At 73.7% G+C, this 57187-nt stretch carries 52 protein-coding genes (1 of these 52 cut by a window edge); 29 read left to right on the forward strand and 23 right to left on the reverse strand.

Annotation, left to right across the window (positions count from 1 at the left end):
- Positions 1–108: 108 nt before the first annotated feature.
- The 3 genes from GV155_RS04575 (at position 109) to GV155_RS04585 (ending at position 3687) form a co-directional block, all read left to right on the forward strand.
- Entirely contained in the window at positions 109–1803 is a 1695-nt protein-coding gene (locus tag GV155_RS04575; protein ID WP_160005660.1) for an L-lactate permease, read from the forward strand.
- A gap of 91 nt (positions 1804–1894) precedes the next feature.
- Entirely contained in the window at positions 1895–3151 is a 1257-nt protein-coding gene (locus GV155_RS04580) for an MFS transporter (protein WP_236553973.1), read from the forward strand.
- 71 nt (positions 3152–3222) lie between these two features.
- Entirely contained in the window at positions 3223–3687 is a 465-nt protein-coding gene (locus GV155_RS04585) for an SRPBCC family protein (protein WP_160005662.1), read from the forward strand.
- Here the strand turns inward: GV155_RS04585 and GV155_RS04590 are convergent.
- On the reverse strand, positions 3678–4838 hold the full coding sequence (locus tag GV155_RS04590) for a GNAT family N-acetyltransferase (protein WP_160005664.1): 1161 nt from the start codon (positions 4836–4838) through the stop codon (positions 3678–3680). The genes GV155_RS04585 and GV155_RS04590 overlap by 10 nt on opposite strands.
- Before the next feature lie 59 nt (positions 4839–4897).
- Here GV155_RS04590 and trpS point away from each other — a divergent pair, with 59 nt between their 5' ends.
- The 4 genes from trpS to GV155_RS04610 are packed head-to-tail and all read left to right on the forward strand — an operon-like array spanning position 4898 to position 7804.
- Positions 4898–5956: a tryptophan--tRNA ligase gene (trpS, locus tag GV155_RS04595; RefSeq protein ID WP_160005666.1), complete on the forward strand. Its 1059-nt coding sequence runs from the start codon at positions 4898–4900 to the stop codon at positions 5954–5956.
- Positions 5957–5985: 29 nt separating this feature from the next.
- The gene (locus tag GV155_RS04600; protein WP_160005668.1) at positions 5986–6501 is read left to right on the forward strand and encodes a 2'-5' RNA ligase family protein; all 516 of its coding nucleotides are present in this window, start codon (positions 5986–5988) and stop codon (positions 6499–6501) included.
- Positions 6501–7553, forward strand: a complete 1053-nt coding sequence (locus tag GV155_RS04605; RefSeq protein ID WP_160005670.1) for a YhjD/YihY/BrkB family envelope integrity protein — start codon at positions 6501–6503, stop codon at positions 7551–7553. Before GV155_RS04600 ends, GV155_RS04605 begins: the two co-directional genes overlap by 1 nt.
- Positions 7550–7804: an SCO4848 family membrane protein gene (locus tag GV155_RS04610; RefSeq protein ID WP_236553975.1), complete on the forward strand. Its 255-nt coding sequence runs from the start codon at positions 7550–7552 to the stop codon at positions 7802–7804. Before GV155_RS04605 ends, GV155_RS04610 begins: the two co-directional genes overlap by 4 nt.
- 92 nt (positions 7805–7896) lie before the next feature.
- Here the strand turns inward: GV155_RS04610 and GV155_RS04615 are convergent, their stop codons facing one another.
- From GV155_RS04615 to GV155_RS04630, 4 genes are all read right to left on the reverse strand, one after another.
- A complete protein-coding gene (locus GV155_RS04615) occupies positions 7897–8640 on the reverse strand; it encodes a succinate dehydrogenase/fumarate reductase iron-sulfur subunit (RefSeq protein WP_160005672.1) in 744 nt (247 codons plus the stop codon).
- The gene (locus tag GV155_RS04620) at positions 8637–10652 is read right to left on the reverse strand and encodes a fumarate reductase/succinate dehydrogenase flavoprotein subunit (RefSeq protein WP_160005674.1); all 2016 of its coding nucleotides are present in this window, start codon (positions 10650–10652) and stop codon (positions 8637–8639) included. Before GV155_RS04620 ends, GV155_RS04615 begins: the two co-directional genes overlap by 4 nt.
- 66 nt (positions 10653–10718) lie before the next feature.
- Positions 10719–11423, reverse strand: a complete 705-nt coding sequence (locus GV155_RS04625) for a succinate dehydrogenase cytochrome b subunit (RefSeq protein ID WP_160005676.1) — start codon at positions 11421–11423, stop codon at positions 10719–10721.
- 51 nt (positions 11424–11474) lie between these two features.
- Positions 11475–12554: a glycosyltransferase gene (locus tag GV155_RS04630; RefSeq protein ID WP_160005678.1), complete on the reverse strand. Its 1080-nt coding sequence runs from the start codon at positions 12552–12554 to the stop codon at positions 11475–11477.
- Positions 12555–12994: 440 nt separating this feature from the next.
- On the opposite strand from GV155_RS04630, the gene GV155_RS04635 reads away from it, so the two are divergent.
- The 11 genes from GV155_RS04635 to GV155_RS04685 all read left to right on the forward strand — a co-directional run bounded on the left by GV155_RS04635 (position 12995) and on the right by GV155_RS04685 (position 27491).
- Positions 12995–14779: a methylmalonyl-CoA mutase family protein gene (locus tag GV155_RS04635; protein ID WP_160005680.1), complete on the forward strand. Its 1785-nt coding sequence runs from the start codon at positions 12995–12997 to the stop codon at positions 14777–14779.
- On the forward strand, positions 14776–16971 hold the full coding sequence (scpA, locus tag GV155_RS04640; protein ID WP_160005682.1) for a methylmalonyl-CoA mutase: 2196 nt from the start codon (positions 14776–14778) through the stop codon (positions 16969–16971). Before GV155_RS04635 ends, scpA begins: the two co-directional genes overlap by 4 nt.
- 8 nt (positions 16972–16979) lie before the next feature.
- Entirely contained in the window at positions 16980–17984 is a 1005-nt protein-coding gene (gene meaB / locus GV155_RS04645; protein WP_160005684.1) for a methylmalonyl Co-A mutase-associated GTPase MeaB, read from the forward strand.
- A gap of 11 nt (positions 17985–17995) precedes the next feature.
- Entirely contained in the window at positions 17996–19237 is a 1242-nt protein-coding gene (locus GV155_RS04650) for an amidohydrolase (RefSeq protein WP_160005686.1), read from the forward strand.
- Between the two features lie 192 nt (positions 19238–19429).
- Positions 19430–20485: a BMP family lipoprotein gene (locus GV155_RS04655; RefSeq protein ID WP_160005688.1), complete on the forward strand. Its 1056-nt coding sequence runs from the start codon at positions 19430–19432 to the stop codon at positions 20483–20485.
- Positions 20486–20672: 187 nt separating this feature from the next.
- Positions 20673–22217 carry an ABC transporter ATP-binding protein gene (locus GV155_RS04660; RefSeq protein WP_160005690.1) on the forward strand — a complete coding sequence of 515 codons (1545 nt, stop codon included), beginning with the start codon at positions 20673–20675 and terminating at the stop codon, positions 22215–22217.
- Positions 22214–23353 carry an ABC transporter permease gene (locus GV155_RS04665; protein WP_160005692.1) on the forward strand — a complete coding sequence of 380 codons (1140 nt, stop codon included), beginning with the start codon at positions 22214–22216 and terminating at the stop codon, positions 23351–23353. The genes GV155_RS04660 and GV155_RS04665 overlap by 4 nt, the downstream gene beginning before the upstream one ends.
- Entirely contained in the window at positions 23350–24618 is a 1269-nt protein-coding gene (locus GV155_RS04670) for an ABC transporter permease (protein WP_160005694.1), read from the forward strand. The genes GV155_RS04665 and GV155_RS04670 overlap by 4 nt, the downstream gene beginning before the upstream one ends.
- On the forward strand, positions 24615–25022 hold the full coding sequence (locus GV155_RS04675; protein WP_160005696.1) for a cytidine deaminase: 408 nt from the start codon (positions 24615–24617) through the stop codon (positions 25020–25022). The genes GV155_RS04670 and GV155_RS04675 overlap by 4 nt, the downstream gene beginning before the upstream one ends.
- Positions 24994–26202 (forward strand): cytochrome P450, encoded by a 1209-nt coding sequence (locus tag GV155_RS04680; protein ID WP_160005698.1) that lies wholly within the window; start codon positions 24994–24996, stop codon positions 26200–26202. The genes GV155_RS04675 and GV155_RS04680 overlap by 29 nt, the downstream gene beginning before the upstream one ends.
- On the forward strand, positions 26199–27491 hold the full coding sequence (locus tag GV155_RS04685) for a thymidine phosphorylase (RefSeq protein ID WP_160005700.1): 1293 nt from the start codon (positions 26199–26201) through the stop codon (positions 27489–27491). The genes GV155_RS04680 and GV155_RS04685 overlap by 4 nt, the downstream gene beginning before the upstream one ends.
- 17 nt (positions 27492–27508) lie before the next feature.
- On the opposite strand, the gene GV155_RS04690 is transcribed toward GV155_RS04685, so the two are convergent.
- Entirely contained in the window at positions 27509–27820 is a 312-nt protein-coding gene (locus GV155_RS04690; protein WP_160005702.1) for an EthD family reductase, read from the reverse strand.
- Positions 27821–27888: 68 nt separating this feature from the next.
- Between GV155_RS04690 and GV155_RS04695 the strand changes: the two genes are divergently transcribed.
- Positions 27889–28815 carry a quinone oxidoreductase family protein gene (locus GV155_RS04695; RefSeq protein ID WP_160005704.1) on the forward strand — a complete coding sequence of 309 codons (927 nt, stop codon included), beginning with the start codon at positions 27889–27891 and terminating at the stop codon, positions 28813–28815.
- A gap of 148 nt (positions 28816–28963) precedes the next feature.
- Here GV155_RS04695 and GV155_RS04700 read toward each other — a convergent pair whose 3' ends face one another.
- Both GV155_RS04700 and GV155_RS04705 read right to left on the reverse strand, forming a co-directional pair.
- Entirely contained in the window at positions 28964–29500 is a 537-nt protein-coding gene (locus GV155_RS04700) for a hypothetical protein (protein ID WP_160005706.1), read from the reverse strand.
- A gap of 6 nt (positions 29501–29506) precedes the next feature.
- Positions 29507–29962: a MaoC family dehydratase gene (locus tag GV155_RS04705; protein ID WP_160005708.1), complete on the reverse strand. Its 456-nt coding sequence runs from the start codon at positions 29960–29962 to the stop codon at positions 29507–29509.
- Between the two features lie 79 nt (positions 29963–30041).
- Here GV155_RS04705 and GV155_RS04710 point away from each other — a divergent pair, with 79 nt between their 5' ends.
- Positions 30042–31148, forward strand: coding sequence for an adenosine deaminase (locus GV155_RS04710; protein ID WP_442938858.1), 1107 nt, complete (start codon positions 30042–30044; stop codon positions 31146–31148).
- A 13-nt stretch (positions 31149–31161) separates the two neighbouring features.
- On the opposite strand, the gene GV155_RS04715 is transcribed toward GV155_RS04710, so the two are convergent.
- The 5 genes from GV155_RS04715 to deoC are packed head-to-tail and all read right to left on the reverse strand — an operon-like array spanning position 31162 to position 35675.
- Complete coding sequence (locus GV155_RS04715; protein ID WP_160005721.1) at positions 31162–31737, reverse strand: hypothetical protein; 576 nt, start codon at positions 31735–31737, stop codon at positions 31162–31164.
- Positions 31734–32336, reverse strand: coding sequence for an ATP-binding protein (locus GV155_RS04720; protein WP_160005723.1), 603 nt, complete (start codon positions 32334–32336; stop codon positions 31734–31736). Before GV155_RS04720 ends, GV155_RS04715 begins: the two co-directional genes overlap by 4 nt.
- A 2-nt stretch (positions 32337–32338) precedes the next feature.
- A complete protein-coding gene (locus GV155_RS04725) occupies positions 32339–33223 on the reverse strand; it encodes an aldehyde dehydrogenase family protein (RefSeq protein WP_160005725.1) in 885 nt (294 codons plus the stop codon).
- Positions 33220–34677: an aldehyde dehydrogenase family protein gene (locus GV155_RS04730; RefSeq protein ID WP_236553983.1), complete on the reverse strand. Its 1458-nt coding sequence runs from the start codon at positions 34675–34677 to the stop codon at positions 33220–33222. The genes GV155_RS04725 and GV155_RS04730 overlap by 4 nt, the downstream gene beginning before the upstream one ends.
- A 5-nt stretch (positions 34678–34682) precedes the next feature.
- Positions 34683–35675, reverse strand: a complete 993-nt coding sequence (deoC, locus tag GV155_RS04735; RefSeq protein WP_160005727.1) for a deoxyribose-phosphate aldolase — start codon at positions 35673–35675, stop codon at positions 34683–34685.
- A gap of 88 nt (positions 35676–35763) precedes the next feature.
- On the opposite strand from deoC, the gene GV155_RS04740 reads away from it, so the two are divergent.
- Entirely contained in the window at positions 35764–36438 is a 675-nt protein-coding gene (locus tag GV155_RS04740) for a hypothetical protein (protein WP_160005729.1), read from the forward strand.
- 14 nt (positions 36439–36452) lie between these two features.
- Here GV155_RS04740 and GV155_RS04745 read toward each other — a convergent pair whose 3' ends face one another.
- The gene (locus GV155_RS04745; protein WP_160005731.1) at positions 36453–38177 is read right to left on the reverse strand and encodes a phospho-sugar mutase; all 1725 of its coding nucleotides are present in this window, start codon (positions 38175–38177) and stop codon (positions 36453–36455) included.
- A 40-nt stretch (positions 38178–38217) separates the two neighbouring features.
- On the opposite strand from GV155_RS04745, the gene GV155_RS04750 reads away from it, so the two are divergent.
- A complete protein-coding gene (locus GV155_RS04750) occupies positions 38218–38778 on the forward strand; it encodes a hypothetical protein (RefSeq protein WP_160005733.1) in 561 nt (186 codons plus the stop codon).
- Here the strand turns inward: GV155_RS04750 and GV155_RS04755 are convergent.
- The 3 genes from GV155_RS04755 to GV155_RS04765 form a co-directional block, all read right to left on the reverse strand.
- Positions 38762–38995, reverse strand: a complete 234-nt coding sequence (locus tag GV155_RS04755; protein ID WP_160005735.1) for a hypothetical protein — start codon at positions 38993–38995, stop codon at positions 38762–38764. The genes GV155_RS04750 and GV155_RS04755 overlap by 17 nt on opposite strands.
- Positions 38996–39067: 72 nt before the next feature.
- Entirely contained in the window at positions 39068–40063 is a 996-nt protein-coding gene (locus GV155_RS04760; protein WP_160005737.1) for an aldo/keto reductase, read from the reverse strand.
- Positions 40064–40085: 22 nt separating this feature from the next.
- On the reverse strand, positions 40086–40925 hold the full coding sequence (locus tag GV155_RS04765; RefSeq protein ID WP_160005739.1) for a purine-nucleoside phosphorylase: 840 nt from the start codon (positions 40923–40925) through the stop codon (positions 40086–40088).
- 226 nt (positions 40926–41151) lie between these two features.
- On the opposite strand from GV155_RS04765, the gene GV155_RS04770 reads away from it, so the two are divergent.
- A complete protein-coding gene (locus tag GV155_RS04770; protein WP_160005741.1) occupies positions 41152–42096 on the forward strand; it encodes a hypothetical protein in 945 nt (314 codons plus the stop codon).
- Positions 42097–42211: 115 nt separating this feature from the next.
- Here GV155_RS04770 and GV155_RS04775 read toward each other — a convergent pair whose 3' ends face one another.
- Complete coding sequence (locus GV155_RS04775) at positions 42212–42664, reverse strand: gamma-glutamylcyclotransferase (RefSeq protein WP_160005743.1); 453 nt, start codon at positions 42662–42664, stop codon at positions 42212–42214.
- 70 nt (positions 42665–42734) lie between these two features.
- Here GV155_RS04775 and lpdA point away from each other — a divergent pair, with 70 nt between their 5' ends.
- From lpdA to GV155_RS04790, 3 genes are read left to right on the forward strand one after another with little or no spacing between them, the layout of a single operon-like run.
- A complete protein-coding gene (gene lpdA, locus GV155_RS04780; protein ID WP_160005745.1) occupies positions 42735–44150 on the forward strand; it encodes a dihydrolipoyl dehydrogenase in 1416 nt (471 codons plus the stop codon).
- A gap of 46 nt (positions 44151–44196) precedes the next feature.
- A complete protein-coding gene (locus GV155_RS04785; RefSeq protein ID WP_160005747.1) occupies positions 44197–45576 on the forward strand; it encodes an NAD(P)H-quinone dehydrogenase in 1380 nt (459 codons plus the stop codon).
- Between the two features lie 40 nt (positions 45577–45616).
- A complete protein-coding gene (locus tag GV155_RS04790) occupies positions 45617–46888 on the forward strand; it encodes a SpoIID/LytB domain-containing protein (protein ID WP_160005749.1) in 1272 nt (423 codons plus the stop codon).
- On the opposite strand, the gene GV155_RS04795 is transcribed toward GV155_RS04790, so the two are convergent.
- From GV155_RS04795 to GV155_RS04815, 5 genes are read right to left on the reverse strand one after another with little or no spacing between them, the layout of a single operon-like run.
- Positions 46875–48038: a benzoate/H(+) symporter BenE family transporter gene (locus GV155_RS04795; protein WP_160005751.1), complete on the reverse strand. Its 1164-nt coding sequence runs from the start codon at positions 48036–48038 to the stop codon at positions 46875–46877. The two genes, GV155_RS04790 and GV155_RS04795, sit on opposite strands and share 14 nt — an antisense overlap.
- Positions 48039–48097: 59 nt before the next feature.
- Entirely contained in the window at positions 48098–51475 is a 3378-nt protein-coding gene (locus GV155_RS04800; protein WP_160005753.1) for a pyruvate carboxylase, read from the reverse strand.
- A 9-nt stretch (positions 51476–51484) separates the two neighbouring features.
- Positions 51485–53101, reverse strand: coding sequence for a PH domain-containing protein (locus GV155_RS04805; RefSeq protein WP_160005755.1), 1617 nt, complete (start codon positions 53099–53101; stop codon positions 51485–51487).
- Positions 53098–53580, reverse strand: a complete 483-nt coding sequence (locus tag GV155_RS04810) for a PH domain-containing protein (RefSeq protein WP_236553985.1) — start codon at positions 53578–53580, stop codon at positions 53098–53100. The genes GV155_RS04805 and GV155_RS04810 overlap by 4 nt, the downstream gene beginning before the upstream one ends.
- A gap of 33 nt (positions 53581–53613) precedes the next feature.
- Positions 53614–55401 (reverse strand): acetyl/propionyl/methylcrotonyl-CoA carboxylase subunit alpha, encoded by a 1788-nt coding sequence (locus GV155_RS04815; RefSeq protein WP_236553993.1) that lies wholly within the window; start codon positions 55399–55401, stop codon positions 53614–53616.
- A 209-nt stretch (positions 55402–55610) separates the two neighbouring features.
- Between GV155_RS04815 and GV155_RS04820 the strand changes: the two genes are divergently transcribed.
- The 3 genes in view from GV155_RS04820 to GV155_RS04825 are tightly spaced (at most 31 nt apart) and all read left to right on the forward strand, a layout consistent with a single transcriptional unit that may run on beyond the window.
- On the forward strand, positions 55611–57011 hold the full coding sequence (locus GV155_RS04820; protein WP_160005757.1) for an OFA family MFS transporter: 1401 nt from the start codon (positions 55611–55613) through the stop codon (positions 57009–57011).
- Entirely contained in the window at positions 57008–57109 is a 102-nt protein-coding gene (locus GV155_RS21095; protein WP_442938813.1) for an MFS transporter small subunit, read from the forward strand. The genes GV155_RS04820 and GV155_RS21095 overlap by 4 nt, the downstream gene beginning before the upstream one ends.
- A 31-nt stretch (positions 57110–57140) precedes the next feature.
- On the forward strand, positions 57141–57187 hold the 5' end (the start) of the coding sequence (locus GV155_RS04825) for an acyl-CoA dehydrogenase family protein (RefSeq protein WP_160005759.1). Its footprint extends 1147 nt past the window's final position; the window shows 47 of its 1194 coding nt (coding positions 1–47); it begins with the start codon at positions 57141–57143; the stop codon falls past the right edge of the window.

Genomic DNA, 57187 nt, shown 5'->3' on the forward strand with positions numbered 1-57187 from the left:
GGGGTGGACGGGGTGGGAGAGATGTGGTCGAGTGCTCCGCGACGTGACCGCAGCCACACCAGCCCGTGGCTCGGGTGACACGTCGACCGGAGCACTCGAGGAGCCACCGTGTTCGAGCAGGACTTCGACCCCGTCAACGGGTCGCTGGCGTTGTCGTCCATCTTCGCGGCCCTGCCGCTGCTGACCGTCTTCCTCCTCCTAGGGGTGCTGAAGATGAAGGCGCAGTGGGCCTCGCTGATCGCGCTGGCGGTCTCGATCGCGGTCGCGGTCCTCGTCTACTCCATGCCGGTCGGGATGGCCCTGGCCTCGGCGGCGGAGGGTGCGGTCTTCGGGCTGTTCCCGATCATGTGGATCGTGGTGAACGCGATCTGGGTCTACAACATGACCGTCACCACCGGCCACTTCGACGTGCTGCGGCGCTCCTTCGGCAAGGTGTCCGACGACCAGCGGATCCAGGCGATCATCATCGCGTTCTGCTTCGGCGCCCTGCTCGAGGCGCTGGCCGGCTTCGGGACCCCGGTGGCGATCAGCTCGGTGATGCTGATGGCGCTGGGCTTCAACCCGGTCAAGGCCGCGGTGGTCTCCCTGGTCGCCAACACCGCGCCGGTCGCCTTCGGCGCCATCGCGGTGCCGATCACCACCCTGGCCGCGATCACCGGCATCCCGGCCGAGGAGCTCGGGGCGATGGTCGGCCGCCAGACCCCGGTCCTGGCGCTGTTCGTCCCGCTCGTGCTGGTCTTCCTGGTCGACGGCCGTCGTGGCGTCAAGCAGATGTGGCTCCCGGCCCTGGTCTGCGGCCTCGCCTTCGCCGTCGGCCAGTTCCTGGCCTCGAACTACTTCTCGGTCGAGCTCACCGACATCGTGGCCGCGCTCGTCGCCGCCGGCGCCGTGGTGCTGCTGCTGCGCGTGTGGACCCCCTCCTACGAGCTGACCGCCGAGCGGATGGACGAGGAGGAGGCCCAGAGCCGGGTGGCCGAGGCCAGCGGCAACGCCTCCTCGCGCCGTACGTCGGCCGCCGCCGGCGGCACCGGCACGGCCACGAAGGCGCCGGTCGCCGACAACGGCCTCGAGGTGTTCAAGGCCTACGCGCCGTACCTGGCGATCATCGTGATCTTCACCCTCGCCCAGGTCCCCTTCATCAAGGAGGCCCTGGCCTCCGGCACCGTGACCTTCCCCTGGCCCGGGCTGGACATCGTCAACCCCGACACCGGCGAGGCCCCGTCGGCGACGACCTTCGCGTTCGCGTGGCTGCCCTCGGCCGGCACGCTGCTGCTGCTCTCCGGCCTGCTCACGATGCTGGTGCTCAAGGTGTCGCCCGCCGCGGCGGTCAAGGCGTACGGCGGCACCCTCGACCAGCTGAAGTGGGCGATCCTGACCGTGGCCTCGGTGCTCGCGCTCGCCTACGTCATGAACTTCTCCGGCCAGACGATCACGATCGGCATGTGGATCGCCGGGACCGGCACGTTCTTCGCCTTCCTCTCGCCGGTCCTGGGCTGGCTGGGGGTCGCGGTGACCGGCTCGGACACCTCCGCCAACGCCCTGTTCGGGACGCTGCAGGTCACGGCCGCCCAGTCGGCCGGGCTCGACCCGACCCTGCTGGCCTCGGCCAACACCTCCGGCGGCGTGCTGGGCAAGATGATCTCCCCGCAGAACCTCGCCATCGCCGCCGCCGCCACCGGCCTGGCCGGCAAGGAGGGCGACCTGTTCCGCAAGGTGCTCGGCTGGAGCCTGGGCTTCCTGCTGATCATGTGCGTGCTGGTCTACCTGCAGTCGACCTCCGTGCTCGGCTGGATGGTCGTCTGACGCCGGCAGCGACCCTGGTCCCGGCGCGGGTGTGCCAACGTCACACCCGCGCGGGGAACACCACGACGGCGGCCGCGGGTTAGCGTCCTTCGTGACCTCCTCGACCGCCGCCGACCGCGATGCCGCGACCCGGGCCGCGACCCAGCAGGCCCGCCCGGGCGGCCCGGAGGCCCCCGTGCTGGCCGCGCGGGCCCCGCGCCTGGCCCTGCTCGCCCTTGCCCTGGGCGGGTTCACGATCGGCACGACCGAGTTCATGACGATGGGCCTGCTGCCCGAGGTGGCCGCAGGTGTCGGTGTCTCGATCCCGACCGCCGGTCACCTGATCTCGGCCTACGCCCTCGGTGTGGTGGTCGGGGCGCCGCTGCTGGCCGTGCTCGGCGCCCGCGCCCCGCGCCGCCGCCTGCTGCTGTGGCTGATGGGTGCCTACGCCGCGGGCAACGTGCTGTCGGCGGCGTCGATGTCGATGGAGATGCTCACGGTCGCGCGGTTCCTCGACGGGCTGCCGCACGGGGCGTACTTCGGCGTCGCCAGCCTGGTCGCGGCCGACCTCGCGCGTCCCGGGCGGGCCGGTCGCGCGGTCGCGCAGGTGATGCTGGGCCTGTCGGTGGCCAACGTCCTCGGCGTCCCCGCCGCGACCTGGCTCGGGCAGAACCTCGGCTGGCGGGCCGGCTTCGTGGCCGCCTCGGTCCTGGCCGTGCTCACCGTGCTCGCCATCGCCGCGGTCGTCCCGGTCCGCGCCGGCAACCCCGACGCCCGCTGGCGCACCGAGCTCACCGCGCTGCGGGAGCCGCAGGTCCTGCTGGCCCTGCTGATCGGCGCGGCCGGCTTCGGCGGGATGTTCGCGGTCTACACCTACATCTCGCCGATCGCCACCGACGTCGCCGGTCTCGGCAGTGGCAGCGTCCCGCTGGTGATCCTGATGCTCGGCCTCGGCATGGTCGCCGGCACCGTCCTGGCCGGCCGGATGGCCGACTGGTCGGTGCCCGGGTCCCTCGTCGTGGGCAGCATCGGCATGGCCGCGGCGCTGCTGCTGTTCTACGCCGTCTCCCCGTACGGCTGGTGGCTCGCGCCCGCGGCCTTCCTCGTCACCACCCTCGGCTCGGTGCTGGTGGTCAACCTCCAGCTGCGCCTGATGCGGGTGGCCGGCGAGGCCGAGACCCTCGGCGCCGCCATGAACCACGCCTCGCTCAACGTCGCCAACGCCCTCGGTGCCTGGATCGGCGGTGCCGTGATCAGCGCCGGGCTGGGCTACCGCGCCCCCGCGCTGGCCGGGGTCGGGCTCTCGGTCGTCGGCCTGGTGGTCCTCGTGGCGGCGCTGCGCGCCGACCGCGGCGCGCGGACGGCCTGAGCCACCCCACGGGGGCCCGCTCCCCCCGAAGGGCCCTTGAGCGCGACGCCCCCGGCTGGTCTGGTGGAGGCATGAGTGACACCAGCATCTCCGCGTCCCGCACGATCGACGCGTCCGCCAAGGACGTGTTCCACGTGCTCACCGACCCCCACCGCCACGTCGAGCTCGACGGCTCCGGCTTCGTCCAGGGCCTCGACCGGGGTGACCGCATCGAGAAGAGCGGCCAGCAGTTCCGGATGAACATGTCCGGCGACCACATGGGTGGGGACTACCAGGTCGACAACCACGTCACCGGCTACGACGAGAACCACCTGCTCGCCTGGCGCACCGCCCCCGCCGGCCAGGAGCCCCCGGGCTGGGAGTGGGTCTGGGAGCTGAAGTCGACCGGCTCCGACAGCGTCGAGGCCACCGTGACCTACGACTGGTCGGCCGTGACCGACAAGGAGCTGCTGAAGAAGCTCTCCTTCCCGCTGGTCCCGCAGGAGGCGCTCGAGACCTCCCTGGGCAACCTGGCCGCCGCCGTCCGTCAGTCCTGAGCCCCCGGGGCCTTCATCCGCGCCACCTGGCCGGCCAGCCACTCCTCGGCGAGCACGTCGAGGCACACCTGGTCGGCCGGGCCGGTGCGGATCCGCGCCCCCAGCCGCTCCACGGCGTACTGGCGCAGGCCGTTGGCCTCCAGCACGTGGCGTGACGCCGCGTTGTCCACGGCGGCGAAGGCCACGACGCGCTGCACCCCCAGCATCCCGAAGGCGAAGCGCAGCGCCAGCCCGGTCGCCTCGGTGACCACCCCGCGCCCCCGCGCCGACGGGTGCGCCCAGTAGCCCACCTCGGCCTCGCGCCCGGGGTCGACGTCGAACAGCGCCATCGAGCCGAGCAGCTCGTCCGTGGCCGGGTCCGCCACCGCCCACCACACGCCGCGCCCGTCGGCCTGCTGCTCCCCGACGTGCAGCAGGTAGTCGCGGGCCGCGTCCGGCTCGTACGGCTCGGGCAGCCGCCCCAGCCAGTGCCGGGTCCGCTCGTCCTCGCAGGCCTCCACGATCCGGGGCACGTCGGCGTCGGTGAACGGCCGGAGCACCACCTGCTCACCCCGCAGCCGGGGCGCCGTCAGCCAGGTCGTCGGCGGCTGGCGGGAGTCGTCGTGCAGCAGCGTGCCGATCCAGGCGTCGTGCCGCTCGCCCCGCTGGGTCGTCCAGCGACGCACCGTCCCCTCGACCCGGAAGCCGACCTTCCAGGCCAGGCGACGCGAGGCCCAGTTGCCGCGGTGGGCCCGCCACATCACCGTGCGGACGCCGGCCTCGTCGAAGCCCCAGGTCAGCAGGAGCCGCAGGGCACGCTCCATCACGCTGCGGCCCTCGAGCCGCAGGCCGCGCACCCGCGGGTGCGAGCCGTAGGCGATCTCGGCGACACCGGCCTCGCGGTCGTCGGGCCGCAGCTCGACGCTGCCGACGTACGACCCGTCGTGGTCGACCGCGAAGCCCCACGAGCTGCCGTCGGCCCAGGCGCCGGGCATCAGCTCGCCGACGAAGTGCCGGGCCCCCTCCAGGCTCACCGGGAGCGGCACCGAGGTCCATCGCTGGTAGTCCGGGTCCAGGGTGGCCTCGTACGAGCCCTGGGCGTCCTCGGGGGAGTGCGCACGCAGCGTGACGTGCCCGTCGGTGAGCGTCGGCGGGGTCGGGGGGAGGTCCATGCGACGACCCTCTCAGGGGCGCCGACGCGGGGGCGAACGGGTTTCGCGACAATGGCCCCATGTCCAGTCCGACCAGCCAGCCCGGCCAGACCGGGTCGACCCCGCCTGCCGCCCGCCCCCGGGTCCTCTCGGGCATCCAGCCGACGGCCGACTCGTTCCACTTCGGCAACTACCTCGGCGCGCTGCGGCAGTGGGTGGCGCTGCAGGACGAGCACGAGCCGTTCTTCTTCGTCGCCGACCTGCACGCGATCACCGTGGAGCAGGACCCGAAGGTGCTGCGCGAGCGCACCCTGCGGGCCGCGGCGCAGCTGCTGGCCATGGGGGTCGACCCCGACCGGGCTGCGGTCTTCGTGCAGAGCCACGTGCCCGAGCACGCCCAGCTGTCGTGGGTGCTCCAGTGCCTGACCGGGTTCGGTGAGGCCCGCCGGATGACGCAGTTCAAGGACAAGTCCGCGAGGGGCGGCGAGGGCGCGGCGTCGGTCGGGCTGTTCACCTACCCGGTCCTCCAGGCCGCCGACATCCTGCTCTACCGGCCGCACTTCGTGCCGGTCGGCGAGGACCAGCGCCAGCACCTCGAGCTGACCCGCGACCTCGCCGGGCGCTTCAACCACCGCTACAAGAAGACCTTCCGGCTGCCGGAGGCCTACATCCTGGAGGCGACCGCGAAGATCGGCGACCTCCAGGACCCGACCTCGAAGATGTCGAAGTCGGCGTCCTCGCCGGCCGGCATCGTGGAGATGCTCGACGAGCCGCGCGTGAGCGCCAAGAAGATCCGCTCGGCCGTCACCGACTCCGGCAGCGAGGTCCGCTTCGACGCCGCCGAGAAGCCGGGGGTGTCGAACCTGCTGACGATCTACGCCGCTCTCACCGGTGCGCCGGTGGTCGACCTGGAGGAGCAGTACGCCGGGCGCGGCTACGGCGACCTGAAGAAGGACCTCGCCGAGGTGGTCGTCGAGTTCGTGACCCCGTTCCGGGACCGGACGCTGGCGCTGATGGAGGACCGGTCGCACCTCGACGCGGTGCTGGCCGCCGGTGCGGTCCGCGCCCGCGAGGTCGCCTCCCGCACGCTGGGCGACGTCTACGACCGGGTCGGGTTCACCCGTCCGTCCCACCCTTGACGCGCCCGGTGGCCGCTAGGGTCGAGCCGATGCAGATGATCGGCGTGGCCGTCGCGATCCCCGAGCCGTGGGCCCGCGAGCTCCAGGACTACCGGCTGGCTCTCGGCGACCGCACGGCCACGATGATCCCCACCCACGTGACCCTGCTGCCGCCGGCCGCGGTCGACCCGGGGGACCTCGGCAAGGTCGAGGCCCACCTCGCGGAGGCCGCGGCGGCGGGCGAGCCGTTCGAGGTCCACCTGCGCGGGACCGGAACCTTCCGGCCGGTCTCGCCGGTCGTCTTCGTCGCGCTGGCCGAGGGCATCTCGCAGTGCGAGCTGCTGGCGTCGGCCGTGCGACGCGGGCCGCTGGCCTGCGACCTCCACTTCCCGTACCACCCGCACGTCACGGTCGCCCACCACCTCGAGGACGCCGCCCTGGACCGGGCGTTCGCAGAGCTGGCCTCCTTCGAGTGCCGCTTCGACGTGACGTCGTTCCACCTCTACGAGCACGACGAGGCCGCCGGCTGGCGGCCCACCCACGAGTTCCGGCTGGGGGAGGACTGATGGTCGCAGCGGTCGACAAGGCCAAGGGCGTCGCCGCGGAGGCGCAGCGCCGCCCGGGCGTGGCCCACGTGCTGCGGATGGTCCAGCACTACGGCTCCTCCCAGGGCAACCTCCACGCGGGGGCCGTGAGCTACTTCGCCTTCCTGTCGTTCTTCCCGATCCTGGCCCTGACCTTCTTCGCGGTCGGCGTGATCTCCCGGGTCTACCCCGATCTCGACGGCCAGGTCCGACGGGGGGTCGAGGAGCTCTTCCCCGGGCTGGTCGGCGGCGGTGAGGGGCAGATCTCCCTGGACCAGGTGCAGGACTTCTCCGGCATCGTGGGGGTGCTGGGCCTCGTCGGCGTCCTCTACACCGGCCTCGGCTTCGTCCAGGTGCTGCGGGAGGCGCTGACGGCCACCTTCGGGCAGGCCCTGCCCACCGTGTCCTTCGTCAAGGTCAAGGTGATGGACCTGCTCGGCCTGCTCACCGTGGGCGGCACCCTGCTGCTGTCGATCGTGGTCGGCAGCGGTGTCACCCGCTTCTCCACCGGTCTCCTCGACCTGCTGGGGCTCGGCGAGGAGCTGCGCCTCGTGCTGGTCGCGCTGGGGGTCGTGGTGGCCCTGGCGATCAACACCGTGCTGTTCTTCGTGATGTTCAAGCAGCTGGCCCGGGCCGCGGTACCGGCCCTGTCGCTGTGGTCCGGGGCGGTGCTGGGCGCTGTCGGGTTCGAGCTGATCAAGCAGCTGTCGGCCCAGGTGATCAGCCTGACCAAGGGGAACCCGGCGTTCCAGGCCTTCGGGATCGCGCTGACCCTGATCGTGGTGTTCAACTACTTCGCCCGGCTCACGCTCTACTCCGCCTCCTGGGCCTACACGACCCGCGCCGCGATGGCCGCCCGCCCCGTCGACACCGTCCCGGTCCAGGGCCCGCAGGCCCCCAGCCTGGCCCAGTGGTCGGCGGCGCGCGAGCCCGCGGCGGCGCCCACCCTCGTACGCCGCGCGGGCGGACCGTTCGCGGCCGGCGGTGCCGCGATGCTGGCCCTGGTCGCCGTGGTGCGCAGGTTCGTGCGATGACGACGACCACCGGGAGGACCGGCACGCCGATGCGCTTCGAGCGCCGCCACGCCGTCCTGCTGCTCGCCGTGGCGGCCTGGAACGCGGTCACCTTCGGCCAGTTCGCCCGCACCCTCTACGCCGCCTGGAGCGCCGGTGAGGAGCGTGCCGCCGGGTACTGGGTCGCGCACTCGGTGCTGATCGTGGTCAACGTCGCGATCGCGGTCGTGCTGGCCCGGCTCGGCCTGCGGGCCTGGCGCGCCACCCGCTGACGGGGCGCCGCGTCCCCCGGGGACGCACGACGGCCCCGGGTCGGTGACCCGGGGCCGTGCTGGGGTGCTGCTGCGTGCTGCCGGACCTGGGGTCAGTGACCGTGCCGGATCGCGGTGCGCAGGTCCTTGTTCAGCTGCGAGATCACGTCGAGCGGGATCTCCTTGGGGCAGGCCGAGGTGCACTCGCCGATGTTGGTGCAGCCGCCGAAGCCCTCGGCGTCGTGCTGGGCGACCATCGAGACCACCCGGGAGTCGCGCTCGGGCTGACCCTGGGGGAGCCGACCGAGGTGGGTGATCTTGGCACCCAGGAACAGCGAGGCGGACCCGTTGGGGCACGCCGCGACACAGGCGCCGCAGCCGATGCAGGTCGCCACGTTGAAGGCCTTCATGGCGTCCTCGCGCGGCACGGGCGTCGCGTGCGCGTCGGGCGCGGCACCGGTGTTGACCGAGATGTAGCCGCCGGCCTGGATGATCCGGTCGAAGGCGGACCGGTCGACGATCAGGTCCTTGACGACCGGGAAGCCCTCGGCGCGCCACGGCTCGACGTGGATCGTGTCGCCGTCCTTGAAGGACCGCATGTGCAGCTGGCAGGTCGTGGTGACCTCCGGCCCGTGGGGGCGGCCGTTGATCATCAGGTCGCACGACCCGCAGATGCCCTCGCGGCAGTCGTGGTCGAAGGCGACGGGCTCCTCGCCCTGCTCGTTCAGCTGCTCGTTGAGGACGTCGAGCATCTCCAGGAAGCTCATGTCCTCGGAGATCTCGTCGACCTGGTAGGTGTGCATGGCGCCCTTGGCGGCGGCGCCGGCCTGGCGCCAGATCTTAAGGGTCAGGTTCACTTGTAGCTCCGCTGCTTCATCTCGATGGCGGTGTAGATCAGGTCTTCCTTGTGGAGCACCGGCTGGCCCTCGTCGCCGCCGAACTCCCAGGCCGCGACGTAGGCGAACTCCTCGTCGTGACGCAGGGCCTCGCCCTCCTCGGTCTGCGACTCGGCGCGGAAGTGGCCGCCGCAGGACTCGCGGCGGTTCAGCGCGTCGATGCACATCAGCTCGCCGAGCTCGATGAAGTCGGCCACCCGGCCGGCCTTCTCGAGCGCCTGGTTGAGGGTGTCGGCCGAGCCGAGCACGCGCAGGTTGCTCCAGAACTCGCGCTTGAGCTCGCGGATCATGTCGATCGCCTTGCGCAGGCCGTCCTCGGAGCGCTCCATGCCGCAGAACTCCCACATGATGTGGCCGAGCTCGCGGTGGAAGCTGTCCACCGAGCGGGTGCCGTTGATCGACAGGAACGTCTCGATCCGCTGCTCCACCGAGGTCCGGGCCTCGACGACCGCGGGGTGGTTCTCGTCGACGGGCTCGAACGGGCCGTCGGCGAGGTAGCCGCGGATGGTGTTCGGGAGCACGAAGTAGCCGTCGGACAGGCCCTGCATCAGCGCCGAGGCACCGAGCCGGTTGGCACCGTGGTCGGAGAAGTTGGCCTCACCGGTCACGAACAGGCCCGGGAGGTTCGACTGCAGGTCGTAGTCGACCCAGAGCCCGCCCATCACGTAGTGCACGGCGGGGTAGATGCGCATCGGCACCTCGTACGGGTTCTCCCCGGTGATCCGCTCGTACATGTCGAAGAGGTTGTCGTACTTCTCGCGGACCTTGTCCTCGCCGGTGCGCTCGATGACCTCGCTGAAGTCGAGGTAGACGCCGCGGCGGAAGTCGCCGACCTTGGGGCCCACGCCGCGACCCTCGTCGCAGACGTTCTTGGCCTGGCGGGAGGCGATGTCGCGGGGGACCAGGTTGCCGAACGCCGGGTAGATCCGCTCCAGGTAGTAGTCGCGGTCCTCCTCGGGGATCTCGCGGGGGTCCTTGGTGCAGTCGTCGGCGTTCTTGGGCACCCAGATCCGGCCGTCGTTGCGCAGCGACTCCGACATCAGGGTCAGCTTCGACTGGTGCTCGCCGGCGACCGGGATGCAGGTCGGGTGGATCTGCGTGTAGCAGGGGTTGGCCATGTAGGCGCCCTTGCGGTGCGCGCGCCAGGTCGCGGTGACGTTGCAGCCCATGGCGTTGGTGGAGAGGAAGAAGACGTTGCCGTAGCCGCCGGAGGCCAGCACGACCGCGTCGGCGAGGTGGGTCTCGATCTCCCCGGTCGACAGGTCGCGGGCGATGATGCCGCGGGCCTTGCCGTCGACCATGATCACCTCGAGCATCTCGTGGCGCGTGTAGGTGCTGACCGTGCCGGCCGCGACCTGGCGCTCGAGGGCCTGGTAGGCGCCGATCAGCAGCTGCTGGCCGGTCTGGCCGCGGGCGTAGAAGGTGCGGGACACCTGGACGCCGCCGAAGGAGCGGTTGTCGAGCAGGCCGCCGTACTCGCGGGCGAAGGGCACGCCCTGGGCGACGCACTGGTCGATGATGCTGGCGCTGACCTCGGCCAGGCGGTAGACGTTCGACTCGCGCGAGCGGTAGTCGCCGCCCTTGACGGTGTCGTAGAAGAGACGGAAGACGGAGTCGCCGTCCTCCTTGTAGTTCTTGGCGCCGTTGATGCCGCCCTGGGCCGCGATGGAGTGCGCCCGGCGGGGGGAGTCCTGGTAGCAGAAGGACTTCACGTTGTAGCCGGCCTCGCCGAGCGTGGCCGCGGCCGCGCCGCCGGCCAGGCCGGTGCCGACGATGATCACGTCGAGCTTGCGGCGGTTGGCCGGGTTGACCAGGCGGGTGTCGAAGATGTGGTTGGTCCAGCGGTCCTTGATCGGGCCGGTGGGCGCCGCCCCGTCGACGATGTTCTCGCCCCGGGTGTAGTAGCCGTGCGCGTCGTCGGACTGCTGCTCGGCGGGCTTGTTGAGCGCGACGGTGCCGCTCTGGTCGGTCATGGCCATGACGGGTGCTCCCTGTCTGGGACTTCGGCGGGACTGGCTGGCAGGGCGTGGGGGGCGGTGCTACTCGATCAGGCCGAGGAGCACGCCGAGGGGGACCAACGAGTAGCCGCCGGCGACGACGACGGCGAGGACCCAGCCAGCCGTACGGGCCCGGGTGCGGGCCTTGGCGGTGCCGGTCAGCCCGAGGGTCTGCATCGAGCTGAAGGTCCCGTGGTGCAGGTGCAGCGCGAGGGCGGCCATCGCGACGAGGTAGATCAGCGTCATCCACCACACGCCGAAGGTGTCGACCAGCAGGGCGTAGGGGTTGTTCGTCTCGCCGCCGGTGGGGTTGATCTTGACGATGCTGAAGTTCAGCAGGTGCCAGATGAGGAAGACCAGGATGGTCAGCCCGCCCCAGCGCATCGTGCGGGAGGAGATCGAGGAGCTGGCGCGGCGCACCATCTCGTACTGCACCGGACGGGCCTTGGCGGCGCGGCGCCACAGCAGCACGGCGGCGGTCACGTGGACCACCAGCGCGGCGATCAGGCCCAGGCGCAGGATCCACAGCAGGCCGCTGTAGGGCAGGATCGGCTCTCCGATCTCGCGCAGGTGCTCGGCGTACTCGTTGAACGAGGTCTCACCGGCGAAGGCCTTGAGGTTGCCGTACATGTGCGCCAGCACGAAGCCGATGAAGATCAGCCCGGAGAGGGCCATGGTCAGCTTGAGGGCGATCGTCGAGCGCGTACCACGGGCGCTCCTGACCAGCGGTCGCGTCGTTGTAGCCACAGGACCAAGGTACCCCCGTCGGCGTGCCCGTGAGGGGGTGGGTGGGGAGCGTCACGCCCTGGATCGGGAACCCGTCGGCGCGGGGACCAGCGGCAGCAGGTGCGCGTCGAGCAGCTCGTCGACCGCCGCGGTCCACGTCCGGGCCAGGGCGAGCTCGCGCGCGCGGCTGCCGAGCAGGGCCCGGCGGCGGTCCCGCACGACCGCGTCGACGGCGTCGAGCAGCCCGCGGCGCGCGCCGGGGTCGTAGAGCAGCCCGCTCTCCAGGTGGCGGACGGCCTCGGGCGCCCCACCGCTGCGCGGTGCGACCACGGGGACTCCGCTCGCGGCGGCCTCGCGCAGCACGTGGCCGCAGGTCTGGTGCTCCCCGGGGTGGACCAGGACGTCGAGGGAGGGCAGCGCGACCGTCAGGTCGCCGGTCTGCAGCGTGCCGAGCATCTTGGCCTCGGGCAGGTGCGACTCCAGCCAGCCGCGCTCCGGGCCGTCGCCGATCACGACCGGACGGACGCCCGGGAGGTCGGCCAGGGCGGCGAGCCGACGGACGCCGTGGCGCTTGTCGAGCCCGCCGACGTAGCCGACCACGACCTGCTCGCCGGCGCGGGAGCCGACGCGGGCCCAGGAGTCGTGCAGCCACTGGTCGCGCAGGCCCGGGGTGAAGGCGGCCGTGTCGACGCCGGGCGCCCAGACCGGGGCGTCCACCTCGAGCTCGGCGACGCGCTCGTGCATCCAGCGGCTGGTCACGACCACCCGGTCGGCGCGGCTGGCGACCTTGCGGCGCCAGTAGTCGGCCGAGGTGTCGAGCAGGGGGGAGTGCTCCACCACCAGGGTCGGCAGGCCGAGGCCGCGGGCGTGCTTCAGGGCCTTGCGGCCGAGCCGGCCGGGGGAGGAGAGGTGCACGACGTCGGGGGCGAAGGCGGCCAGCACCTCGCGGACCTGGGTGCCCACCTTCTCCAGGGTGCTGACGCGGTGCACCCGCACCCCGCGGTACGAGGCCAGCCCCGGCCCCGGTGCGATCACCAGCAGCTCGTGGCCGCGGTCGACCAGCCGGTCGACGGTCGCCCGCAGCGTAGTCGTGGTGGCGTCCACGGCGGGGTAGAAGGACTCGGTCACGATCGCGATGCGAGCAGGGCTCATGGTCTGCAGCCTGCCCACCCGCCCCGACAGCCCGGCGGACACGAGGTGGCCGGCGGGTGAAGACGGCGCTGCGGGGTGGCGGTGGTCGAGGAGCGAGCGCCAGCCCCCGGTGGTCGAGGAGCGAGCGAAGCGAGCGTCACGAGACCAGCCCCCGGTGGTCGAGGAGCGAGCGAAGCGAGCGTCACGAGACCAGCCCCCGGTGGTCGAGGAGCGAGCGAAGCGAGCGTCACGAGACCAGGCAGCCGGTGGGCCGCGCCGCCGGGCTGGTCGGGTCGTGATCCGGTGTCAGCAGGTGGCACCAGATCGCGAGTCGAGAGCCACCGGTGTGACCGGCTGTGACCGGGCGACCGAGGTCGGCCGCCCAGGCTCCCGACGCCGGTGAACGGTTGTGAACCTCACACTCGGTGGCCGACGTCACGTTGCCGCCCTAGTCTGCGGCCATGACCTCCGAGGGCAGCGCCGCGGGAGCGGTGGACGGCGGGCTCGACGACCCGCAGGAGCTCGAGCCGGAGCAGGGGACCCTGGCGCTGGCCGCCGAGGGCGACACCGCCGACCGCGCCGACTGGGAGGCCGCCGCGGCGGCCGTGCTCCGCAAGGCGCGACGGCTGGGCGAGGACGACCCCGACGAGCTGGTCTGGGAGCGCCTCGCGCAGCGCACCCTGGACGGCGTCGACGTCACCCCGCTCGGCACGCCGGAGGACCTCGACGGGCTCGTCACGGCCGGGCGCCCGCAGCGCACGGGGGAGTGGGACGTCCGCGCCCACCTGCGCCTCGCGGCCGGCGAGGAGAAGCAGGCCAACGAGACGCTGCTGGTCGACCTCGAGGGCGGCGTCACCTCGCTGTGGCTGACCCTGCCGGACGGCGCCGACCTCGTCCCGCTCCTCGACGGCGTGCTGCTCGACCTCGCCCCGGTCGTCCTGGACGCCCCGGCCTCCCCGGTCGCCACCGCCGAGGCGTTGCTCGCCCTGGCCGCCGACCGCGACGTCACGCCGGCCGCCGGCACCAACCTCGGCGTCACCGCCACCGCGGCCGAGAACGACCTGGTCGCGGTCGCCCGGCTGGCCCACGACCACGGCCTGCTCGGCGTGGTCGTCGACGCCACCGACGCCCACGACCGCGGCGCCTCGGACGCCCAGGAGCTCGGCCGGTCGCTCCAGCTCGGCGCCCGGGTGCTGCGCGCGCTCACCGGCGCCGGTCTCGACGTCGACCAGGCCGCCGCGCTCGTGGAGCACCGGCTCGCCGCCACCGACGAGCAGCTGACCACCATCGCCAAGCTCCGCGCCGCGCGCCGTCTCTGGGACCGCGTCCTCGAGCTCAGCGGCGCCTCCGAGGAGACCCGGGTCGCGGGCCAGCGCCAGCACGTCGTGACGAGCCGGCCGATGATGAGCCGCTACGACCCGTACGTGAACGTCCTGCGGACGACCGTGGCCGCGTTCTCGGCCGGCGTCGGCGGGGCCGAGGCCGTGACCGTGCTGCCCTTCGACAGCCCGCTCGGTCGCCCCGAGACGCTGGGCCGTCGGATCGCGCGCAACACCAGCCACCTGCTCGTCTCCGAGAGCCACGTCGCCCGGGTCGCCGACCCGGCGGGCGGTGCGTACGCCGTCGAGCGCCTCACCGACGACCTGGCCGCGGCCGCCTGGGAGGTCCTCGGTCGGCTCGACGCCGCCCCCGACCCGGACGCCGAGCTCGACGCCCTCGTGTCGGCCACCGCCGCCGAGCGTGACGAGCAGGTCGCCACCAGGACCCGCCCGATCACCGGCCTCACCGAGTTCCCGGCCGTCGACGAGGAGCTCCCGCAGCGCGAGCCCGACGGCGCGTGGGACGGCGTACGCCCCTGGGGCCACGCCTTCGAGGCCCTGCGCGACGAGCCGGCCACCGAGCGGGTCTTCCTGGCCACGATGGGTCCGGTGGCCACGCACACCGCGCGGGCCACCTTCGCCAGCAACCTGCTCACCGCCGGCGGGATCGGCGTGGACGTGGCCGGCGCGACCGACGACGTCGAGGCCCTGCTGGCGGCCTACGACGGCCAGCGCGTCGCCTGCCTGGCCGGTGCCGACCCCGTCTACGCCGACTGGGGCGCGGCGGCGGTGACCGCGCTGCGCGAGGCCGGTGCCGCCCGCGTCGTGGTCGCGGGCAGGCCGCGCGACCTCGGGGTCGACGACTCCTGCGCGGTCGGCGTCGACGCCCTCGCCTTCCTCACCCGGACCAGAGAGGCCCTCGCATGAGCGTCCCCGACTCCTTCGCCGGCCTGCCCCTGGCCACGACCTCCGGTCTCGAGACGCTCACCGGCGCCCGCTCCTCGACCACCGGTGCCGCCGCCTGGACCGCGCCCGAGAACATCGACATCCAGCCGCGCTACACCGCCGCCGACGTCGAGGGCCTCGACGCGCTGGGCACCTGGCCCGGGCTGAGCCCGTTCCTGCGAGGGCCCTACCCGACGATGTACACCACCCAGCCGTGGACGGTGCGCCAGTACGCCGGGTTCTCCACCGCCGAGGCGTCCAACGCGTTCTACCGTCGCAACCTCGCCGCCGGCCAGAAGGGCCTCTCGGTCGCCTTCGACCTGGCCACCCACCGCGGCTACGACTCCGACCACCCACGCGTGCGTGGCGACGTCGGGATGGCCGGGGTGGCCATCGACTCGATCTACGACGCCCGCCAGCTCTTCGACGGCATCCCGCTGGACCAGATGTCGGTGTCGATGACGATGAACGGCGCCGTGCTGCCGGTGATGGCCCTCTACATCGCCGCGGCCGAGGAGCAGGGGGTGAAGCCGGCCCAGCTCTCGGGGACCATCCAGAACGACATCCTCAAGGAGTTCATGGTCCGCAACACCTACATCTACCCGCCGGCGCCGAGCATGCGGATCATCTCCGACATCTTCCGCTACACCGCCGAGGAGATGCCGCGGTTCAACTCGATCTCCATCTCCGGCTACCACATCCAGGAGGCCGGGGCCACGGCCGACCTGGAGCTGGCGTACACGCTCGCGGACGGCGTGGAGTACCTCCGCGCCGGCCTCGACGCCGGCCTCGACGTCGACCGGTTCGCGCCGCGGCTGTCGTTCTTCTGGGCGATCGGGATGAACTTCTTCATGGAGGTCGCCAAGCTCCGCGCGGCCCGCGCGCTGTGGGCCCGGCTCGTGCGGGAGTTCGAGCCGCAGAACCCCAAGTCGCTCAGCCTGCGCACCCACTCGCAGACCTCCGGCTGGAGCCTGACCGCCCAGGACGTCTTCAACAACGTCGGGCGCACCTGCCTGGAGGCGATGGCCGCCACGCAGGGCCACACCCAGTCGCTGCACACGAACGCCCTCGACGAGGCGATCGCGCTGCCCAGCGACTTCTCGGCCCGGATCGCGCGCAACACCCAGCTGCTGCTCCAGCAGGAGTCCGGCACCACCGGCACGATCGACCCGTGGGCCGGCTCCTACTACGTCGAGCGGCTGACGCACGACCTCGCCGAGCGCGCCTGGGCCCACATCACCGAGGCCGAGCAGGCCGGCGGGATGGCTGCGGCGATCGAGCAGGGCATCCCCAAGATGCGCATCGAGGAGGCGGCCGCCCGCACCCAGGCCCGGATCGACTCCGGGCGCCAGAAGGTGATCGGCGTCAACACCTTCCGCCTGGCCGCCGAGGACAAGCTCGACGTGCTGCGCGTCGACAACGACGACGTCTACCGCCAGCAGATCGCCAAGCTCGAGCGGCTGCGCGAGGAGCGCCACGACGACGACGTGCGCCGCACGCTCGAGGCGCTCACCAACGCCGCCGACCAGGGTCCCGAGAACGGCTCCATGGACGGCAACCTGCTGGCGCTGGCCGTCGACGCCGCCCGGGCCAAGGCCACCGTCGGGGAGATCTCCGACGCCCTCGAGAAGGTCTACGGCCGGCACCAGGCGACCATCCGTACGATCAGCGGCGTGTTCCGCGACGAGTCGGCCGGCGACGGGTCCGAGGAGGGCTCGACGCTGGTCCAGCAGGTCCTCGGCGCGACCGCCGAGTTCGACGAGGCCGAGGGCCGACGCCCGCGGATCCTGGTGGCCAAGATGGGCCAGGACGGCCACGACCGCGGCCAGAAGGTCGTCGTGTCCGCCTTCGCCGACATGGGCTTCGACGTCGACGTGGGGCCGCTGTTCTCCACGCCGGAGGAGGTCGCCCAGCAGGCGGTCGACGCCGACGTGCACATCGTCGGCGTGTCCTCCCTGGCCGCCGGTCACCTCGCGCTGCTGCCTGCGCTGAAGGAGGCGCTGACCGAGCAGGGCCGCCCCGACGTGATGATCGTGATCGGCGGCGTGATCCCGCCCGACGACGTCCCGCGGCTGCGCGAGATGGGCGCGGCCGCGGTCTTCCTGCCCGGCACCGTGATCGCCGAGTCGGCGCTCGACCTGCTGGCGCGCCTGCGCGAGCAGCTCGGGCACTGACCGCCGTCGTGAGGCCGCAGGTCGACGAGCTGGTCGACGGCGTCCTGGCGGGGCGCCGTGCCCAGGTGTCGCAGGCGATCACGCTGGTGGAGTCCTCGCGCCCCGCGCACCGCGAGCAGGCACGCGAGCTGATGACCGCGCTGACCGACCGCGAGGGTGCCGGGGTGACCAGCCCGGCGGTCCGGGTCGGGGTCTCCGGCGTGCCGGGGGTCGGCAAGTCCACCTTCATCGAGGCCCTCGGCGCCCGGCTGACCGCGGGCGGCCACCGGGTCGGGGTGCTGGCCGTCGACCCCTCCAGCGTCCGCACCGGCGGGTCGGTCCTGGGCGACAAGACCCGGATGCCGCACCTCGCGGTGAACCGTGACGCCTACATCCGCCCCTCGCCGGCCGCCGGCACCCTCGGCGGGGTCGCCCGGGCGACGGTCCAGGCGATGGCGGTGCTGGAGGCGGCGGCGTACGACGTGGTGCTCGTCGAGACGGTCGGCGTCGGTCAGTCCGAGGTGACCGTGGCCGGGATGGTCGACACCTTCCTGTTCCTCACCCTGGCCCGCACCGGCGACCAGCTGCAGGGCATCAAGAAGGGCATCCTGGAGATCGCCGACGTGATCGCGGTGAACAAGGCCGACGGCGACCGCGAGGGCGAGGCCCGGGCCGCGGCCCGGGAGCTGGCCGGCGCGCTGCGCTTCGTGCGCGGCCACGGCGAGTGGGCGCCGCCCGTGGTGACCTGCTCCGGCCTGCACGACGTCGGCGTCGACGACCTGTGGGCCCGGGTGCACGCCCACCGCGACTTCCTCGGCGCCGACGGGCTCGCCGCGAAGCGGGCCGGCCAGCAGCTCGACTTCACCTGGGCGCTGGTGCGCGACGAGCTCGACCAGCGGCTGCGGCACTCCGCCGGGGTGCGCGCGGTCCGCGACGAGGTCCGCGCCGAGGTCCTCGACGGCAGCCTGCCGGCGACGGTCGCGGCCGACCGGATCCTGGCGGCGTACGACGAGGGGGTCGGCGCGCGGCGGTAACCTGGCCGTCTATGCCGCTGCCCGCCGATCCGGCCCACCTCGCCCACCTCGTCCACCTCGTCGCGGACGTGGTCCACAAGTACGACGACGAGCTGCGCGACCTCCGCCGCGACCTGCACGCCCACCCCGAGCTGTCGCGGCACGAGCAGCGCACCACCGCCCTGGTCGCCGACCGCCTGGCCCGCACCGCCTGGCAGGTCCGCCTGCTGCCCGGCACGGGCCTGGTCGCCGACCTCGGCCCGAGCGGGCCGGGCGCGGCCGACGGACCCGTCGTGGCGCTGCGCGCCGACATGGACGCGCTGCCCCTCGAGGACGTCACGACCGACCCCTGGGTGAGCACCGTCCCCGGGGTGGCGCACGCCTGCGGCCACGACGTGCACACCACCGCCCTGCTCGGTGCGGCGCTGGCCCTCGACGAGGTGCACGGCCGCGGGCTGCTGCCCGGTCGGGTCCGGCTCTTCTTCCAGCCGGCCGAGGAGGTCATGCCCGGGGGAGCGCTCGACCTGATCGGCCAGGGCGTGCTCGAGGACGTCGAGCAGGTCTTCGCGCTGCACTGCGACCCCGCCGTCGACCTCGGCCAGGTGGGCCTGCGGCTCGGACCGCTGACCAGCGCCGCCGACAAGGTCGAGGTCCGCCTCGAGGGCCCCGGCGGCCACACGTCGCGCCCGCACCTCACCGGCGACCTCGTCTTCGCGCTCGCCAAGGTCACCACCGAGCTCCCCGCGGTGCTGTCGCGGCGGATGGACCCCCGCTCCGGGGTCAGCGTGGTGTGGGGCGTGGTGGCCGCCGGATCGGCCCCCAACGTGATCCCCGACCGGGGCCGGGTCTCCGGCACGGTCCGGATCCTCGACGCCGAGGCCTGGGCCGGCTGCGAGCAGATCGTGCGGGACGCGGTGCGCGACGTCGTCGCGCCGTACGGCGTGACCGCCCACGTCGACTACCTGCGCGGCGTCCCGCCCGTGGTCAACGACCCGCGCGCCAACCACGTGCTCTCGGCGGCCGTCTCCGACGTGCTGGGCGAGGAGGGCCGGGTCGTGGCCGGTCAGAGCATGGGCGGCGAGGACTTCGGCTGGTACCTCGACGAGGTGCCCGGCGCGATGATGCGCCTGGGCACCCGGACCCCGGGCGGGCCGACCTACGACCTGCACCAGGGCAACCTGCGCGTCGACGAGCGGGCGGTCGGCGTGGGGGCGCGCCTCCTGGCCCAGACCGCGCTGCGGGCGCACCTCGAGGGCGACGCGAGCCCGGTCTGACCCGCTCGCGGGGCCGGTCCCAGGGCCGGTCTCAGGCGGTCCTCTGGGACCTCCGTCCCGGGACCCGTGTCCGTCGTGTTCCGCCTCGGTAACGATTGGCGCGCACGGTCCGTCGGGCCGTCCCCACCCTTTAGGGTTCCCGGTGGCCGTCGTCGACCGGGGACGTGCCGTCTCAGCAACCGAGGAGGCGTCTTGCGACGCAGCAGCACCACGCTGGCAGCCCTTTTCTCCGCCAGCATCCTGGCCCTGACCGCGTGCGGCGGTGGCGGTGACGACACCGCCTCCGACGGTGGCTCCGACAGCGAGGGCGGATCCGACTCCGGCCTCAAGGTCGGCCTCGCCTACGACGTGGGCGGGCGCGGTGACCAGTCCTTCAACGACTCGGCGGCCGCCGGTCTCGACCAGGCCATCGAGGAGTACGGCATCGACCCGCAGGAGTCGGCCGCCGAGGACGGCGAGTCCGAGTCCGCCCGCGAGGAGCGCCTGCGCACCTTCGTCGACGCCGGCTACGACCCCATCATCGCCGTCGGCTTCGCCTACGAGGCCGCGGTGGCCAAGGTGGCCGAGGAGTTCCCCGACTCCCACTTCGCCATCATCGACAGCGAGACCGTCGAGGCCGACAACGTCGCCAACCTCGTCTTCGCCGAGGAGGAGGGCTCCTTCCTCGTCGGTGCGGCCGCGGCCCTCAAGACCGAGACCGACAACGTCGGCTTCGTCGGCGGCGTCGAGACCCCGCTCATCCAGAAGTTCGAGGCCGGCTACATCGCCGGTGCCGAGGCCGTGAACCCCGACATCGAGGTCCAGTCGACCTACCTGACGCAGATCCCGGACTTCTCCGGCTTCGCCGACCCGGCCCGCGGGAAGACCGCGGCCGAGGGCATGTTCGACGGCGGCGCCGACATCGTCTACCACGCGGCCGGCGGCTCCGGCGGCGGCGTCTTCGAGGCGGCGGCCGAGTCCGACAACCTCGCCATCGGTGTCGACTCCGACCAGTACGAGACGGCCGACCCGTCCGTGCAGGACGTGATCATGACCTCGATGCTGAAGAACATCGACGTCGCGGTCTTCGAGTACCTCACCGCGGTCAACGACGGAGAGTTCCCCTCGGGCATCACCCGCTACGACCTGTCGGTCGACGGCGTCGGCTACTCCACCTCCGGTGGTCAGGTCGACGACATCGCCGACGAGCTCGACGAGTACAAGCAGCAGATCATCGACGGTGAGGTCGAGGTCCCCTCCGCTCCCTGACGGGACCGGTCGGCACCACGCAGCACCACTCACCAGCGACCGGGGTCGCGGGCGTTCGCGCCCGCGGCCCCGTGCCGCGTCCCGGCGGGACGAGCCGTCACCGCGGTGACGTAGCCTCGCACCGCTCGACCCGCCCGCTGCTCCACCCGCACCACCCGTCCCACCGGCCCAGGAGGTCCACGCCGTCGTGACCGAGACGTCCAGCACCGCCCCCGGCGACCCGAGCACCCCGCTCGCGGTGCGCCTGCGCGGCATCGGAAAGCGCTTCCCGGGGGTGATCGCCAACGACGACGTCAACATCGACGTGCGGCGCGGGACCATCCACGCCGTGGTCGGCGAGAACGGCGCCGGCAAGTCGACGCTGATGAAGATCCTGTACGGCGTCCAGCCGCCCGACTCGGGCACGATCGAGATCGGCGGGTCGCAGGTCAAGCTGTCCTCCCCGGCCGACGCGATCAAGGCCGGCGTCGGGATGGTCTTCCAGCACTTCATGCTGGCCGACAACCTGACCGTGCTCGAGAACGTCGTCCTCGGGGCCGAGAAGCAGCACGGCATCGGCCGCAAGGCCCGCGCCGAGGTGCGCCGCATCTCCGACGCCTACGGCCTCGGCGTCGACCCGGACGCCCTGGTCGAGGACCTCGGCGTCGGTGCCCGCCAGCGCGTCGAGATCCTCAAGGTCCTCTTCCGCGGCGCGCGCACGATCATCCTCGACGAGCCGACGGCCGTCCTGGTGCCGCAGGAGGTCGACGAGCTCTTCGGCAACCTGCGCGAGCTGAAGAAGGAGGGCCTGGCCGTCCTGTTCATCTCCCACAAGCTCGACGAGGTCCTCTCGGTGGCCGACGAGATCACGGTCATCCGGCGCGGCACGACCGTCCGTACGGTGGTCCCCGCCGACGTCACCTCCCGCCAGCTCGCCGAGCTCATGGTCGGCTCCGAGCTGCCGTCCCCGGGGATCTCGGAGAAGGCGACCTCGACCCGGGTCCAGCTGGCCGTGACCGGGCTGACCCTGCACGACGCGGCCGGCCGCGCCCTGCTCGACGACGTCACCTTCGAGATCCGCCGCGGCGAGATCCTCGGCATCGCCGGGGTCGAGGGCAACGGCCAGGCCGAGCTGGTCGAGGCCGTGATGGGCATGCGCCCCGGTGCCACCGGCTCGATCGTGCTCACCGACCAGGACCTCGCCCCGATGTCGACCCTGCGGCGCCGCGAGGCCGGGATCGGCTACATCCCCGAGGACCGCCACCGGCACGGGCTGCTGCTCGACTCGCCGCTGTGGGAGAACCGCGTGCTCGGCCACCAGTCCCGCCCGCCGAGCGCGTCCGGCCGCCTGATCAAGCGCGGCGCGGCCCGCGCCGACACCCAGCGCATCATCGACGCCTACGACGTGCGTACGCCCGGCACCGACGTCCCGGCCCGTGCGCTGTCCGGCGGCAACCAGCAGAAGCTGATCGTGGGCCGCGAGATGAGCGGCGACCCGATCCTGCTGATCGCCGCCCACCCGACCCGGGGCGTCGACGTCGGCGCCCAGGCCGCCATCTGGAACCACATCCGCGAGGCCCGTGCCGACGGGCTCTCGGTGCTGCTGATCTCGGCCGACCTCGACGAGCTGATCGGGCTGTCGGACCGGATCGAGGTCGTCCTGCGCGGCCGGCTGGTCGGCGAGTTCGACCCGAGCGACGTGACGCCCGAGCAGCTCGGCTCGGCCATGACCGGCGCCGGGAGCGCGGCATGACCCGGGTCCTGCGCGCCCTGCTGGGCCTCCTCGCGCCGCTGCTCGCCCTGGTCGCGGCGTTCGTGATCACCAGCCTGGTGCTGATCAGCGCCGGCGACCCGGTCGGGGAGGTGTGGTCCGAGATCCTCCAGGTCCCCGAGACCCGCAACGTGGCCAACATCGTCAACCAGGCGTGCGTCCTCTACCTCTCCGGCCTGGCGGTCGCCGTCGCCTTCCGGATGAACCTGTTCAACATCGGCGTCGACGGGCAGTACCGGATCGCGGCGTTCGTCGGCGCGGTCGTGGCCGGCGAGGCCTGGCTGCCGGGCTACCTGAACACCGCGCTCGCGATCGTGTGCGCGATGGCCGTCGGTGCCCTGTGGGCCGGCATCGCCGGGGTGCTGCGCGCGACCCGTGGCGTCAGCGAGGTCATCTCCACGATCATGCTGAACTTCATCTCCACCAGCGTCGTGGCCTACCTCCTGCGTGAGGCCGCGGTCCGCGAGGAGGGCAGCAACACGATCGGCACCAAGGAGATCCCCGAGGGCAGCCGGATCGGCCCCATCCCGCTGGCGGCCGCCGACAGCGGACCCACGGCCGAGATCTACGGCTTCGTGGTGCTCGCGGTGCTGGCCGGGGTGGCGTACTGGTTCGTGATGAGCCGCACCCGCTTCGGCTTCGACCTGCGCGCGACCGGGCAGTCGACGACCGCGGCCGTGGCCAGCGGGATCAACGTGCGCCGGATGACCATCATCACGATGATGCTGTCGGGTGCCGTGGCCGGCCTGGTCGGCCTGCCGATCCTGTTCGGCGAGGCGTACAGCTACGGCTCGACGTTCCAGTCCGGGCTGGGCTTCGCCGGCATCGCGATCGCGCTGCTGGGCCGCAACAACCCGGTCGGGATCGCGCTGGCCGCGCTGCTGTTCGCCTTCCTGGAGGAGCAGTCCAACCCGCTGCAGATCCTGGTCGGCGTCTCCCCGGAGATCGTGGCCATCACCCAGGGCGTCATCGTCCTGACCGTCGTCATCTCCTACGAGGTCGTCCGGCGCTTCCTCACCCGTCGCGAGCAGAGCCGCGTGGCGAAGGCGGAGCGCCCGGCGGACCCGGCAGGTCCTGCCGACCCCGCCCCGACCCAGGACCAGGAGGCCCGCGCATGAGCGTCGTGACCGACCCCGTCGCCACGGCGCCCGCGCCGTCCTCGCGCAGCCAACGCCGGCTGCGCCCGGCCTACTGGTGGATCCTCGGCATCGTCGGCTTCATCGCCCTGCTCTCGCTCCTCGAGCGGGTCACCGGCGCCGACGACCTGACCTCGGCCGGCACGGTCGGGGCCACCCTGATCGCGACGATGCCGATCATGCTCGCCGCCCTCGGTGGGCTGTGGGCCGAGCGGGCCGGCGTGGTCAACATCGGCCTCGAGGGGATGATGATCCTCGGCACCTTCGGGGCCGGGTTCTTCGCGTTCACCTACGGCCCCTGGATCGGCGTGGCCGGCTCGATCGCCCTCGGCATGGTCGGCGGCCTCGTGCACGCGCTGGCCACCGTCGTGTTCGGCGTCGACCACATCATCTCCGGCGTCGCGATCAACATCATCGCGCTCGGCGCCGTGCAGTACCTCGCCGCGCTGACCTTCAGCGGCGTCGAGGGCGGTGGTCCGACCCAGTCGCCGAAGATCGGCGACGTCCCGACGATCTCCTTCCCGGCGCTGGGCGACCGGTTGGGCGAGGTCGAGGACAACAACTGGTTCTTCGTCTCCGAGCTCGCCGCGATCGCCCGCGCCCTCGTCACGAACCTGTCCGTGCTGGTGCTCATCTCCCTGGCCCTGGTCGTCCTGTCGTACGTCGTGCTGTGGCGCACCGCCTTCGGGCTGCGCCTGCGCTCGTGCGGCGAGAGCCCGGCGGCCGCGGAGTCCCTGGGCGTGGCGGTGATGCGCTACAAGTTCATCGCCGTGCTCATCTCCGGCGGGCTGGCCGGCCTGGCCGGCGGGTTCCTGGCCATGGTCGCCTCCAGCAACTACCGCGAGGGCCAGACCGGCGGGCGCGGCTACATCGGCCTCGCCGCGATGATCTTCGGCAACTGGCGTCCCGGCGGCCTGCTCGCGGGCTCCGGGCTGTTCGGCTACACCGAGACCCTCGGGCTGCGCCAGGGCGGCACCTCGGTGCGCGCGCTGCTGCTGCTCGTCTCGCTCCTGGCGATCGCGTTCGCGATCTGGCAGGTGCGCCGCACGAACTTCACCACCGCGGCGGTGGTCTTCGTGATCGGTGCCGCGATCGGGGCGGTCTACCTGTCCATCGACCAGGTGCCGGGCGACTTCACGCGGATGACGCCGTACGTCATCACGCTGCTGGTGCTCGCCTTCGCCAGCCAACGGCTGCGGATGCCCGCGGCCGACGGACAGGTCTACCGCAAGGGGAGTGCCGGATGAGCGAGGACGGGACGCCCCTGGACTTCGACTGGGAGGCCCTGCGCGCCGAGGCCCGCGAGGCCATGGCGCACGCCTACGCGCCGTACTCCGGCTACCAGGTCGGCGCCGCCGCGCTGGTCGCCGACGGCCGCGTCGTCTCGGGCTGCAACGTCGAGAACGCGGCGTACGGCGTGGCGCTCTGCGCCGAGTGCGGGCTGGTCAGCGACCTGCACCGGGGCGGTGGGGGTCGGTTGACGCACTTCGTGTGCGTGGACGGCGAGGGCGCGGTGATCATGCCCTGCGGGCGCTGTCGTCAGCTGCTGTCGGAGAACGGCGGGCCGGGCCTGCTGCTGCAGACGGTCTCGGGGGTCAGGCGGATGGACGAGGTGCTGCCGGATGCGTTCGGTCCCGACGACCTCGGCTGACCTCACCGACCCCGGCTTCCTCGCCGACCCGTACCCCGTCCTCGCCGCGCTGCGCGAGCAGGGGCCGGTGCTGCGGCACGAGCCCACCGGGCGCTGGCTGGTCCTCGACCACGCCGGGGTCGGCCGCGCGCTGCGCGACCGTCGGCTGGGCCGGGTCTGGCGCGACCGGGAGCCGGCCGACGCGCTGGCCCCGTTCAACCTGCTGCACCGTCACCAGATGATGGAGAACGAGCCGCCCGACCACACCCGGCTGCGGCGCCCGGTCGCGGCCGCCTTCAACCGCGGGCACGTCGAGCGGCTGCGCCCTCGCGTGCGCGAGCTCGCCGCCGGGCTGCTCGACGAGGTGGCCGGTGCGGCCGCCACGGACGCGGGGTTCGACGTCGTGGGGGAGTACGCCGAGCCGTTGCCCGTGCTCGTCATCGCCGAGCTCCTCGGCGTGCCGGCCTCCCACGCGCCCGACCTGCGGGCGTGGTCGCAGGCCATCGTGCGGATGTACGAGACCGCGCCGTCGCCGGCGGTCGTCAGCACCGCGGTGGCGGCCGCAGCCGACTTCGCCGCGCTGGTCCGCGACCTGGCCGACCTGCGGCGCCGGCAGCCGGCCGACGACCTGGTCAGCGACCTGGTCGCCACCGAGCTCTCCGCCGACGAGGTCGTCGCCTCCGCGGTGCTGCTGCTCAACGCCGGCCACGAGGCGTCGGTGAACGTCTTCGGCAACGGCCTGGTCGGCCTGCTGCGGGCCGGTCTCTGGCCGGTCGCCGCCGACGCGGCCCCGACGGCGGTCGAGGAGATGCTGCGCCACGACGCCGCCCTCCAGCTCTTCGAGCGCACCGCCACCACCGAGATCGAGCTCGCCGGCGGCCACGTCGTGCCGCAGGGCGGCACGGTCGCCCTGCTGCTGGGCTCGGCCAACCGGGACCCGGCGGCCTTCGCCGACGCCGACGTCATGGATCCCACCCGCGACCCCAACCCGCACGTGTCCTTCGGTGCGGGCGTCCACTTCTGCCTCGGGGCGCCGCTGGCCCGGATGGAGCTGGCCGAGTCGGTGGCGCTGCTGGCGACGCGGCTGCCCGGCCTCGCGCTGGCGGGGGAGCCCGTACGCCGTCCCACGTTCGTGCTCCGGGGCTACGAGCAGGTCCGGGTGCGCGACGGCGGCGGGGCCGACGATAGGTTCCCGGCGTGAGTCACGAGCCGCACGACGCCGTCGAGGTCATCACCGCCAAGCGCGACGGAGGTCGGCTGTCCGACAGCCAGGTCGACTGGGTGGTCGACGCCTACACCCGCGGCGTGGTCGCCGACGAGCAGATGTCCGCGCTCGCGATGGCCATCCTGCTCAACGGCATGGAGCGCGAGGAGATCGCCCGCTGGACCGCGGCGATGATCGCCTCGGGCGAGCGGATGGACTTCTCCTCCCTGTCCCGACCGACCGCCGACAAGCACTCCACCGGCGGCGTGGGCGACAAGATCACCCTCCCGCTGGCGCCGCTGGTCGCCGCCTGCGGCGTGGCCGTGCCCCAGCTGTCCGGGCGGGGCCTCGGCCACACCGGCGGCACGCTCGACAAGCTCGAGTCGGTCTCCGGCTGGCGCGCCGCGCTGTCCAACGAGGCGATGCTGCGCCAGCTCGAGGACGTCGGCGCCGTGATCTGCGCGGCCGGCGACGGGCTCGCGCCCGCCGACAAGAAGCTATACGCCCTGCGCGACGTCACCGGCACCGTCGAGGCGATCCCTCTGATCGCCTCCTCGATCATGAGCAAGAAGATCGCCGAGGGCACCGGCTCGCTCGTGCTCGACGTCAAGGTGGGCACCGGCGCGTTCATGAAGACCCCCGAGCGGGCTCGCGAGCTGGCGGAGACCATGGTCGCCCTCGGCACCGACGCCGGGGTGACCACCGTGGCGCTGCTGACCGAGATGAGCACCCCGCTCGGGCTGACCGCCGGCAACGCGATCGAGGTCGAGGAGTCCGTCGAGGTCCTCGCCGGAGGCGGCCCCGCCGACGTCGTCGAGCTGACCGTCGCCCTGGCTCGCGAGATGCTCGCGGCCGCGGGGCGCCCCGACGTCGACCCGGCCGCGAAGCTGGCCGACGGGTCCGCGATGGACGCCTGGCGGGCGATGATCGGCGCCCAGGGCGGCGACCCCGGCGCGGCGCTGCCGGTGGCACGCGAGTCGCACGTGGTGACCGCCCCGGCCGACGGCGTCCTGACCCGCCTGGACGCGATGGCCGTCGGGACCGCCGCGTGGCGCCTCGGCGCCGGCCGTGCCCGCAAGGAGGACCCGGTGCAGGCCGGGGCCGGCGTGCGCTGGCACGCCCGCCCGGGGGACGCCGTGCGGGCCGGCCAGCCGCTGATGACGCTGCTGACCGACGAGCCGGCCCGCTTCGACCGGGCGCTGGCCGCGCTCGAGGGCGGGTACGACGTCGCGCCGGCCGGGACGGCGTACGAGCCCGGCCCGCTGGTCATCGACCGGATCGGCTGACGCCGCCCCGCTGAGCCTCAGACGATCGTGGTGACCCCACCGCTGACGATCGTCGCGCCGCCGCTGGCGAAGTTCGCCAGGTCGCCCACGGCGGCCTGCCCGGCCTCGCTGCCCATCGCGGCCTGGAAGGCCTGGGCGTCGTCGAAGGTGAGCGTCGCGATCAGGTGCTCGGCGCGCGTGCCGTCGGCGCCCGGGTCGGGCGAGACGGTCGTGTAGGACCGCAGGCCCGGCAGCGTGCTCGCGAGCGGGGCGTGGGTCTCGGCGTAGTGGCGGTCGAAGGCGTCCGCGTCGGTGGGGTGGTGGTAGATGACGACGAGCTGGTAGGTCATGGGACCGACCCTGCCCCATCCGGGGCCGCAGGGGAATGCCCGACCGGGCAGGTGCGGTTGGGGCGGACATGGCCATGCAGTGGATCGCGACCCGTCCCGGCGACCTCGACGTGCTGTCGTTCGAGGAGGTCGAGGTGCCCGCGCCCGGTCCCGGCGAGGTGACGATCGAGGTGCGCGCCGCCGGGGTGAACCCGGCCGACCACAAGCACGTGGCGCGCGGCGGGGAGTTCCCGCGCGGCGTCGGGTACGAGGTCGCCGGCGTGCTGACCGCGCTCGGCCCGGACACCGAGATCGCCACCGGCGGGGGCGCCGTCGGCGACGAGGTCGTGGCGTTCCGGGTGCAGGGCGGCTGGGCCACCTCGCTCACCGTGGCGGCCGCCGACGTGCTGGCCAAGCCGGCCGGCCTGGGCTGGGCCGAGGCCGCCAACCTGCTCCTGGCCGGCGCGACGGCGGCCGAGATGCTCCACGTCACCGGCTGCGCGGCGGGGGAGACCGTCCTCGCGCACGGCGCCTCCGGCGCGGTCGGGGTCAGCCTGCTGCAGCAGGCCGCGGCGCTGGGGGTCCGGGTGGTCGGCACCGCCTCCGAGGCCCGCGCCGGCGAGGTGGAGCGCTTCGGTGGCGTGCCGGTGGCGTACGGCCCCGGGCTGGCTGACCGCGTGCGCGCCCTGGCCCCCGACGGCGTCGTGGCGGCGCTGGACTGCGTGGGCACCGACGAAGCCGTCGAGACCTCCCTGGAGCTCGTCGCCGACCGGGACCGGATCGTCACCATCGCCGCCCAGCACCGCGCCGAGGCCGACGGGATCCGCGTCATCGGCGGCACGATGCCAGCCAGCAAGACCTTCCGCGACGCCGTCCGCGCCGACCTGCTCGCGCAGGCCGGCGACGGGCGCCTCGTGGTGCCGGTCGCCCGCACGTACCCCTTGGCGGACGCGCTGGACGCCGCCCGACTCCTGCAGGCCGGCCACCCCGGCGGGAAGCTCGCGCTGCTGCCCTGACCGGTCTTCCGGACGCTGCCTCACGTTCGTGTGGGCTGAGGGGCCGTTCACCCACAACAACGTGAGGCAGCGACCTGCTCAGCCCTCGGGCCGCGGCGATAGTCCCTGACGAAATCGCTGGGGATCGGGCTTGGCCACGACGATTTCGTCAGGGACTATCCCGGCCACGGCGAAGCCGGTCCCCGGGTGGGTCGGGCTCGACGTCGAAGAGGTCCACGCCGCGTTCACGCAAGCCTCGGAGCACCCGGCCGCTGACGCACAGCGGCATGCTGGGTCCGCCGGGAAGGTAGGAGTGCACCTCCGCCGCCGGGTCGGTCGGCTCGACGAGGCCGACGTAGCCCGGGAGCGACTCCCCGGACCGCAGCACGACGTCCGCCTCGTAGGTGCTGAGGCCGGTGACCCCCAGGTCGCGGAGCGCCTCGGCGAACCGTGTCGAGACGACCTTGACCTGCAGACCGCCGCAGTGAAGGACGCCGTTGCGACGCAACGGGGCACGGCAGCCCTCCATCTGCGCGTACCAGATGCTGAACCCGAGCTGGTCGAGCTGACCCGTGGCGACGAGGTCGACGATGTCCCGGCCGTCGGGCAGCAGCCACGGCCCGTACTTCGGCTGGTCCGGCCACGTGAGCGAGACCCAGAGGTCACGGATCGCGGACCGGCCCTGCACCAGCCACCAGCCGGTCACCCCAGCTCAGCCCTCGAGCAGCAGCACCACGGACTCGGCGACGCAGGCCGGCTTGTCCTCGCCCTCGATCTCGATGGTGTTGCGGACGGTGCACTGCTTGCCGGCGGGGAGGTCGGTGACCTCGCCGAGGGTGGAGTGGATCCGGATCCGCTTGCCGACCCGCAGGGGGTTCGGGAAGCGGACCTTGTTGACGCCGTAGTTGAGCTTGGCGCCCGGGGTGTCGAAGGAGAAGACCTGGCTGCCGAGCCACGGCACCAGCGACAGGGTGAGGTAGCCGTGGGCGATGGTGCCGCCGAACGGCCCCTCGGCGGCGCGCTCGGCGTCGACGTGGATCCACTGGTGGTCGCCGGTGGCCTCGGCGAACTGGTCGACCCTGTCCTGCTCGATCGTGATCCAGTCGCTGGTGCCCAGCTCCTCGCCGGCAGCGGCGGTGACCTCGTCGAACGACGTGAACGTGCGCATGTGTGGGTCCTCCCCGGCGGCCGACCGGGACGGTGCCCGGTGGTTGGATGAGAGTGTGACCGCCCTCTCCGCCGAACCTATCGAAACCACGCCCGACGTCCCCACCCCTGACCAGGTGCGCCGGGTCCCCAAGGTGCTCCTGCACGACCACCTCGACGGCGGGCTGCGGCCCGCCACGGTCGCCGCGCTGGCCGCGGAGATCGGGCACGAGCTGCCCGTGCCGGACGCGGTGGCCGACCCGGACGCGCTCGGGCGGTGGTTCCGCGAGTCGGCCGACTCCGGCTCGCTGGAGCGCTACCTCGAGACGTTCGTGCACACCGTCGCGGTGATGCAGACCCCCGAGGCGCTGGCCCGGGTCGCGCGCGAGTGCGTCGAGGACCTGGCCGCCGACGGCGTGGTCTACGCCGAGATCCGCTACGCCCCCGAGCAGCACGTCGAGCAGGGCCTCTCGCTCGACGACGTCGTCGCCGCGGTGCAGCAGGGCTTCGACGAGGGCGTCGGGGCGGTCGCAGCCGAGGGCGGTCGGATCGTCGTACGCCAGCTGCTCACCGCGATGCGTCACCAGGCCCGCTCGATGGAGATCGCCGAGCTCGCCGTGGCCTGGCGCGACCGCGGGGTCGCCGGCTTCGACATCGCCGGCGCCGAGGCCGGGTTCCCCCCGACCCGCCACCTGGACGCCTTCGAGTACCTGCAGCGGGAGTCGTCGCACTTCACCATCCACGCCGGCGAGGCCTTCGGGCTGCCGTCGATCTGGGAGGCGATCCAGTGGTGCGGGGCCGACCGGCTCGGCCACGGGGTGCGGATCGTCGACGACGTCGAGCTCGGTGAGGACGGGTCCGTACGCCTGGGGCGGCTCGCGGCGTACGTCCGCGACACCCGCATCCCCCTCGAGCTCTGCCCGGCCTCCAATGTGCAGACCGGGGCCGCGGCCTCGATCGCCGAGCACCCGATCGGCCTGCTGCGCGACCTGCGGTTCCGGGTCACCGTCAACACCGACAACCGGCTGATGAGCGACACCTCGATGAGCGCCGAGATGCTCGCGCTGGTCGAGGCGTTCGGCTGGGACCTGACCGACCTGCGCTGGGTGACGATCAACGCGATGAAGTCGGCGTTCCTGCCCTTCGACGAGCGGCTGGAGCTGATCGACGAGGTGATCAAGCCGGGGTACGCCGCCCTCGGCTGCTGATCCGGGCCGGGCGCTACGAGCGCGGCAGCACCGCGCACCACAGCCGCGGCCAGCCGACGCGCAGCGCGTCGGCCAGCGGGCGGACGGTGCCGCGCGCCGGGTCGTAGACCCGGAGGCCGTCCGGGCCGTCCTCCACGGCCAGCAGGACGTGGCGGGGGAGCAGCCGGGACCCGACGAACAGCGCGACGGGGTGGCCCGTCCGGACCACCTCGGCGACCCTGGCGAGGTCCGGGCGTGCCGTGCGCCAGCGCCGGCCGGTGGTCAGCCCCAGGCGCCGCGCCACCGCCCACGGCGGGGTGCCCAGCGCCCGCGGCCAGGGCAGGCCGGGACGGCCGCCGTCGCGCAGCCCGGTCACCTCGGCGTGGGTCCGCAGCACCTCCGTGCGCCAGCGCCCCGGGTCCCGCAGGCTGCGGCCGTACGTCGGCTCGGCCAGCCCCCGGGCCACCACCAGGCAGGCGGCCCCGCAGCTGCGCTGGTCGGGCTGCACGAGGGGTCTCGTGACGCTCGCTGGCGCTCGCTCCTCGACCACCGGGTCGTCCTCGACCACCGGGTCGTCCTCGGGCACCGGGTCGTCCTCGGGCAGGATCACGACATCGCGCGGATGCGGCGCAGGCCCTGGTCGCCGGTCAGCGGCTCGCAGCCGGCGGCCACCGCGTGGTCGACCACCCGGCGCTGGTCGCGCCGCAGCGCCAGGCCGCGCCGCACCAGCATCAACGGCGGCTTGCGCCGCTCCCGCAGGTCGCGCTGCAGCCGTCGGGCGAAGGTGACCGTCGGGCGCTGGGTGACGCAGAACGCCGCCGCCAGCAGCCCCCGCTCGCGGCAGACCGCGACGACGTCGGCGGCGAAGATGCCCTCGGCGACGAACAGCGGCGATCCCGCGAGCTCCAGCACGTGGCTGCCGGTCCGGGCGCTGAGCCCGATGTCGTAGACTGGCGCCTCCGCCCGCCCGTCGGCACACAACCGCTCCATCGCCGCGACGGCGTCGTCCGGGAGCCACGAGTCGGGGTGGTCCCAGTCGACCAGGCCGGCGTTCGGGCCGTCGGTGATCAGGGGCAGCGCGGGGTCGCCCGCCGAGCGGTAGAAGTCGTCGAGGCGCAGCACCGGCAGGCCGCTGCGCTCGGCCAGGCGCGACTTGCCGGCCCCGGACGGGCCGGCCAGCACGACCACGCGGGCGGGGGAGGAGGGCACGGTCAGGTGCCGACCGGGTGCCAGACCGTCTTGGTCTCCACGAAGCGCGTCATCCGGTCCAGGCGCGGGTCGGCGGCCAGGTCCTCGGGGCCGGGGCGGCGTACGCGCTTGAGGTTGTCGGCCGCGGCGACCTCGAGGTCCCGGGCCAGGTCGGCGTCGTCGACGCCGGTCAGGTCGAGGCCGTCCACGTCGAGGTGGGAGGCCAGCCAGGGCGCGATCTCGCCCTGGTGGCCGGTCAGCACGTTGACCACGCCGCCGGGCAGGTCGGCGGTGGCCATCACCTCGGCCAGGGTGATCGCCGGCAGCGGGTGCGGCTGGCTGGCGACGACGACGCACGTGTTGCCGGTCGTGATCACGGGCGCGACCACGCTGACCAGGCCGAGCAGCGGCGAGGCCGGCGCCATCACGGCCACCACGCCGGTCGGCTCCGGGCTGGAGAGGTTGAAGTACGGCCCGGCGACGGGGTTGGCGTTGCCCACGACCTGGGCGAGCTTGTCGGCCCACCCGGCGTACCAGACCAGGCGGTCGACGGCCTGGTCGACCTCGGCCCGGGCGCCGCCCGCGTTGACGCCGGTGGCCTCGCGGACCTCGCGCTCGAGCTGGTCGCGGCGGCTCTCGAGCACCTCGGCGATCCGGTAGACGACCTGGCCGCGGTTGTACGGCGTGCGCGTCGACCAGGAGCCGAAGGCCTTGCGGGCGGCCACGACGGCGTCGCGGCCGTCCTTGCGCGAGGCCAGCGAGGCGTTGGCCAGGAACCCGCCCCTGGCATCGGTCACCTCGTAGGAGCGCGCGGACTCCGAGCGGGGGAACGCGCCCCCGACGTAGAGCTTGTAGGTCTTGCGCACGTCGATGCGGTCGGCGTCGCGGCGGGTCCGGTCGCGGCTCATCGGTTCTCCTCCTGCAGGTAGGCCGCCAGCCCGTGGCGCCCGCCCTCGCGGCCGTAGCCGGACTCCTGGTACCCGCCGAACGGCGAGGTCGGGTCGAACTTGTTGAACGTGTTGGCCCAGACCACGCCGGCCCGCAGCCGCTCGGCCATCCACAGGATGCGCGAGCCCTTCTCGGTCCACACCCCGGCGGAGAGGCCGTACGGCGTGTTGTTGGCCTTCTCGACGGCCTCGGCGGGCGTGCGGAAGGTGAGCACCGACAGGACCGGGCCGAAGACCTCCTCGCGGGCGATCCGGTGGGCCTGGGTGACGCCGGTGAAGATCGTCGGACGGAACCAGTAGCCGGTGGACGGCAGCGCGCAGTCCGGCGCCCAGCGGCCGGCGCCCTCCTCCTCGCCGACGGCGGCGAGCTCGGTGATCCGGTCCAGCTGCTCGCGGGAGTTGATCGCGCCCACGTCGGTGTTCTTGTCCAGCGGGTCGCCGACGCGCAGCGTCGACATCCGGGCCCGGAGCCGGTCGAGGACCTCCTCGGCGATCGACTCCTGCACCAGCAGCCGGCTGCCGGCGCAGCAGACGTGGCCCTGGTTGAAGAAGATCCCGTTGACGGTGCCCTCGACGGCCTGGTCGATGGCGGCGTCGTCGAAGACGATGTTGGCGGCCTTGCCGCCGAGCTCCAGGGTCACCTTCTTGCGGGTGCCGGCGACCGCGCGGGCGATCTGGCGGCCGACCTCGGTGGAACCGGTGAAGGCGACCTTGTCGACGTCGTCGTGGCCGACCACGAGACGGCCGGTCTCCCCGGCGCCGGTGAGCACGTTGACCACCCCGGCGGGCAGGTCGGCCTGCTGGCAGATCTCGGCGAAGAGCAGCGCGGTCAGCGGCGTGGTCTCGGCCGGCTTCAGCACCACGGTGTTGCCGCAGGCCAGGGCCGGGGCGACCTTCCAGGCCAGCATCATCAGCGGGAAGTTCCACGGGATGACCTGACCGGCGACGCCGACCGGGGTGGTGCCGTAGCCGGCGTGCTCGAGCTTGTCGGCCCAGCCGGCGTAGTAGAAGAACCAGGCGGCGACCATCGGCACGTCGACGTCGCGCGACTCCTTGATCGGCTTGCCGTTGTCGAGGGTCTCCAGGACCGCCAGCTCGCGGCTGCGCTCCTGGATGATCCGGGCGATCCGGAAGAGGTACTTGGCGCGCTCGCGGCCGGGCATCCGGCCCCAGACGCGCTCCTGGGCGCGGCGGGCGGCCTTCACTGCGGCGTCGACGTCGGCGGCGTCCGCCGCGGCGACCTCGGCCAGGGGCTGCTCGGTCGCCGGGTTCAGGGTCGTGAACGACTCGCCGCGCCCGTCGACGAAGGCGCCGTCGACGAACAGGCCGTACGACGTGCGCAGGTCGACCACGCTGGTCGACTCGGGCGCGGGGGCGTAGGCGAACGGGCTCGCGGGGGTGGGGATCTCAGTCACGGCTCTCAGTCCAGGGTCACGTGGTCGGGGCCGCTGTAGTGGCCGGTGCGCATCTTCTGCCGCTGCAGGAGGAGGTCGTTGAGCAGGGAGGACGCCCCGAAGCGGAACCAGTCGGGGTCGAGCCAGTCGGGTCCGGCGACCTCGTTGACGGTCACGAGGTACTTGATCGCGTCCTTCGTCGTGCGGATGCCGCCGGCGGGCTTCACGCCGATCATCCGGCCGGTCGCCCGGCGGAAGTCGCGGACGGCCTCCAGCATCACCAGGGTGACCGGCAGGGTCGCGGCGGGCTGGACCTTGCCGGTGGAGGTCTTGATGAAGTCGGCACCGCCGGTCATCGCCAGCCAGCTCGCGCGGCGGACGTTGTCGTAGGTCGCCAGCTCGCCGGTCTCGAGGATCACCTTGAGGTGGGCGTCGTGCCCGCCCGGGCGGGCGCAGACCTCGCGGACGGCGACGATCTCGTCCAGCACGCGGCGGTAGTCGCCGACCAGGAACGCGCCGCGGTCGATCACCATGTCGATCTCGTCGGCGCCGTCGGCCACCGCGTTCGCGACGTCGGCGAGCTTGAGGTCGAGCGCGGCGCGGCCCGACGGGAAGGCGGTGGCGACCGAGGCCACCTTGACCCCGCTGGAGCCGAGCGCCTGCTTGGCGGTGGCGACGAGGTCGGGGTAGACGCAGACCGCGGCGGCCGCGGGGCACGAGGCGTCCGTCGGGTCGGGGCGCACGGCCTTGGCCGACAGGGCCCGCACCTTGCCGGGGGTGTCGGCACCCTCGAGCGTGGTCAGGTCGACCATCGAGACGGCCAGGTCGAGGGCGTAGGCCTTCGCGGTCGTCTTGATCGAGCGGGTGGCGAGGCCGGCGGCGCGGGACTCGACGCCGACCTGGTCGACGCCGGGGAGGCCGTGCAGGAAGCGGCGCAGCGAGGCGTCGCTGCCGGCCACCCCCAGCGGGTCGGTGGGGGCCACGGACGACGGTGTCGCGGCGGTCGGGGGGGCTGCCATGGGGGCCAGCATAGGGTTGGCGCCGCCGCGGGTCCGCACCCGCGTCGAGACCTGTGCGCGCCCGTACGACCCGAGAGGACCGCTGCCCGTGGCTGCCCGCGAGGAGGACTTCCGTCCGACCAACGGACCGGCCGTGGGGCTCCTGGCCCTCGCGGTCCTGGTGGGCGTGGTGGTGCTCGACGTCCTGGGGCAGGGTCCGGACCTGGCACCGTGGGGGTACGCGCTGGTGGTGCTGCTCGGGGTGCTCGTCTGGGCCGCCGTGCTCCGACCCCGGGTGTGGGTCGGCCAGGGCGACCTGGTGCTGCGCACGATGCTGGAGACGGTCCGGCTCCCGCTGGCGGCCGTGGAGGCGATCGCGGTGCGCCAGGTGCTGGTGGTCACCGCCGGGGGGCGGCGCTACGTGTGCCCCGCGCTGGGCCGCAGCCGCAAGGCGCTGGTGCGCGGCTCGGCCGGCGGCGGTGGCCGCGGGGGCGGCGGCATCGGGGCGTTCGTCGGGGTGCGCTCCTGGGGTGACGGTGCGCCGGCCGAGGGCGACGAGGTCGCCCGCCGCAGCCACGAGCGGGCGCTCGGGGTCGACTACCCCCGCTACGTCGAGGGCCGGCTGCTGGAGCTGACCGACCGCGCGCGCCTCGAGGCGCGGGTGCGGCCCGGGTCCGACGCCCAGCGGGAGCTGGCCGCGGGCGTACGCCGGGAGCCGGCGTGGCCGGAGATCGCGGCGCTGGCGCTCAGCGCCGTGGCGCTCGTCGTCCTCGTCCTGCGGTAGCGGTCGGGCGCCGGTCAGCCGCCGAGGCGGTGGCGGAGGTCCGCCCCGAGCGCGTCGAGCCGGGTGGCGGCCGAGATCCGGGCGGCGGCGACGGCGGACGTGCGGTCCTCGCCGGCGGCGGCCGCCTCGACGGGGACCACGACCTCCAGGTAGGCCTTGACCTTCGGCTCGGTTCCGCTGGGGCGCACGACGACCCGGGCGCCGCCGGCCAGCCGGTAGCGCAGCCCGTCGGTCGGCGGCAGGCCGTCGCCGCCCTCGGCGAGGTCGTCGACCCCCTCGACGGCCAGGCCCCCGAGCGCGGCGGGGGGCTCCTGGCGGAGCGTGGCCATCGCGCGGGTGATCAGGGCGAGGTCGGCCACGCGTACCGAGACCTGGTCGGTGGCGTGCAGGCCGTGCGCCGCCGCGAGGTCGTCGAGCACGTCCAGCAGGGTGCGGCCCTCGGCCTTGCACTGCGCGGCCAGCTCGCAGAGCAGCAGGAGCGCCGAGACGCCGTCCTTGTCGCGGACGTGCTCGGGGTCGCAGCAGTAGCCCAGCGCCTCCTCGTAGCCGAAGACGAGGCCCTCGGCCCGGGAGATCCACTTGAAGCCGGTCAGGGTCTGCGCGTGCCGCTCACCGGCGGCCTCGGCCATCCGTGCGAGCAGGCTGGAGGAGACGATCGAGCAGGCCCAGGTGCCGTGCCGGCCGCGCTGCATCAGGTGGTGGGCCAGCAGCGCGCCGATCTCGTCGCCGCGCAGGAGCCGCCACCCGGTGTCCCCGGGCACCGCGGCGGCGCAGCGGTCCGCGTCGGGGTCGTTGGCCACGACGAGGTCGGCGCCGGTGCTCAGGGCCAGGGCGAGCGCCTCGTCCATGGCCCCGGGCTCCTCGGGGTTGGGGAACGAGACCGTGGGGAAGTCGGGGTCGGGCTGCTCCTGGGAGGCCACGACGCTCGGCGTGGTGAAGCCGGCGGTCTCGAGGACCTGCAGCACCGGGTCCGCGCCGACGCCGTGCAGCGGCGTGTAGACGATCGCGAGGTCGCGGGGACCGTCCTCGGCCAGTCCGGCGACGGTGTCGAGGTAGCGGTCGACCAGGCCCTCGTCGAGGGTCGTCCAGGCGTCGCTGCGAGGCACGTCGGCGTGGGCGCCGACCTCGGTGATCCGGGCGGCGATCGCGGTGTCCGCGGGCGAGACGATCTGGCTGCCGTCGCCGAGGTAGACCTTGTAGCCGTTGTCCTCGGGCGGGTTGTGGCTGGCGGTCACCATCACCCCGGCCGCGCAGCCGAGCTCGCGCACGGCGTAGGCCAGGACGGGGGTCGGCAGGGCGCGGGGGAGCACCATCGCCTCGATCCCGGCACCGGCCATCACCGCGGCGGTGTCACGGGCGAAGTCGAGCGAGAGGTGGCGGGCGTCGTACCCGACGACCACCCGCAGCCGGCCGCGGCCGGAGCCGGCGGCCGGCCCCTCGTCGAGGAGGTACGTCGCGAGGCCGGCCGCGGCGCGGGTGACCACGACGCGGTTCATCCGGTTCGGGCCGGGCCCGAGCGCGCCGCGCAGGCCGGCGGTCCCGAACTCGAGGGTGCCGTCGAACCGGTCGGTCAGGACCGTGAGGGCGGCCTCGTCGCCGGCACCGGCCGCGTCGACCTCCCGCTCCAGCTGCTCCCGGGTCGCCGGGTCGGGGTCCGCGCCCGCCCAGGCGCGGGCGCGGGCGAGGAGCTGGTCGACGGCGTGGTCCGTCGAAGTGGGGTCGGGGTCGGGCGTGGCCATGGTCCGCACCGTAGTCGGCGGCGGGGGTGATGATGGTCCGGTGACCGCCCCCGTGCACCGTCTCCCGCCCCCGGTCGGGGTGGACGAGGCGGTGCGGTGCTGCCGCGCGCTCCTCCGCGGGGCCCCGAGGGAGGAGCACCTGGCGCTCCTGCCGTGGTTGACGGGGCACGCGTGGGCCGAGGGCGACCCGGTCCGTGACCCCGTCCGCTGGGGCGACCACTGGGTGCGGCACTGGGGCGCGCGCGGTCTCCTGCACGTGTGGTCCGACACCGCGTCGGTGGACGTCGTGGCGGGCCTGGCCGACGAGCACTGGCGGCCGGCGGAGACCTGCCTGCGGGTGGTCGCGCGCCACGACGTGGCGGGCGCGGGCCCGGGGGCGTACGCCTTGGCGCAGCACCCCCTGCCGCGGGTGCGGGCCCAGGCGGCCCGGGCGCTGGCGGTGGCCGGGGACGTCGAGCACGCCGGGGCGCTGGAGGCGCTGCGGGACGACCCGGACCCGGCGGTGAGTCGGGCGGCGGGCCGGGCGTGGCCGGTGCTGGCGGCGCGGCTGGACCTTGCCGACGAGCCCGGTCGTCGGCGGCTGGTCAGCCGTCAGCGGTGACGGCGCGCTCCTCGTCGGTCAGGTCGGACTCGTCGCTGTCGTCGAGGAACTCGCCCTTCTCCTCGTCGAAGTCGCGCTGGGTGTTGTCGACCTCGGCGTTGTTCGGGCGCTTCTCCGGGTCGAGACGCTCCTGGCGCTCGGCCTCGATCTCCTCGGCGTCGGGCTCGGTCACCTCCTCGTCGGTGCCGGCCTCGTCCACGGTCTCGTCCTCGCTCATGGCGGCCACCCTGGCAGAGCAGGTGACCGGGGTCACGTGCCTAGGAGGGTGGGTCGCCCGGGCGTACCGGCCTCAGCGGTCGATCGAGCTCATGTCGGAGTAGCGGTCACCGACGACGGCGTCGCGCGGCACCGCGTCGGTGAGGGCGCGGACGTCCTCGGCGGACAGGACGACGTCGGCGGCGCCGGCGTTCTCCTCCAGGTAGCGGACCCGGCGGGTGCCCGGGATCGGCACCACGTCGTCGCCCTGGGCCAGCACCCAGGCCAGGGCCAGCTGGCCGGGGGTGCAGCCGAGGCGCTCGGCGATCGTCCGCACCTCGCCGACCAGCCGGAGGTTGGCGCGCAGGCCCTCGCCGTTGAGGCGGGGGAAGCGCTCGGAGAGGCGGGTGTCGGACTCGTCGAGGTCGGACTCGTCGGTGATGGCGCCGGTGAGGATGCCGCGGCCGAGGGGGGAGTACGGCACCAGGCCGATGCCCAGCTCGCGCAGCAGGGGGAGGATCTCGTCCTCGAGGTCGCGGGTGAACAGCGAGTACTCGGTCTGCAGCGCGGTGAGCGGGTGGGTCTCGTGGGCGCGGCGGATGGTGCGGGGCGCGGCCTCCGAGAGCCCGAGGTGGCGCACCTTGCCGGCGGCGACGAGCTCGCCCATGGCGCCGACGGTCTCCTCGATCGAGACGTCCGGGTCGACCCGGTGCTGGTAGTAGAGGTCGAGGTGGTCGACCCCGAGGCGCTGCAGCGAGGCGTCGCAGGCGCTGCGGACGTACTCGGGGCGGCCGTTGATGCCCAGGCGGGTGCCGTCGGCGAGCCGCTCGTTGCCGAACTTGGTGGCCAGCTGGACCTCGTCGCGGCGCCCGGCGATGGCCCGGCCGACGAGCTGCTCGTTGGTGAAGGGGCCGTACATGTCGGCGGTGTCGAGGAAGGTGACGCCGAGGTCGAGCGCGCGCCGGATCGTCTCGGTCGCGCTCGCGTCGTCGGTGGCGCCGTAGAACTCCGACATCCCCATGCAGCCGAGGCCGAGGGTGGAGACGGTCAGCGGGGAGGTGGTGCCGAGCGTGCGCTGGGAGAGGGACATGCCCCCAGGAAACCAGGCGGGCTCAGATGCGCGGGACCACCCGCGAGAGCAGGTCGCCCATCCGGGTCGCGGCGGCGCGCCCGGCCTCGAGCACCTCGGCGTGGTCGAGCGGCTGCCCGGTGATGCCGGCGGCGGCGTTGGTGACCAGGCTGAGGCCCAACACCTCGAGACCGGCGGCGCGGGCGGCGATCGCCTCGAGGGTGGTCGACATCCCGACGAGGTCGGCGCCGAGGGTGCGCGCCATGCGTACCTCGGCGGGGGTCTCGTAGTGCGGGCCGGGGAACTGGGCGTAGACGCCCTCGTCGAGGCCCGGCTCGACCTCCTGGCACATCGCGCGCAGGCGGGGGGAGTAGAGGTCGGTGAGGTCGACGAAGGTGGCGCCCTCGAGCGGGGAGACCGCGGTCAGGTTCAGGTGGTCGCTGATCAGCACCGGGGTGCCGGGCGCCCACTCCTCGCGCAGGCCGCCGCAGCCGTTGGTCAGCACGATCGCGCGGCAGCCGGCCGCGGCCGCCGTACGGACGCCGTGGACGACGGCGGCGACGCCGCGGCCCTCGTAGTAGTGGGTCCGGCTGAGGAAGACCAGCAGCCGCTGGTCGCCGCTGCGTACCGAGCGGACCTTGCCGGAGTGTCCGGCCACCGCGGCGCCGGTGAAGTACGGCAGGTCGGTGACGTCGACCTCGGCCACCGTCTCGCCCAGCGCGTCGACCGCCGGCAGCCACCCGGACCCGAGGACCAGCGCGACGTCGTGCTGCTCCACCCCGGTGAGCCGGGCCAGCTCCGCGGCCGCCTCCGCGGCGCGGGCGGCGTGGTCGAGCGGGGCGTCGGGGTGCTGGGGCTGGGGCTGCTGGGTGTGCTGGGTCACGGCGGGGACTGTAGCGAGCGCGCGCTCGCGGCCGGGAATCCCCGGGGCGGGGCGAGCGGGAAGTCCCCGGTCGGCCGGGGACTTCCGAACATGTCCGGCTTTGCAAAGGCCGACAAGTTCGCAACTTGCCCGTCAAGTCCGGGTCGACGGCGTGCGCCGTGCGGGTTATCCACAGGCTGGCCCGCGCGTGGTGGCGCCGCGGTCGGTCTCGGACGAGGGTCTCGACATGACCCAGGGCAGCCCCGACGACCCCCGCCTCACCGCCGTGAGCCTGCGCCGCGACCTCGTGGCGGCCGGGTGGACCGACCACATGCTGGTCCAGGCCGTACGACGCGGCGAGCTCGCCCGGCCGCGCTACGGCGCCTACGTGGATGGTCGTGCATGGGCGGGGCTGGACGCGGCGGGGCGCCACGAGGTCACGGCGCGTGCCGTCGTCGCTGCGTCGCGGACCAGCGTGGTGCTGTCACACGTCACGGCGGCGACCCTGCACGGCACACCTGACTACGGGCTCGACCGGACCGACGTCCACCTCACCCGACGTGACGGTCGCACCGGGCGGGCGGAGGCAGGCGTCCGCCAGCACCGGGGACGGCTGCTGGCCGGGGACGACGTGACCGTGAGGGGCACGCCGACGATGAGTCCCACCCGTACGGCTCTCGAGCTGACGACGATGCTCGGCACCGAGCCCGCCCTGGTCCAGGTCAACGACCTGCTCCACCGGGGACTGACGACGGCGGACCAGCTCGCGCAGCGCTACGAGAACGGCATGGAGCACTGGCCCAGCACGCTCCGCACCGACCTGGTCCTCCGCCTGGCCGACCACCGCATCGAGTCGGTCGCGGAGTCGCGGTTCGTCTTCCTGGCCTGGCAGCAGCACCTGCCCGCACCGGAACCGCAGGTCGACATCGCGGACGCCGACGGCGTCATCCGCGCGCGGGTCGACTTCGCCTGGGCCGAGCGCGGCGTCTTCCTCGAGGTGGACGGGCGCGTCAAGTACGAGAAGCTCCTCCGCCCGGGAGAGAACGTCGTGGACGTGGTGCTGCGCGAGAAGAAGCGCGAGGCGCTGGTCTGCCGGCTCACGGGATGGCGCTGCCTCCGGGTCGACTGGGCCGACCTGGAGCACCCCGAGCGGACGGCGCGGTGGATCCGCGACGAGCTCGACCGCGTCTGAGCGGCCCCCGGCAGGCCGGGGTTGACGGGCAGGTTTCGAACTTGTCGGGCTTTGCAAAGGCCGACAAGTTCGGAAGTCCCCGGCCGACCGGGGACTTCGCGGTACGCCGGCGGCCCTACTCGCCCAGCGAGCGGCAGGGGCGCAGGCGGAGGGCGGCGACGTAGTCGTCGGGGGCGGAGGCGGCCTGGGCGGCCTCGGCGATCACCCCGAGGTACGACGCCGAGGGCAGACCGCCCTCGAAGGCGTCCAGGACGTAGGCCCAGGCGACCTCCTCGCCGGTCAGCGTGGCCACCCGGACCCGGGTCTTGCGGTACAGCCCCTGGTCGGCGCCCTCCCAGCCGTCGAGGTTGGCCTCGTCGTCGCGGGTGACGTCGTAGACGGCGACGAAGACCTGCTCGAAGGGGTCCTGGACCACCGTGGCCAGCGAGCCGTCCCAGCCGTGCTCCTCCCCGCCGAAGGTGAGTCGCCAGCCCTGGAGCCACCCGGTGGTGCGCAGGATGGAGTGGGGGGCGTGCTGGCCCATCCGGGCCGGGTCCAGGTTCGTGCCGTAGGCCGCGTAGAGGGTCACGCCCCCGAGGCTAGCGATCGGCGCCCCCGCCGAGGACCGGCCCGGCCGCGGCGGTGGATAGGCTGGGCCCGTGAGCGATCAGCAGACCCACTTCGACGTCCTCGTGCTCGGTGCCGGCCCCGGTGGCTACGTCGCCGCGATCCGCGCCGCGCAACTCGGCAAGACCGCCGCGGTGGTCGAGGAGAAGTACTGGGGCGGGGTGTGCCTCAACGTCGGCTGCATCCCCTCCAAGGCGCTGCTGCGCAACGCCGAGATCGCCCACATCATCACGAAGGAGAAGAAGACCTTCGGGATCTCGGGCGAGGCGACGATGGACTTCGCCATCACCCACCAGCGCAGCCGGGGCGTGGCCGAGAACAGCGCCAAGGGCGTACACTACCTGATGAAGAAGAACAAGATCCAGGAGATCCACGGCTGGGGCACGCTGACCGGCGCGGTCGACGGCAAGCAGGGCATCGAGGTCAAGGACGCCGACGGCAACGCGACGACCTACACCTGTGACGACCTGGTCATCGCCACCGGGGCACAGACCCGCCTGGTGCCCGGCACCTCGCTGTCCGAGCGCGTGGTCACCTACGAGGAGCAGATCCTCACCGAGGAGCTGCCCGGCTCGATCGTGATCGCCGGCTCCGGCGCCATCGGCGTCGAGTTCGCCTACGTGCTGACCAACTTCGGCGTCGACGTCACCATCGTGGAGTTCCTCGACCGGATGGTGCCCACCGAGGACCCGGACGTGTCCAAGGAGCTGCTCAAGCAGTACAAGAAGCTCGGCGTGACCGTGATGCTCAAGACCAAGGTCGAGTCGATCGACGACTCCGGCGACAAGGTCAAGGTCGTCGTGTCCCAGGACGGCCAGCAGCAGACCCTCGAGACCGACAAGGTCATGCAGGCCATCGGCTTCGCGCCCCGCGTGGAGGGCTACGGCCTCGACAACACCGGCGTCACGGTCACCGAGCGCGGCGCGATCGCCGTCGACGCCCGCGGGCGCACCGACGTCGACCACGTCTGGGCCATCGGCGACGTCACCGGCAAGCTGATGCTGGCCCACACCGCCGAGGCGATGGGCGTCATCGCCGCCGAGACCATCGCCGGCGCCGAGACCGTCGAGATCGACTTCGACATGATCCCGCGCGCCACGTTCTGCCAGCCGCAGATCGCCTCCTTCGGCTACTCCGAGGAGCAGGCGAAGGAGAAGGGCTACGACGTCAAGGTCGCCCAGTTCCCGTTCTCGGCCAACGGCAAGGCCCGCGGCATGGCCGAGGGGGTCGGCTTCGTGAAGATCATCGCCGACGCCGAGCACCACGAGATCATCGGCGCCCACATGATCGGCCCCGAGGTCACCGAGCTCCTCCCGGTGCTGACCCTGGCCCAGAAGTGGGACCTCACCGCCGACGAGGTCGCCCGCAACGTCTTCGCGCACCCGACCCTGTCGGAGGCGATGAAGGAGGCCGTCGAGGGGATCGCCGGCCACATGATCAACCTCTGAGGCACCCAGGACCACCCGAGCACCAGCGACCCGGACGGACGTACCCATGACCGACAAGGTCGTCATCCTCGGCGGCGGACCCGGCGGCTACGAGGCGGCCCTGGTCGCCGCCCAGCTCGGCGCCGACGTCACCGTCGTCGACTCCGACGGGCTCGGCGGCTCGGCCGTCGTCACCGACTGCGTGCCCAGCAAGACCCTGATCGCCACCTCCGAGCTGATGAGCGAGATGGACGGCGCGGCCGAGCTGGGCGTGAACTTCCACGACCACGAGGGCGACGCCGCCACCGGGATCAGCGTGGACCTCGCCCGGGTCAACGCCCGGGTCAAGCGCCTGGCCGCCGACCAGTCGGCCGACATCGCGCACCGCCTCGACAAGGAGGGCGTCCGCGTCGTCACCGGCCGCGGGCACCTCGACGGCCCCAGCCGGGTCGTGGTCGGCGACGACACGCTGGAGGCCGACGCGATCCTCGTCGCCACGGGCGCTGCGCCCCGGACGCTGTCCAGCGCCGAGCCCGACGGCGAGCGGATCCTCACCTGGGAGCAGGTCTACGACCTCACCGAGCTGCCGACCGAGCTGGTCGTGGTCGGCTCGGGCGTCACCGGCGCCGAGTTCGCCAGCGCCTACCTCGCCCTCGGCGTGCCCGTCACGCTGGTGTCCTCCCGCGACCGGGTGCTGCCCGGGGAGGACGCCGACGCCGCCGAGGTCCTCGAGGAGGTCCTCACCCGACGCGGGATGACGGTGCTGTCGAAGTCGCGGATGGAGTCGGTCACCCGCGACGGCGACGTGGTCACCGTCCGCCTGACCGACGGCCGCAGCGTCCAGGCCTCGCACTGCATCCTGGCCCTCGGCTCGGTGCCGAAGACCGGCGGCATCGGCCTGGAGGAGTCCGGCGTCGAGCTGGGCGACGGCGGGTTCGTCACCGTCGACCGCGTCTCGCGCACGACCGCCCGGGGCGTGTACGCCGCCGGCGACTGCACCGGTGTCCTGATGCTGGCCTCGGTTGCCGCCATGCAGGGCCGGATCGCGATGTGGCACTTCCTCGGTGACGCCGTGCAGCCGCTGGACCTGAAGCAGGTCTCCTCCAACGTCTTCACCGCTCCCGAGATCGCGACCGTCGGCTGCTCGCAGCAGGCCGTCGACGCCGGCGACATCGTGGCCGACGTCGTGATGCTTCCGCTGGACGGCAACGCGCGGGCGAAGATGCAGAACGTCCAGGACGGGTTCGTGAAGCTGATGTGCCGTCCCGGCACCGGCATCGTGGTCGGCGGCGTCGTCGTCGGACCGCGGGCCAGCGAGCTGATCCACCCGGTCTCGATCGCGGTCTCGCAGCGGCTGACGGCCGACCAGCTGGCCCACGCCTTCACCGTCTACCCCTCGATGAGCGGGTCGATCGCCGAGGCGGCACGCCGCCTGCACCGCGTCTGATCGTCCCCCACCGGGGCGCCTCGCGTCGTACCCTCCCGGGGTGCGACGACTCCCGGGAACCCTGCTCGGCCTGCTCACCGCGGGCGTCCTGCTCGCCCCCGCCACGGCCACGGCCACCGCCACGGCGGGACCGGTGACCCCGGACCCCGACACCGGGCTGGTGGGCCCGGTCGAGCGTCCGGACCCCGGTGACCTGTCCGGCGCCGCTCGCGCTGCAGACGGTCTCGCGCTGACCGGCCGTGGCAACGGCCACGGCCGCGGGCTCTCGCAGTACGGCGCGAAGGGCGCCGCGGAGGAGGGCTGGTCCTACCGACGGATCGTCTCCTTCTACTACCCCGGCACCGCCTGGGCGCGCACCGCCGGCCGGATGGAGGTGCTGATCACCGCCGACAGCACCCGCGACCTCGTCGTGCGCGACCGCGCCGGCCTGCGGCTGCGCCCGGTCGGTGGCTCCTGGTCCCCGCTGCACGACGCCCGTCCGGCCGCGGTGGCCTGGCGGGTGGTCCCGGCGGCGCAGGGCCGCAGCCTGGTCGACTACCGCACCGCGCGGGGGTCGTGGACCCGGCTGCGCACCGTCGACGGCGAGGTCGAGGTCGGTGCCGGGGGAGCGCCCGTACGCCTGGAGACGCCGGCGGGCACCACGCCCTACCGCGGGGTGCTGCGCTCGGTCGACCCGCCGCCGGCCTCGAGCGACGACGCCGAGGACCGCGACACCGTCAACGTGGTGCCGATGGAGTCCTACCTGCGCGGGGTGGTGCCGCGCGAGGTGCCGGCACTGTGGCCGGCCGCCGCGGTGCGGGCGCAGGCCGTGGCCGCGCGCAGCTACGCCGCCTACGAGCGGGTGCACCCGCGCAACATCCACTACCAGGTCCTCGACACCGCGGGGTCCCAGGTGTACGGCGGGGTCGCCGCCGAGCACCCGGCCAGCGACGGGGCCGTCCGCGCCACGCGCGCCCGGGTGCGCTTCGCGGGGGGCGAGCCGGCCTTCACCCAGTTCTCGGCCAGCAACGGCGGCTGGACCGCGAAGGGCTCCTTCGCCTACCTCCCGGCCCGTCAGGACCGCAACGAGGAGGGCTCCGGCAACCCGTACGCCACCTGGCGCCGCACCGTCAGCAGCAGTGCGCTGGAGTCGGCCTACCCCGCGATCGGCGGCTTCACCGGCGTGGAGCTGCGCGACCGCACCGGCGACGGCCAGTGGGGCGGACGGGTGGGGACCGTGGTCGTCCAGGGCGGTCAGGGCCGGGTGTCGGTGCCCGGGGAGACCTTCCGGCTGACCTTCGGGCTGCCGTCGACCTGGTTCACGACGGCGTAGGGGCCGGACGGCCGGCCCGCAGCACGGCCCGCAGCACCAGGCCGGCCAGCAGCGCCCAGAACGCGGCACCGATCCCGAGGACGACCACGCCCGAGGCCGCGACGACGAAGGTGACCACGGCGGCCTCGCGCTCGGCGGGGTCGGCCAGCGCCTCGCCGAGCGCGGCGGCCAGCGCCCCGAGCAGGGCCAGCCCGGCGGCGGCCTGGACCACGCCGTCCGCGGCGGCCGTGACGACGGCGGTCAGCGCGCCGGCGCCGAGGCCGAGCGCGACGTAGGTGGCGGCCCCGCTCAGTGCGGCCCACCAGCGGCGCTCGGGGTCGGGGCCGGCCTCGGGACCAGCGGCCAGCGCCGCCGTGATGGCGGCCAGGTTGACCGCGTGCCCGCCGGCCGGGGCGACCAGCAGCGTGCCGAGGCCGGTGACCCCGAGCGCCTCCCGCCAGGGCGTGCGGTAGCCGTTGGCCGCGAGCACGGCGGCGCCGGGCACGTTCTGCGAGGCCATCGTGACGACGTAGAGCGGGAGCGCGACCGAGAGCAGCGCGCCGGCCGACCAGGCCGGCGCCGTCAGGTCGACCACGGGCACCAGCGGCAGGCCCGACAGGACGTCGCGGGCGTCGAGGACCACCACCACCAGCGCCACCGCCAACGACCCGGGCACCGCCCAGCGGCGGGCCGTCCGCAGCAGCACCAGCCAGGTCAGCACGACCGGGGCCACCAGCACGGGGGAGACCACCAGGGCCGTCACCGGCGCCAGGCACAGCGGCAGCAGCACCCCCGCCAGCATCGCGCGGGCCAGGGCCGGCGGGATCCGTCCGACGAGGTCACCCAGGCCGGGGACGAGCGCGGTCAGCACGACGAGCAGGCCGGTGGCCAGGAACGCGCCGACGGCGGCCGGCCAGCCGCCGGCGACGGCGCCGGTCGAGACCAGCAGCGCGGCGCCGGGCGTCGACCACGCCAGGGTGACCGGTGTGCGGTGCCGCAGGCCCAGCCACGCCATCCCGGCCGCCTGGGCCAGGCACAGCGCCAGCAGCCCGGAGGCCGCCTGCGGCGGGGTGGCACCGACCGCGGTGAGGCCGGCGACGACGACCACGAAGGAGCTGCTGAACCCGACGACGGCCGCCACCACGCCGGCCACCAGCGGCTGGACGGGCACGCCGCGGCCGGCGCCGCCGGCGCCCTCGCCGCCGGCGGGCCCGCGACGGGCGTGCCGGCTCAGGAGAGGACCAGCACGAGGTCGCCGCCCTCGACCGCCTGCGTGCCGCTGAGCGCGACCCGCTCGACGGTCCCGGCCACCGGTGCGGTGATCGCGGCCTCCATCTTCATCGCCTCGATCGTGGCCACGGTCTCACCGGCCCCGACCTGGGCGCCCTGCTCGACCACGACGGTCACCACGCCGGCGAAGGGCGCGGCGACCTGCCCGGGCGTCCGCGGGTCGGCCTTCTCGGTGGCGTTGACCTCCGCGGCGACGCTGCGGTCGCGCACGGCCACCGGGCGCAGCTGGCCGTTGATCGTCGCCATCACCGAGCGGATCCCGCGCTCGTCGGGCTCGCCGACGGCCTGCACGCCGAGCAGCAGGGTCACGCCCTCCTCGAGCTCGACGGCGTGCTCCTCGCCCTGCCGCAGGCCGTAGAAGAACTCCAGGGTCGGCAGCACCGAGACGTCGCCGTGCACCCGGCGGCGCTCGAGGAAGTCCGCGGTGGGGCCGGGGAAGAGCAGCTCGTTGAGCGTCGCGCGACGGTCGCCCGCCAGGCCCTCGACCTGCGCGTCGGTCAGGTCCGCGGCCGGCGGGCGGACCGTACGCCCGGCGAGGGCGCGGGTGCGGAACGGCTCCGGCCACCCGCCCGGCGGGTCCCCGAGCTCGCCGGACAGGAAGCCGACCACCGAGTCCGGGACGTCGTAGGAGCCCGGGTCCTCGGCGAAGGCCGCGGGGTCGGCGCCGACCGCCACGAGGTGCAGGGCGAGGTCGCCGACGACCTTGGACGACGGGGTCACCTTGACCACGTTGCCGAGGATGTCGTTCGCCGCGGCGTACATGTCCTCGATCTGCTCGAACTTCTCACCCAGGCCCAGCGCGACCGCCTGCTGGCGCAGGTTCGACAGCTGGCCGCCGGGGATCTCGTGGCGGTAGACGCGCCCCGTCGGCGCGGCCAGGCCGGACTCGAACGGGGCGTAGACCCGCCGGGTGGCCTCCCAGTACGGCTCCAGCGCGTTCACCGCCGCGAGCGACAGCCCGGTCTCCCGCTCGGTGTGGTCCGTGGCCGCGATCAGCGCCGACAGCGGCGGCTGCGAGGTGGTGCCGGCCATCGCGGCGCAGGCGGCGTCGACCGCGTCGACGCCGGCGTCGATGGCCGCGGTCAGGGTGGCCAGCTGCCCGCCCGTGGTGTCGTGGGTGTGCAGGTGCACCGGCAGGTCGAAGCGCTCGCGCAGCGCGGTGACCAGGGTGCGGGCGGCCGGGGCGCGCAGCAGCCCGGCCATGTCCTTGATCGCGAGCACGTGCGCACCGGCCCCGACGATCCGCTCGGCCAGGCGCAGGTAGTAGTCGAGGGTGTAGAGCCGCTCGCCGGGGTCGGACAGGTCGCCGGTGTAACAGAGCGCCACCTCGGCCACCGACGTGCCGGTGGCACGCACCGCGTCGATCGCCGGACGCATCTGGTCGACGTCGTTGAGCGCGTCGAAGATCCGGAAGACGTCGATCCCGGTCGCGGCGGCCTCCTCGACGAAGGCGTCGGTGACGGCGGTGGGGTACGGCGTGTACCCCACGGTGTTGCGCCCCCGCAGCAGCATCTGGATCGCGATGTTCGGCACCGCCTGGCGCAGGGCGGCCAGCCGCTCCCAGGGGTCCTCGGCCAGGAAGCGCAGGGCCACGTCGTACGTCGCCCCGCCCCACGCCTCGACCGACCACAGCTCCGGCGTGGTCCGGGCGACGTGCCCGGCGACACCGACCAGGTCCCGGGTGCGGACGCGGGTGGCCAGCAGGGACTGGTGGGCGTCACGGAAGGTCGTGTCGGTCACCGCGACCTCGGTCTGGGCCCGCAGCCGGCGCGCCATCTCCTCGGGGCCGTGGGTGCGCAGCAGCTGTCGGGTGCCGTCGGGCGCCGGGACCCCGAGGTCGACCGGCGGCAGCTTCGTGGCCGGCACGACGGTGACCGGGGCGCGCCCGTGCGGCTGGTTGACGGTGACGTCGGCGAGGTAGGCGAGCAGCTTGGTGCCGCGGTCGCCGGAGGTGCGGGCCCGGGCCAGCTGCGGGTGCGTCTCGATGAACGAGGTGGTGACGCGCCCGGCGCGGAAGTCCGGGTCGGCCAGCACGGCCTGCAGGAAGGCGATGTTGGTGGAGACGCCGCGGATCCGGAACTCCGCGACGGCGCGCTGCGCCTTCTCGACCGCGGCCTCGAAGGTGCGTCCGCGGCAGGTGAGCTTGGCCAGCAACGAGTCGAAGTGCGCCGAGACCTCGGCGCCGGTGTAGGTCGTGCCGCCGTCCAGGCGCACCCCGCCGCCGCCGGGGGAGCGGTAGCTGGTGATCCGGCCGGTGTCGGGCCGGAAGTCGTTGGCGGGGTCCTCGGTGGTGATCCGGCACTGCAGGGCCGCGCCGCGCAGGGTCACGGTGTCCTGGCTCAGGCCGAGGTCGGCCAGCGTCTCGCCCGAGGCGATCCGCAGCTGGGACTGCACGAGGTCCACGTCGGTGACCTCCTCGGTCACGGTGTGCTCGACCTGGATGCGCGGGTTCATCTCGATGAACACGTACCGGCCGTCCGGGTCGAGGAGGAACTCGACGGTGCCGGCGTTGCGGTAGCCGATCTCGCGGGCGAAGCGGACCGCGTCGGCGCACATGCGCTCCCGCAGCTCGGGGTCGAGGTGGGGCGCGGGCGCGATCTCGACGACCTTCTGGTGCCGGCGCTGCACCGAGCAGTCGCGCTCGAAGAGGTGGATCACCTCGCCGGTCCCGTCGGCCAGGACCTGCACCTCGATGTGGCGCGGGTCGACCACCGCCTGCTCGACGAACACGGTCGGGTCGCCGAAGGCGGCCTCGCCCTCGCGCATGCAGGTCTCGATCGCCTCCCGCAGCCGCGCCGGGTCGTCGACCCGACGCATCCCGCGCCCGCCCCCGCCCGCGACCGCCTTCACGAACACCGGGAAGGGCAGCTCGGAGGCCGAGGCGACCAGCGCGTCGACGTCGGTGCCGGGGTCGACGCCCTGCAGCGTCGGGACGCCCGCCGCGCGCGCCGCGGCGATCGCGCGGGCCTTGTTGCCGGTCAGCGTCAGGACCTCGCTGGTCGGCCCGACGAAGGTGATCCCGGCGGCGGCGCATGCCTCGGCCAGGGCGGGGTTCTCCGAGAGGAACCCGTAGCCGGGGTAGACCGCGTCCGCGCCGCAGCGCACCGCCACGTCGACGATGCCCTGGGGGTCGAGGTAGGCCCGGACCGGGTGGCCCGGCTCACCGATCTCGTACGCCTCGTCGGCCTTCAGCCGGTGCTCGGACCCGCGGTCCTCGTGCGGGAACACCGCGACCGTGCGCGCGCCGAGCTCGTACCCCGCCCGGAAGGCGCGGATCGCGATCTCGCCACGGTTGGCCACCAGCACCTTGGAGAACATGGCCGGAGGCTATCGACGCAGGGGCTCCGCGGGCGAGGCGTCCACGAACTGTCCGACCACGTCGGGCAGGACCGCGAGCGCCAGCGCGACCGCCCGGTCGGTCGGGACGTCGGGCACCGTGACGGCCTGCGGGCCGCCGGCGGTGGTGGCGCGCAGCGTGCTCAGGCCGACCCGCCGCTGGAACCAGGTCGCGCGGAGGTTGACGCCGATCACGTGCTCGTCGCCGAGCGAGTCGCGGCGGCGTACGACGCTCCCCGAGCGCGCGACGACGTGGTGGCCGACGTGGGCGTGCCCGAGGGTGCGGGCCCGGTCCGCGGCCAGGACGCCGGCCAGGACGGGCAGCGCGACCGTGACCAGCAGCAGCCACGCCGTCAGGTCGAGCGCGAGGACCAGGACGACCGGGACGGCCGCCAGGACCAGTGCCGGGACCAGGGCGCGGATCCACCGGCGACGGGTGGCGGCGGGGCCGTGGGGCTCGAGCGCGGCGTCGGCGACCCCGGGGGCGCCGAGCACCTCACCGGCGACGCCGGCCGCGACCCGGGCCGGGGCGGGCGGCACGATCATCGCGCTGGCCGCCTGCGAGCCGGCCAGGCCGGTGACGATGGCGCTCAACCGGGCCGCTCCGACCAGGCGCAGCGACAACGGCTCGTGCAGCCGGACCCCGGCCAGGCGCTCCTCGTCGATGCTGGTGTCGCGGGTGGTGAACAGGCCGCGGCGCAGCTGCCAGGAACCGGCGGAGCGGCGCAGCGTGAGGCCCCAGTTCGTGGCGAGGTAGCCGAGCACGGCCAGCACCGCGGTCGCGACCAGCGCCACCGCGACGAGCACGAGCGCGGTGACCAGGCCGGGCAGGCCCGGACCGTCGGTCACCCGCGACGGCTCGGGCAGCAGCTCGTCGGCGGACTGGAGCAGCTGGCCCCCCGCGCCGAGGATGCCGGCCAGCACGACGACGCCGGTGCTGGTCAGCGGGGCGTACCGCGCCCACCGGGGGTCGAGCACGAGCGTGGGCGGGGCGTCCGGGGCGTACGCCGGGGGCGTCGCGTGGGTCCCTCCCGCGTCCTCCGGGCCGTCGCCGGCGAGCGGGACGGCACCGCCCGGGTCGGGCGCGACGGGGGAGACCCGCAGCAGGTCGTCGCGCAGGCGCAGCGCCCCGGTCGAGCGGAGGCCGTCGAGCTCGAGCTGCTGGTCGTCGGCGTTGGTGCCGGTGCCGATCCGCACCGTGGACAGGTCGAGCAGCCGGTGGATCAGGCTGGCGCTGATGTCGACGGTGCGCACCCGCTCCAGGCGCGCCGAGCGGGAGCGGCGCATCACCAGGCCCGTGCGCAGCTCCAGGCGTCCCTCGGCGATCCGGAAGCTGGTGGTGAGGTAGCGCAGCAGCCCGATCGCGATCGGGACCAGCACGCCCGCCAGCTGCCACGGGACGCCGCCGCTGAGGCCGGAGCCGGCGACCGCGACGATCACCAGCGCGGGGAGGAAGCGGATGACCTCCCGGACGGGGTGGACCAGCAGCATCCGCGGGTCGAGACGGAACCAGTCACCGCCCGGCACCTCGGGGCCCTCGACCGGCAGGTCGACCGGCAGGTCGGTCGGCAGGTCGGTCGGCAGGTCGGTCGGGCCGGGCTGGCTCACGTGGCGTCGCCCTCGACGGCGTCGGCCTTGTGCGTCAGCTCGTCGGCCAGCCCGCGGGCGACGGTGCGGTCGAGGCCGGCCACCGAGAGCGCGCCGGCGGCGGAGGCCGTCGTGATCGTGACCGTGGCCAGGCCGAAGAGGCGGCTCAGGCCGCTCTCGGTGTAGTCGACGGTCTGGATGCGTGACATCGGGGCGATCCGCCGCTCGCGGGACCACCAGCCGACCTGCGTGTAGACCGCCGTGTCGGTGACCTCCCAGCGGTGCACGAGGTAGCGCCACTGCGGCACGACCACCATGTAGGCGACCGCCGCGGTGATCGCCAGCGCGACCCACCACCACCGGACGTCGACCCAGCCGGGCAGCGCCAGGGCCGCCCAGAGGACGCCGATCGCGACGGCGGACTCCAGGCCCTCGGCCAGCATCCACATCCATCGCGCCCGGGGGCTGACCCGCTCGCGGGGTTCTCGCAGGTCCACCACGGTCCCGAGCCTAGGTCGTCGGTCGGCGGGGGATCAGCCCGCGACCTCGCAGATGACCTCGCCGTTGGTGACGGTGGCGCCGACCTCGACCGTGAGACCGGTGACCGTGCCGGCCTTGTGGGCCTTCAGCGGCTGCTCCATCTTCATGGCCTCGATCACCACGACGGTGTCGCCCTCGGCGACCTCGTCGCCCTCGCTGGCCACGACCTTGACCACGGTGCCCTGCATCGGGCTGGTCACGGCGTCGCCGGACGCGGCGGCGCCGGCCTTGCGGCCCGCCCCGCGCTTGGGTCGGCGGGAGCCGCCGCCCGCGCCGCCACCGAGACCGCCGAGCCCGGCCGGCAGGACGACCTCGAGCCGGCGACCGCCGACCTCGACGACCACCGACTGCTTCTCGCCGGCCTCGGCCGCCTCGGCGCTGTCGCCGGAGTACGGCTCGAGCTGGTTGTCGAAGTCGGTCTCGATCCAGGTGGTGTAGACGGTGAAGTCGCCCTCGCCGGTCGGGGTGGAGGCCCCGACGAAGGCCGGGTCGGAGACCACGGCGCGGTGGAAGGGGATCACGGTCGGCATGCCGTCGACGACGAACTCGGCCAGCGCCCGGCGCGAGCGCTCGAGCGCCTGGGTGCGGTCGCGGCCGGTCACCACGAGCTTGGCGATCAGGGAGTCGAACGCACCGGGGATCGTGTCGCCGTTCTCGTAGCCGCCGTCGAGGCGGACGCCCGGGCCCTGCGGCGGGCTCCAGGCCGACAGGGTGCCGGGGGCCGGCATGAAGCCGCGCCCGCCGTCCTCGGCGTTGATCCGGAACTCGATCGAGTGGCCGCGGACCTCCGGGTCGTCGTACCCGAGCTCCTCGCCGGCCGCGATCCGGAACATCTCGCGGACCAGGTCGATGCCGGTGACCTCCTCGGAGACGCAGTGCTCGACCTGCAGGCGGGTGTTGACCTCGAGGAAGGAGATGGTGCCGTCCTGCCCGACGAGGAACTCGCAGGTGCCGGCGCCGACGTAGCCGGCCTCGAGGAGGATCGCCTTGGACGCCTCGTAGAGCCGCCGCACCTGGTCCTCGGACAGGAACGGTGCGGGCGCCTCCTCGACCAGCTTCTGGTGGCGGCGCTGGAGCGAGCAGTCGCGGGTCGAGACGACCACGACGTTGCCGTGCTGGTCGGCCAGGCACTGGGTCTCGACGTGACGGGGGCGGTCGAGGAACTTCTCCACGAAGCACTCGCCACGACCGAAGGCCGAGACGGCCTCGCGCACCGCGGACTCGAAGGCGTCGGCGACCTCCGAGGCCTCGCGGGCCACCTTGAGCCCACGGCCGCCACCGCCGAAGGCGGCCTTGATCGCGATCGGCAGGCCGAACTCCTCGGCGAAGTCGACGGCCTCCTGGGCGTTGGCCAGGGGGTCCTTGGTCCCGGGGGCCAGCGGGGCCCCGACGCGCTCGGCGATGTGGCGGGCCCTGACCTTGTCGCCGAGGTTCTCGATGGCCTCGGGCGGGGGACCGATCCAGACCAGGCCCGCGTCGATCACGGCGCGGGCGAAGTCGGCGTTCTCGGCCAGGAACCCGTACCCGGGGTGGACGGAGTCGGCGCCGGACTCGGTCGCGACGGCGACGATCTTGGCGATGTCGAGGTAGGTCTCCGCCGGGGTGGAGCCACCGAGGGAGTGGGCCTCGTCGGCCAGGCGAGCGAAGACCGCGTCGCGGTCCGGCTCGGCGTAGACGGCCACGCTGCCGATCCCGGCGTCGCGGCAGGCGCGGATCACGCGGACCGCGATCTCCCCACGGTTGGCGACGAGGACCTTCTGCAGGGGGCGGATCGAGGGCACGCGGAGCTCCTGGGAGGTCGGGTACGGCGGGTCTGACCGCTGCGCCGGGCAGGGTCGCTGGGCAGGGTATCGCTGCTGGCGACCGACCGCGGGCGCGGCCGTACGGTGGTCGCCGCGTGGTGGGAGTGACCCCCGGGGCGCGCGGGCCGGGTGAGGCGTGACAGATTGCCGGGCGCTACAAAGAACGCTCCCTCGGCCTGGAGGTCACCGTGCTCCCCTCGTTCCTCGCCCGCGACCGCATCGTCGCGGGCCCCGGCTTCAACCGGTGGCTCATCCCACCGGCGGCCCTGGCCGTGCACCTGTGCATCGGGCAGGTCTATGCGACCAGCGTCTACAAGTCGGCTCTCACCGCCCACTTCGACTCCTCGTTGACCGCGATCGGGTTCATCTTCTCGATCGCGATCGTGATGCTCGGACTGTCCGCGGCGCTCTTCGGCACCTGGGTGGACCGCAACGGTCCCCGGGCCGCGATGGCGGCGTCCGCGACCTTCTGGGTCACCGGGTTCCTGGTGGCCGCGCTCGGGATCAGCCTCGACCAGCTCTGGCTGGTCTACGTCGGGTACGGCGTGATCGGCGGCATCGGGCTCGGGATCGGCTACATCTCCCCGGTCTCGACCCTGATCAAGTGGTTCCCGGACCGCCCGGGCCTGGCCACCGGCATGGCGATCATGGGCTTCGGCGGCGGCGCGCTGATCGCCAGCCCGCTGTCGGGCCGCCTGATGGCGCTCTACGACTCCTCCTACGACCCGACCGACGCCACCACCGTGCCGTCCGGCCAGGCCGTGGCCCTGCTCTTCGTGACGCTCGCGGTCATCTACGCGGTGTTCATGTCCTTCGGTGCCGCCACCATCCGCGTCCCCGCCGAGGGCTGGACGCCGGACGGGTGGGACCCGTCGGTGGTCAAGAAGCAGAAGATGGTCACCACGAACAGCGTCTCCGCGGCGAACGCGGTCAAGACGCCCCAGTTCTGGCTGCTGTGGATCGTGCTCTTCTGCAACGTCACCGCCGGCATCGGCATCCTCGAGCAGGCCTCGCCGATGATCCAGGACTTCTTCCGCGAGGGCGAGACCTCCACCGTGGCCGCCGCTGCCGCCGCCGGGTTCGTCGGGCTGTTGTCGATCTTCAACATGGCCGGCCGGTTCGTCTGGTCCTCGACCTCCGACGTGATCGGCCGCAAGCCGATCTACATGATCTACCTCGGGGTCGGCATCGCCCTCTACCTCGTGCTGGCGCTCTTCGGGTCGACCTCGACCGTGGTCTTCGTGATCACCGCCGCCGTGATCATCTCGTTCTACGGCGGCGGGTTCGCCACCATCCCGGCGTACCTGCGCGACCTCTTCGGCACCTACCAGGTCGGTGCGATCCACGGCCGCCTGCTGACCGCGTGGTCGGCCGCCGGCGTGGCCGGTCCGCTCATCGTCAACGCGTTCCTCGACGCCCGGGGCACCCCCGGCGCCCTGGTTGCGGCCGACTACCGCCCGGCGCTGCTGACCATGGTCGGCGTGCTCGTCGTCGGGTTCGTGGCCAACCTCCTGGTCCGCTCGGTGAACGCGAAGTTCCACGAGCCCGGCAAGGACTCCGCACTGAAGACCGAAGGAGCATCCGCATGAGCGCGCGCATCGCCGTCGCCTGGGCCCTGGTCGGCATCCCGCTGGCCTACGGCATCACCGAGACCGTCCGACGGGCCCTCCCGCTCTTCACCGGTTAACAACTGCTAACCAACGGGCTAGGCTGCGGGCATGACCTCCGCCTTCGAGCTGTCCCGCGAGCACGACGAGTTCCGCCA

Origin of the sequence: Nocardioides sp. AX2bis (genome assembly GCF_902506435.1) — a bacterium.
In the GTDB taxonomy this organism is placed as follows: domain Bacteria; phylum Actinomycetota; class Actinomycetes; order Propionibacteriales; family Nocardioidaceae; genus Nocardioides.

Bases quoted from the DNA above. Each gene is read 5' to 3' on its own strand.
- GV155_RS04665 (WP_160005692.1), top strand. From the start codon at position 22,214: ATGACCCGGGTCCTGCGCGCCCTGCTGGGCCTCCTCGCGCCGCTGCTC.
- GV155_RS04670 (WP_160005694.1), top strand. From the start codon at position 23,350: ATGAGCGTCGTGACCGACCCCGTCGCCACGGCGCCCGCGCCGTCCTCG.
- GV155_RS04690 (WP_160005702.1), bottom strand. From the start codon at position 27,820: ATGACCTACCAGCTCGTCGTCATCTACCACCACCCCACCGACGCGGAC.
- GV155_RS04610 (WP_236553975.1), top strand. From the start codon at position 7,550: ATGACGACGACCACCGGGAGGACCGGCACGCCGATGCGCTTCGAGCGC.
- GV155_RS04755 (WP_160005735.1), bottom strand. From the start codon at position 38,995: ATGAGCGAGGACGAGACCGTGGACGAGGCCGGCACCGACGAGGAGGTG.
- deoC (WP_160005727.1), bottom strand. From the start codon at position 35,675: ATGGCAGCCCCCCCGACCGCCGCGACACCGTCGTCCGTGGCCCCCACC.
- GV155_RS04605 (WP_160005670.1), top strand. From the start codon at position 6,501: ATGGTCGCAGCGGTCGACAAGGCCAAGGGCGTCGCCGCGGAGGCGCAG.
- GV155_RS04770 (WP_160005741.1), top strand. From the start codon at position 41,152: ATGACCCAGGGCAGCCCCGACGACCCCCGCCTCACCGCCGTGAGCCTG.
- scpA (WP_160005682.1), top strand. From the start codon at position 14,776: ATGAGCGTCCCCGACTCCTTCGCCGGCCTGCCCCTGGCCACGACCTCC.
- GV155_RS04650 (WP_160005686.1), top strand. From the start codon at position 17,996: ATGCCGCTGCCCGCCGATCCGGCCCACCTCGCCCACCTCGTCCACCTC.
- GV155_RS04705 (WP_160005708.1), bottom strand. From the start codon at position 29,962: ATGCGCACGTTCACGTCGTTCGACGAGGTCACCGCCGCTGCCGGCGAG.
- GV155_RS21095 (WP_442938813.1), top strand. From the start codon at position 57,008: ATGAGCGCGCGCATCGCCGTCGCCTGGGCCCTGGTCGGCATCCCGCTG.
- GV155_RS04745 (WP_160005731.1), bottom strand. From the start codon at position 38,177: ATGGCCACGCCCGACCCCGACCCCACTTCGACGGACCACGCCGTCGAC.
- GV155_RS04585 (WP_160005662.1), top strand. From the start codon at position 3,223: ATGAGTGACACCAGCATCTCCGCGTCCCGCACGATCGACGCGTCCGCC.
- GV155_RS04695 (WP_160005704.1), top strand. From the start codon at position 27,889: ATGGCCATGCAGTGGATCGCGACCCGTCCCGGCGACCTCGACGTGCTG.
- GV155_RS04785 (WP_160005747.1), top strand. From the start codon at position 44,197: ATGACCGACAAGGTCGTCATCCTCGGCGGCGGACCCGGCGGCTACGAG.
- GV155_RS04675 (WP_160005696.1), top strand. From the start codon at position 24,615: ATGAGCGAGGACGGGACGCCCCTGGACTTCGACTGGGAGGCCCTGCGC.
- GV155_RS04760 (WP_160005737.1), bottom strand. From the start codon at position 40,063: ATGTCCCTCTCCCAGCGCACGCTCGGCACCACCTCCCCGCTGACCGTC.
- GV155_RS04725 (WP_160005725.1), bottom strand. From the start codon at position 33,223: ATGAGCCGCGACCGGACCCGCCGCGACGCCGACCGCATCGACGTGCGC.
- GV155_RS04600 (WP_160005668.1), top strand. From the start codon at position 5,986: ATGCAGATGATCGGCGTGGCCGTCGCGATCCCCGAGCCGTGGGCCCGC.
- GV155_RS04635 (WP_160005680.1), top strand. From the start codon at position 12,995: ATGACCTCCGAGGGCAGCGCCGCGGGAGCGGTGGACGGCGGGCTCGAC.
- GV155_RS04800 (WP_160005753.1), bottom strand. From the start codon at position 51,475: ATGTTCTCCAAGGTGCTGGTGGCCAACCGTGGCGAGATCGCGATCCGC.
- trpS (WP_160005666.1), top strand. From the start codon at position 4,898: ATGTCCAGTCCGACCAGCCAGCCCGGCCAGACCGGGTCGACCCCGCCT.
- GV155_RS04630 (WP_160005678.1), bottom strand. From the start codon at position 12,554: ATGAGCCCTGCTCGCATCGCGATCGTGACCGAGTCCTTCTACCCCGCC.
- GV155_RS04680 (WP_160005698.1), top strand. From the start codon at position 24,994: ATGCGTTCGGTCCCGACGACCTCGGCTGACCTCACCGACCCCGGCTTC.
- GV155_RS04620 (WP_160005674.1), bottom strand. From the start codon at position 10,652: ATGACCGACCAGAGCGGCACCGTCGCGCTCAACAAGCCCGCCGAGCAG.
- GV155_RS04590 (WP_160005664.1), bottom strand. From the start codon at position 4,838: ATGGACCTCCCCCCGACCCCGCCGACGCTCACCGACGGGCACGTCACG.